This window comes from Herbaspirillum seropedicae, from assembly GCF_001040945.1.
In the GTDB taxonomy this organism is placed as follows: domain Bacteria; phylum Pseudomonadota; class Gammaproteobacteria; order Burkholderiales; family Burkholderiaceae_D; genus Herbaspirillum; species Herbaspirillum seropedicae.
In genome coordinates, this window is sequence record NZ_CP011930.1 from 2551334 (window position 1) to 2607412 (window position 56079).

The window sequence follows — 56079 nt, forward strand, 5'->3', positions numbered from 1 at the left end:
CAGCAAGGCCTTGCCGCAGCGCCGCTGCAAGCCCGCCCGCGGCAAGGCCCGCAACTGCCCCAGTTGACGGCAGCCCAGGCCGTGCAGCCATTCCAGATGGGCTTGTGCGGCGCTGAGCAAGACCACCGGCAGACGATCCAGGCGGCGCCGCAGCGAGCGCTCGCGCACGGTGCGCACATCGCCGTAGCGCGCCAGCATCCAGGCCCCGGTGGCCGTGACGGCGCAGGACAGCGTGGCCGACAGCCCCAGCCGGGAGATGCTCACGCGGACCTTGCGGCACAGCGCCCGGATGCCGCCGAACAGGCGCAGGCTGGCGCTGACTTCCAGCAGCACGCAGGCCTGCGGCGCCAGGCTCACCTGGGGCGTGTATTGCAGCAGCGCCAGCGCGGTCTGTTCCAGCGCGGCCTGTTCACGCGCCGGGTCGCGCTCCTGCAGTTGCGCCTCAGGCGCCAGCAATTGCACCCCGCCGCGCCGCATGCCCTCATGGACCCCGCACGCGCGCGCCGCCGCCGACAGCGCGGCCACGCGCTCGCGTTCGAAGACCACGGCGGCGACTTCATCCAGCCAGTTCGGACGGAAGACTTCCAGCGGCAGCAGTGGCAGGTGTACGGCGATCCACAGGGGAGACATGGCGTTGCAGATTCGGTGAAGGTGTCAGGGGAAGAAACAGGCTGTGCTCGCGCAGCGGGCCGCGCCGCTTGAGAAAGCCGATGTCCAGGCCGCCCGGCGCCGGCCTGAGCGTGAGCCGCAAGGGGGCCGGTGAAGCCTCCCGGGCGCAGGCCAGCGGACGCAGCATGAAAAACAGGGTCTGGCCCGCCTGGGCCGCCACGTGCAGCCGGCGCAGCAGATCGTGGTCGCCCTTGCGCAGGCGCGCTTGCCACATCAGCAGGGCCTGGCAACTGTCGGCGCGCAAGACCTGCTCGGCGGCCCAGCAGGCGTCGACCGGGGTATCGGCCTGCAACTGCAGCAGGCGCGTGGCCGGCACGCCCATGGCCGCCCAGCCCGGTGCATTGATGGCGTGCGGGGCTTGCAGCAGGGCGATGCGACCGCTGGGCGCGCCTGGTCGCAGGCGCTGTGGCTGGGCCAGCAGCGGCCGCAGCAGGCGCAGTTCACCCACGCCATCCTGGGGCAGCAGCAATTCGATCAGCACCCCCGTAGGCCAGCCGCGCCCGGGCAATTCCGCATCGAGCGCCTCGAAACCGCTGGAAACCCCGCGCCCATTACCGCGCGCCAGCTGGGAGGCCAGCCAGAGCGCGGGGTGGATGGTTTCCGGCGTACGGGCCGGGGAAGAGGGAGACAGCATGGTCGGGTGCAGCGGCAAGGAAAGACGGGGAAATGGCGGTAACTGTATAAATATACAGTATTTGTTTTGGTGTGTGACAAAACCCGACTTTGTGGGGGCAGGAAAATGAAGCTGCATTCAGGAGAGCGTCCGCAAGCTCATCTTCATGGATTCCTGCATGTCTGACAGTGGATGCTGACAAGGGCTGGGGAGCTCTTCCGATAGTGAGCTTTGGTGAGCCTTCCTAAACTGCAAGCGTGGATTCAGGTTGGTGTCAGCCACTCGTGCAGAGCAGGACAGTGGCAGGCCGGACCGGTCCGCTCCACTCGACTATCCAAGCTAAGGAGTCTTACACATGGCAAATGCACAAAATCCGGGGAACAGTAATCGCGGCTTCGCCGCCATGGATCGGGAGAAACAACGCCAGATCGCCAGCATGGGCGGCAAGGCGGCCCACGCCAAGGGCGCTGCCCACGAGTTCACCTCGGCCGAAGCCCGTGAAGCCGGCCGCAAGGGTGGTCTCAACAGCCATGGCCGCAAGAATGCTGCCGCCGCTGCCGCTGCCGCCCAGAATGGCGCCAGCAGCTCGGCCCAGCCGCAGATGAACCAGGCTGCTCCGCAAGACCAGGCGCGCCAGGAGTCGCAGTCCAGCGCGCAGCAACCCCAGCAGTCGGACAATACGGCACAACAGCAAGGCTGATGGCGCCGGCCGCCTCAGGCAGCGGCTGCCGCCTCCCAGGATGGGGTCGGGCGGCGTGTAAGACGGATAACAAGAAAACGAAAGGCGCGCAGAGCGCCTTTTTTGCATTCTCTGCCGGTAAGCTAAGCTGTGTAGTCGGCCCCAGCAGTATCGAGATTTTCTAATATCCGTCGAAAAATATTAATTTTTTGGCGAAAACTCGATATCTCATTGTGAAAAATTAATCTGCAGCCTTTAACGGGGCGGGTGGATCCGTTGTGGTCTGGAAGCTGCGTCCCACTACTTCCTCGATACGATCCAATACATGGGCAGGCAGATGCCCATATTGCTTCCTGCGATGCGCCGAGAGACGGCCCCGGTTGGACTGGATCATCCGGATGAGCGCCGAGAGGTCCTTTTGCGGCAAATCCAGCTCATCATTGAGTTCACTGAAGGCTGCATCATATCCTTTGAGGTAAGCCAGTTCCTGGGGAATCTCCTCGCGCACGGCCTGCCGGACCATGTCATGCAGGAAGGCCACTTCCCGGTCAGCCCGGAGGAAGCGGTAGGCGCGGCTGCCGGGGTGGCTGATGACGATGGGCTCCTGATCGCCCCGACGGTAATCCCACAGCGCCGTGACCGGGCGTGAAAACGCCGTCAGCAGTTCGCTATAGGCGGGAATGTTCTTTTCGATGACCGCCGAGACCGGGACCAGCGTGCCGGGCGCCATCAGCGTGGAACGTGCCAGCACATGCTGGATCAGGAAACGGTGCAGACGGCCATTGCCATCCAGGAAAGGGTGCAGATAGACGAAGCCAAAGGCGGCGCAGGCCGTCTTGACCAGCAGGTCGGTACAACGCCGGGTATCGTTGACGAAGTCTTCCCAGCCCCGCATGACGTATTCCAGATCTTCTGCCGGCGCGGGGAAAAAACTGACCCGGCCACTGGCGTCTTCCAGCCAGTTCTGCTGGTGTCGATAGCTGGCTTCCTGGCTGTAGACGTCGCGCACGATGGCATTTTGCAGACCGACCAGCCATTGTTCATTGACCTCCACTGGCTCGCCTGCCCGCTGCAATAGCTGGACGAATCGTTCCTGCTTGTTGAAGCTGGGCGTTTCTGACTCGATGGCATAGCTGCTGCGCGTTTCGGAGAGGTACAGATAGGCCACCGCCCGCCGGTAGAGCTCCGGGTCTTCCAGGGCTTCCAGGGCGTGACGTGCTTCCTTCAGAAGTTCTTCCAGCGGGGGTGTGCAGCTCATTACGCTGCGCCGCACGACGGGACAGAACGCAGGCGTGCCCAGCGCATTGTTCCGGATCCGGAACTTGGGCGAGCGCACGGGCTGCGCAGCGGTGTAATAGATGTCTTCGGGGAACAGGTCGACGTAGCCGCCGTTGGGTAGGGCCGCTACCTGAAGTTCGTCGCCGGTGAGCCATTCCCAGAGAAAACAGGCACGCCGGATGTGCTCACCCGTCGGTTTGGCCTGCCATTGGGCTATCAGCGCTGCCGGAGTGATCTCGGCGCTGGCGAAGGCGGCATCGATGACCTCCAGGTTGACCCCTTCGTGCCGCAAGGCAAACTCCAGATGGCCTACCAATGAGGTGTCAATGGCTACCGAAGCCGGAAAGAGAATGCGTGTGCCTGAATCCACTCGCCGGTTCACTGAGGAATCCGTGAAGGCGACCCGCTCCAGCGGGGTGACTTCCAGATGCAGCGTATCGATCAGATGTTGATAGCCTAGCGGGGTCATGGCATCGAATTTTCTTAATTCCTATCGAGAAATCATAATTTATCACGAAAAAATTATAATTTTATCGAGATTTATTAATTTCTCGCCGCGAATAGCCTCTCAGGAGCGCGCCAGGTCATCCATCATCGGCACCAGCGCCAGCAGGAACAGGCCTGCGGCCAGCGGCATGGTGGCCAGGAAGCCCACCAGCTTGAAGCCCAATGCTCCGGCCACGCCCCCCAGGAAGAACATCAGCAGCAAGGACCCCAGCAGCATGAACTTGCGCCGCGCCGCGGGCACCGGGTCTTCCCCGTGCTCGCCTGGCTGGCGCGGTGCGGCGCTCCAGTAGCATATCTTGCCGATCTCGATGCCGATGTCGGTGACCAGCCCGGTGACGTGGGTGGTGCGGATCTCGGAGCGGGAAATCTTGCTGATCATGGCGTTCTGCAAGCCCATCACGAAGCACAGCAGCGCCACCGTGACCGGCACGAACAGCACCCGGTGATTTTCCAGGTTGCTGCCCAGGATGCCAAAGCACAGCAACAGCATGGCTTCCAGCATCAGGGGCATGGCGTATTCGCTGTGCAGGCTGCGTCGGCGCGCCCAGTTGATCATGACCGTCGAACAGGCCGCGCCGGCCAGGAAGGAGAGCAGGGCGCTGGCGCCGCCCACCAGCAGCAGGGTCTCGCCCAGCACCAGGTTGTCGGCCAGCGACGAGACGATGCCTGACATGTGCGAGGTGTACTGCCCCACCGCCAGGAAGCCGCCGGCATTGACGGCCCCGGCGATGAAGGCCAGCGAACGGCCTAGGTGGCGGTTGGAAAGGTCGGTGCGCGCCGGGCTGGTGAGGCGGCGCAGATAATCGATGGGCATGACAGGTCCGGTTAGGCGCGAGAACGCTGGCGCAGCCTCATCTTCAAGCCGTCCTACCCCCATCGAGGGCGGCTTCTTGCTGCCTTTTCCTTCAGCGTTTTCTATGCTGACAAGCATACTTCTTCTTGCGCCCTCATGGTTGCCGATCAGCACATACCTGATGTGCGTCAGCCGGTGCAAGCAGGTCTTGTGTTTTCACCTTGCCACAGGAGGACCCATTCCATGAGCATTCCCATCGATATTCCCGGCGGCGACAAGCTGGACGAAATGACGGCCCCGCTCATGCAGCCAGGCGTGCAACAGGCCGAGGGCGGCGGTTTTCGCGGCATCGTCCTGATCGGCGCAAGCCACGAGGACGAGATGTCCACCTACGTGTGCGAGCCGGTCCGCGAGGCCAGCGACGCCGCCTATGCGGACGCCCTGGCCTATATTGCCCAGCAAGGACCGGCGCAAGGATAAAAAAAATGGCCGCCTGGGGGAGGCGGCCTGAGGGGAGGGATATAAGACGCCGAAGATCGGGGGAATCTTCGATGAATTTCTGCTTATGAAAACGACCCGTGGGGATAAACCGATGGGGGATGGACATTATTCGTAGCACGACGGAGGGGGACGTTCGTGCCGGAGTGGGTGTCCTCGGTTTCGAGTTCGTTGGAGTGCATAGTAGCCATGCACTGCAAAAAAGAAGATCGGACAGTGCCCGATTAGCGTGTAAGAAAAAACCTACAAGACTGGCCAGGGAGGCCAGCCCCTGGCTTGGGCTAGCTGCGGCCCAGGTTCACTTCGGCCAGGTCGCCCTGGCTCACTTCGGGCAGGCGGAAGTCGTCGTCCGGACGCAGCGGCGCGGCCGGCAGGGAGATTTCGGCCAGCGCCCCGGCGATGCCGCTGTTCTGGGTCTTGGCCGCCACGTCACCCAGGCTGACCATGCCTACCAGGTTCTTCTGGCGGTCCATCACGGGCAGGCGGCGGATCTGGCGTTGCACCATATCGTCCAGCACATCGTCTACCGGTTCGTCTTCATAGCACCACAGCACATCGTGGCTCATCACTTCGGTCAGCGGGGTGGTCTCGGTGAGACGCTTGCGCGCCACGCCGCGCAGCACGATATCGCGGTCGGTCACCAGGCCCACCAGGCGCTGGTCGCCATCGCAGACCGGCAGCGCGCCCACGTCGAGCGCTTCCATGGCTTGGGCGGCGCGGATGACGGTATCGTCGGGTTTGAGGGTATGGACGCCGCGGGTCATGACGTCGGCAATGGTACGGGTGGCATGCATGCTGTTCTCCTGGAAGAGGGAAAAAAGGGAAAGGAAAAACCATTTCAGCCTAAGTCGCTGCGCTGCGCGTGGCAATGCGCCATGCGCCCTTTATCGGGTCGGCAGATTCGCGCAGCGCTGCGCGAAAGCACCGACGCCCGGGCCTGGCGGGTTCTTCCTACAGGCGCTTGCGAAGCCTGCCGACTGTGGCCCAGGCGCACATGGTCCACCATGGCGGCACCGATTTTTCAACGCTACCGATCCTCACCATGTCCGAACACATCACTGACCTCATCGGTTGGGGCGCCACCCTGATCCTGCTGTTGACCATCTCTTCGCAGGTCTATGAGCAATGGCGCAGCCGTTCTACCCAGGGCGTGTCGCACTGGCTCTTCGCGGGTCCGTTGGCCGCCTCTGCCGGCTTTGTCACCTATAGCCTGCTGCAAGGGGACTGGGTTTTCGTGGTGTCCAACGTGTTCCTGCTCTTCACGGCCTTGCTGGGACAGGTGCTGTACCTGCGCAACCGGCGTCGGCAAGGCTGAGCTGCCGGGCTGGCGGGGCGTGGGCCATGGTCATCGATTCTTACAGGCGTCGTTGGCGCTGTCTGATTCAAAGGCGGGATGGGGGTGGCTACAGTGCAAGCATGACGCTGGCCGCAGACCGGCCAGAGACCTTTCCATCATCCACAAGGAGAAGCGCCATGACATTCCTGTTCCATCGTGCGCCAGAGCGTGCCGTATCGCCCCGCCCATCGCGTCGCCTGCTGGCAGCCGCAGCCTTGCTGACGGCCGGCGTTGCCTTGTCCTTCACTGCCTCCGCCGAGACGGCGTCGAAAGACAAGAAATTCATGACCAATGCAGCCGAGGCCGGCCACACTGAAGTCGAGGCCAGCAAGATCGCGCTGGAAAAAAGCAGCAATCCGGCCGTCAAGCAATTCGCCCAGAAAATGATTGACGAGCACACCACCGTGGGCGAAGAGCTCAAGCAACTGGCCTCCAGCAAGAACGTCAGCCTGCCGGAGGAGCCCAGCATGGCCCAGCGCGCCAAGATCGCGGTGCTGGAAAAGCTCAAGGGCAATACCTTCGACCAGCGCTATGCCAGCATGATTGGCGTGTCGGCGCATGAAGACGCGGTCAAGCTGTTCCAGAAGGCCTCGTCCTCGGCCCAGGACGCCGAAGTCAAGAGCTTCGCCGCCAAGACCCTGCCGGGTCTGGAAAAGCACCTGGCCATGGGGCGCGAGCTGAAGCAGTCGCTCGATGCCGGCAAGAAATAATCCTCGCCGACCAGTAGGCCGGGAGGGAAAAAGGCCGGGCTGGCCCTTTTCCTCCCGCTGCGATGGTCTATGCTGAAAGCAGCCTTGCTCCCCCTCGTCCAGCCCCAGAGGAGAATTGCCATGAAGCACTTCGCCCGATCCGTCCAAGAGCAGCAAGCCGGTCACTTCATGCCGCGCGTGGCCAAGCTGGACAAGCACAAATACGCCGCCTACATCGATACCCGCATCGACCATCTCTGGTCGATGGACCTGCAGGGCCAGCCGGTGCGCATCTGTAAGAAGCGCAAGAGCGCCGAAAAGGCCGCCCTGGCGCTGCTGGCCGAGGCCATGCGGCAGTATGAGGGGCAGGCCAAGGGACAGTAGCAGAGCAGTGGAGTAGTGGAGGGGAAGCGGCGACCGGCATGTACCGGTCCGCGCAGATGCCGTTCGGTGCAAACCGGACGGCATTTTTCATGGGCCTTACCTTGAGCTTGGGGTGATGCGTCCGAGTGGGGAGTCGATGCGTGCTGAGCGGATGCGATTACACCGCGCCGGACGGCGGCCCACCCTACAGGGCAGGCCGGGGCCCGGACGCAACAGCGCGTCAGCCGTCGCTCTGCGGTGCTTCACCGTGGGCCACGGCGAAGGCTTCATTCTCATGGCTGGGCGGAGCGGCCGGCGCGCGCCCCTTGGCCGACAAGGACGGGGCGGCCGTAGCAGCCTCTCCACCGGCATCGGTGACGGCCTCATCCCCGGCGGCGCTGCTGGGCGGTTGCCGATGTTCCCGGCGTTGCTGTTCATCCAGCAATTTCATGAATTCATTGTTGAAGGCGGGGATATCGGCAGGCTTGCGCGAGGAGACGAAGTTCTCGTCGCGCACCACTTCCTGATCCACCCATTGACTGCCGGCGTTCTTGAAGTCGTCCTGCAGGCTGGGCCAGCTGGTCACGGTACGGCCCTTGGCGATGCCGGCGGAGATCAGCAGCCAGCCGCCGTGGCAGATGGAGGCGATGGGTTTCTCCGCGTCATTGGCGGCGCGCACGAAGTTGCGCGCCTGGGGCAGCAGGCGCATGGCGTCGCCATTGACGACCCCGCCCGGCAGCAGCACGGCCGAATAATCGTCGGCGCTGGCGTTGTCCAGGCTGCCATCGACCGAGACCACCTCGCCCTTGTCGACGTGCTTGAAGCCCTGCACGCTGTCGCTCTTGTCGGAGAGGATATGCACGGTAGCGCCGGCGGCTTCCAGCGCCTTTTTCGGTTCCAGCAGTTCGGCTTGCTCGAAGCCGTCGGTCACCAGCACGGCGACCTTGAGTTGATGGTAGCGATTGCTCATCTTCGTTCTCCCTTTGCAAAAGAAAAGGGCGGCCGGCATGCACCGGCCGCCCTGGATGGGGCGGACTAGGCTCAGTCAGGGGTGTTCTGTCGGGTGTTCTCGCGGACCTGGTTGCGGTTCTGGTGGTCATTGCTGGCGCGATCCATCTCAGGCGCTTTTTCGATGCGCGTGATATTGGAGGTGGCCACCGGATCGCTGCCGGGGAAGCTCATCTCGTTGGCTTCATCCAGCGCCACTTCCGAGGGCGTGTCGTACTTGTTGGGACGATGGTCCTTGTCGGGTTTGCTTGCGCTCATGCTGACCTCCTTTGGATATGGGGTATGTCTTTTCAATGGAAACGACGCGCTGTACGCGTATGCCTGTAACGACCAGATTACTGCCCGCGCCGGTGCGGCGATATAAGCGGGCGGCGCAACCGCGCGTAAGAATGCGCGAGGCCATGCCACCCGGTTCCTCAAGGCCACGGCGCTGGCGTGACCTGCTGGAATTGGCCCGGCTCATCGCCATCGGCGGGGATGGCCTGGGAGGGACCTCCGGGATGCAGCATCGCCCCCGTGATCAGTTCCAGCTCGCGCTCGGCGGCCACGAAGGCGGATTCTTCCAGCGGCTGTTCGCGCACCGGCCAGTGGGTGATGGCCCAGCTCTTGTATTGCTCGAAGCGGGCGCGCAGCTCGCGGGCGTAGTCTTGGCGTTGCCGGGCGAGAGGCTCAGTGGGCTCAGTGGATGCAGTGGATGCAGTGGATGCAGTGGATGCAGTGGATGCAGTGGGCTCAATGGCGTCCATGGTTCAGCCTCCTTTCATGGCGATCAGGCTTTCACGCACCTTGGCCAGGCCAAAGCGCCAGATCTGTTCCATCTTGATGTGCGGCATGACCGGCAGTTCGTCCGGATCGATGAAGACATCCAGGACCGCCGGCCCGGGCGCGGCCAGCAACTGCTGCAGGCCTCCCTCGAGTTCTTCGGGCGTGCGCACGCTGAAACCCTGGCCGCCGCAGGCCCGCGCGAAGGCGGCGAAGTCGGGGTTGGGGAATTCCGAGCCTTCGAAGGCGGGCATGCCCGCTTCTTCCATCTCCAGATGCACCAGGCCCCACTCGCGGTTGTTGAAGACCACTACCTTGACCGGCAGGCGGTGCTCGACGCTGGTCATGAATTCGCCCAGCAACATGGTGAAGCCGCCGTCGCCGACGGCCACCACCACCTGGCGCTCACGGTCCAGCGCCTGGATGCCGTTGGCCTGGCCCAGCGAGGTGCCGACCGCCGCATTGTTGAAGGAAGCCAGGATGCGCTGGCCGCCACGCTGGCGTATCCAGTTGCCGCACCACAGCGTCACCACGCCGGTATCGACCACAAAGGCGGCATCGTCATCGGCCAGATCGCTGATGGCCCGCGCCACGCTTTGCGGCTTGATCTTCTTGTGGTGGCGCTTGATCTCGGCGGCGCTGTCGAGTTTGGCGTTCCAGCGTTCGCGATGCGCATTGGCCTGCTGCAGGAAAGCGCCGTCGGTCTTGCCCTCCACGCGCTCCAGCAGTTGCTGTACGGCCGGTGCGACCGAGCCGGTGATGCCCAGGGTGACCGGCGCGCGGCGGCCCAGCACGAAGCCGCGCTCGTCGATCTGGATCACCTTGGACTTGGTGGGCAGGAATTCGGAATACGGATAGTCCGAACCCAGCATCAGCATCACTTCGGCGGCATGCAGCGCGTCGGTGCCGGGTGCGCCGCCGATGAGGCCCACGCCGCCTATCCAGTGCGGATGGTCGTAGCTGGCCAGGTCCTTGCCCCGGAAGGTATGCATGACCGGCGCCTGCAACTTGCTGGCCAGCGCCAGCACCTCGTCGATGGCGCCACGGCAGCCATTGCCAGCGAAGATGGCCACCGACCCTGCCGCATTGATCAGGTCGGCCGCGGCCTGGATATCGGCAGCTGGCGGCGACAGCGGCGTGCGCTCGCGCAGGGTATGCAGACTGGGGACGCTGCCGGAGGTCTTGGCGCCGATGACGTCGGCGGGGATGTTCAGGTGCGCTACGCCGCGCTGGGCGTAGGCCTGGGCGATGGCCTGGTGGAACACCGCCGGGGCCTGGTCCGGGCTGGTGATGATCTGGCTGTAGGCGGCCACATCGCGAAAGAGCAGCTCAGGGGAATTCTCCTGCAGATAGTCGGTGCCGCGATGGGCGGCCGGCACGCCGCCGGAGATCGCCAGCACCGGGGCATGGTCCTTGCGGGCTTCGTACAAGCCCGCCACCAGGTGATTGGCGCCCGGGCCGGTGGTGCCGCAGCAGACCGCCAGCCGGCCGGTCAGCTTGGCCTGGCCGGCAGCGGCCAGGGCTGCGCCTTCTTCATGGCGTACGCCTATCCATTCGATGCGCTTGTCGCGGCGGATGGCGTCGGTGAGCGGGTTCAAGGCGTCACCGACCACGCCGAAGATCTGGCGTACGCCGATCTCGTAGAGCGTGTCGATGAGGATGTCTGCAACGGTGGCGGGCATGGCGGCTCCATGGGTGTCGTTGAGGAAAGAGGGGGGATTGCACTCAAGAGTAAGTCCGCCAGCCGGTGGCCTGTATCGGTGTCTGTGGTAAATCCCTGTAGGAGGATGGGGGACGCCCGGTGCATTCCTACGCCGCCTTCATCATCAGGCCGACTGCGTGGTCGCGGCTGCGCTCCGATAATCGGCCCATCAGCGATATTGCGGAGGACGCCATGCGACGCGCACTTTGGAAAGGAGCGATCAGCTTCGGGCTGATCAATATCCCGGTCGAACTCTACACCGCCGAAAAGCACGATGAGCTGGACTTCACGCTGCTGGACCAGCGCGATCTCTCGCCAGTGGGCTACAAGCGCTACAACAAGAAATCCGGGCGCGAGGTGCCCTGGGAAAACATCATCAAGGGCTACCAGTACGAGGAGGGCAAGTATGTCCTCATGTCCGACGAAGACCTGCGCCGCGCCAACGTGGAGGCGACCCAGAGCATCGACATCCAGAGTTTCGTCGAGCGCGAGCAGGTGCCCATCCTTTATTACGAGCAACCTTATTTCCTGGCCCCGGCCAAGGGGGGCGACAAGGCCTATGCGCTGTTGCGCGAAACCCTGCTGGCCAGCGACAAGATGGCCATTGCCCAGATCGTCATCCGCACCCGCCAGCACTTGGCTGCGCTCATTCCCCAGGGCGACATGCTGCAACTGATCACCTTGCGCTATCCCAGCGAGTTGCGCGCTCCGGATGATCTGCCGGTGCCCACACGCAAGTCCAAGAAGGCGGCAGTCACCCGACAGGAGGTAGAGATGGCGCGGGCGCTGGTGGAGCACATGTCGGCACAATGGGAGCCGGAGCAGTTCCACGATACCTATCGTGACGACGTGCTGGCGCTGATCCAGAAGAAGATCAAGAGTCGCCAGACCCATGAAGTGGCCGAGCCGGACGAAGCCGCCGCACCGGCCAGCAGCGGCGCCAAGGTGGTCGACCTGATGGCCTTGCTCAAGAGCAGCCTGGAAGGGCGCGGCAGGTCTTCTGCCAAGGCGGGGGACGACAAAGCGCCGCAGGAAGCAAAGGAAAAGAGGGGGGCGAAGGTCCACAAGCTTCCTGCCCGCAAGCCCGCTGCAAACACTGCCACTAAAACTGCTGCCACTAAAACGGCTGCCAAAAGCGTCGCCAAGCCCAGGACCAAGAGCAAGACCGCCAGCACCAGCAAGGCCAGCCGCAGTGCTGCCACCCGCCGTAGCGGCAGCACCGCCAGGAGGGCGCAGGCATGAGCACCGGCAAGCTCGACCGCTACCGCGCCAAGCGCGATTTCACCATCACGCCCGAACCCTCCGGTCATGCCAGCCGGAGCCGGGCAGGGGCGCAGTCGCAGAGCCTGCAATTCTTCATCCAGCGCCACCATGCGCGCCGGCTGCATTATGACTTTCGGCTCGAGCTCGACGGTGTGCTCAAGAGCTGGGCCGTTCCCAAGGGCCCCAGCCTGGACCCACACGACAAGCGACTGGCCGTGCGGGTCGAGGACCATCCCTTCGACTACGGCAGCTTCGAGGGCGACATCCCCGCGCACCAGTATGGCGCCGGCCATGTGGTCTTGTGGGATCGCGGTCAGTGGCGACCGCACGGCGATGCGCGCGCCGGGCTGGCAAAAGGTCATCTGAGCTTTGAGCTGGAGGGCGAAAAACTGCACGGCCGCTGGGCACTGGTGCGCATGGGCAAGCCCGCCGCCGACGGCAAGGAAAACTGGCTGCTGATCAAGGACGACGACGCCGCTGCGGCCAGCGGCGAGCAAGCGGCCATCACCGAACTGCGCCCCGAGAGCGTCAAGGATCTGGGCGACCAGGCGCCGCTCGCCAAGGCCAGAGCAAGCGCCAAAGCCGCGCCGGACAGCACCGGTCCAATGCCCGCGCAGATGCAGGCGCAACTGGCCACTCTGGTCGATCGCGCTCCCGCAGGCGAGCAATGGCTGTGCGAGCTGAAGTTCGATGGGTATCGCGGCCTGTGCCGCATCGATCACGGCCAAGCCGCCATCTACACCCGGGAAGGCCTGGACTGGAGCCATCGCTGGCCCATCCTGGTGCAGGCGCTGGCGCGCTTGCCGGTCGATGAAGCCTGGATCGATGGCGAGGTCGTGGCGCTGGACGCGCAAGGACAGATCAGCTTCGAAGCCTTGCAGAACCTGGCGCGCGGGGATCGCCAGCAGGCCGATGGCATCCGCCTGGCGCTGTATGCCTTCGATCTGCTGTACCTGAACGGCCACGACCTGCGCGACATTCCCCTGCGTCAGCGCAAGGCGTTGCTGCGTGAACTGATCCCCGGTTCGGACCCAGAGGGACTGCTGCTCTACAGCGAACACATCGAGGGCCATGCCGCCGAAGTGTTCCGCCACGCCTGCCAGCATGGCATGGAAGGGATCGTGCTCAAGCGCGCCGATGCCCCGTACACAGGGCGGCGCGACCGCTACTGGCTCAAGCTCAAGTGCGAGCATCGGCAAGAGTTCGTCATCGCCGGCTATACCGAACCCGCCGGCCAACGCAGCGGCTTTGGGGCCATCCTGGTGGGAGTCTACGATGAGCACGAGCAGTTGCGCTACGCCGGGCGGGTGGGCACCGGTTTCGATGACAAGCTGCTGGAGACGCTGCTCAAGCAGTTCGGCCCGCTGGAGCAGGACCAGCCAGCCTTTGCCAATCCACCTACCGGCCAGCAGCGGCGCGGGGTCCATTGGCTCAGGCCGGCGCTGGTGGCCGAGGTGCGCTTTGCCCAATGGACCAGCGCCGGCATCCTGCGCCATGGCAGCTTCGTGGCCCTGCGCGAAGACAAGGACCCGCACCAGATCCGACGCGAAGGCCCGCAGCCCCTCGCCGAGGCAAAGGCCGATGCCAAGGCGCCGGCCGCTGCGCCCGCGCGCAGCCGTGGCAAGGCCAGCGATCTCTCTGCACCCGTCACCGTGGCCGGGGTGAAGCTGACCCATCCCGGCAAGATCCTCTTTCCCGATACCGGGCTGACCAAGCTGGAACTGGCGCGCTATTACCAGAGCGTGGCGCCGTGGATATTGCCCGAACTCAGGCAACGACCGCTGTCGCTGGTGCGTTGCCCGGACGGACATGCTGGCAAGCGCTTCTTCCAGAAGCACACCGGGCAAGGCATGCCCGAGGCCATCGACACCATCGAGGTGCCGGAAGGCGAGGGCCATGCCCAGTACATGATGGTCAACGATGTGGCCGGCCTGGTCGCCACCGTGCAGATGGGCGTGCTGGAGCTGCATGCCTGGGGCGCGACCGGCGCTGCCCTGAATCACCCCGACCGCGTGGTGTTCGACCTCGATCCTGCTGACGACGTACCCTGGGCCACGGTGGTGGAGGGCGCCCAGCTGGTGCGGGGGCTGTTGAAAGAGATCGGACTGGACTGTTTCCTCAAGACCTCGGGTGGCAAGGGTCTGCATGTGATGGTGCCGATCCGGCCGGAACACGACTGGGCCGTGGTCAAGGATTGGGCGCACCGGTTCGCCGCGCACCTGGCGCGGCACCTGCCGGACCGTTTCATCGCCAAGATGAGCAAGGCCGCTCGTAACGGCAAGATCTTTATCGACTATCTGCGCAATGCGCCCGGCGCGACCACGGTGGTGGCCTATTCGGTGCGCGCCCGCGATGGTGCGCCGGTGTCGGTGCCAATCACCTGGGAAGAGCTGGAACAGGGCAAGGGCATCAAGGCCGATCATTTCCGGGTGTCCACCATGCCGGCGCGCATCCGCAGCCTGGAGCAGCACGATCCTTGGGCCCACTTCGGGCAGGCTCCGCAGCGCCTCACCAAGGCCATGCTGGCGGCCTTTGACAGCGTCTGAACGGGCGGCAGTGCTGGGCCGGCAAGCTCAGCAGGGCGGCGATGTCCTACACGATCTTCATCATCCTGCCGACTGCGCCTGACAAGGGGCAAATCCATAATCCTCCCCAGTTTGAGAACCGACCACGCCGGTTGCCGTCCCGGCCCGCCGAGCGGGTCCGGGCATCCCCATGAACAACAAGAAGGAAATGGCCCCAGCCATGAACACCATCAGCCACCGTCCCTCGCTGACCCAGCTTTTCACCCGCCCCATGATGCCGGCGCTGATGCCGGCCGGTGCCGCCGCGCAGCCGCGCAAGCTGCCAGCCGCGCTGGTGGAGCGCTTGCTGGTGCAGGAGGGCGAGCATGGCCTGCCTGCGCTTCCTTCATTCCCTCCACGCGGCCTACCCCTGGCCACCTTCAACGCACCCCAGCCGGCTGCGCACCGGGCGGCGACCTTCAGCTATCCGCTGCATATCGACCGCGCCAGCATCGAGGCCCTGCCCAGCGCCTGCGGCGTCTACATCCTGCGCGGCGAGGGCGACCAGGCGCTCTACGTGGGCCGCAGCGTGAACCTGCGCAGCCGTGTGCTGGCGCATCTGCACCATGCCGAAGACCAGTTCCTGATCGGCCGCACCCGCCGTATCGAATGCCTGCGCACGGCCGGCGAGCTGGGCGCAGCCCTGCTGGAAAACAGCCTGCTGCGCGATCTGCGTCCGGCCCACAACAAGAAACAGCGCGCCAAGCGCGGCCTGTTCACCTTGCGCCTGGATGAACAGGGCCAGCCGTTGGTGGCGCAGGTGGCCGACCACGAATTCAACCGCGCCGGCAAGCTCTTCGGCCTCTACACCAGCGAGCGCGCCGCCCAGGAGGCCTTGCACAAGCTGGTCGAGCATCATGGCCTGTGCAGCATCGCTACCGGGCTGGAACAGGGCGAAGGCCCGGGCATGGCCTGCTTCGGCCGGCAGATCCGCCGTTGCCGCGGCGCCTGCACCGGCGAAGAGTCGCACGAACAGCACCAGTCCCGCCTGCTGCAGGCGCTGGAAGACTTGCGCATCCTGCCTTGGCCCTATGCCGGCCCCATGGGCATCGTCGAGCAGGGCGACGGCTGGCAGCAGATCCATGTGATCGACCAGTGGCGCTACCTGGGTTCGCTGGATCGCCAGCAGCGACGTTTGCCGGCCCGCCCGGCAGCCAGCCTCAAGGGCTTCGACCTGGACACCTACAAGCTGGTGATCCAGCCCTACCTGCTGGGCCAGCTGGAGCTGCGTCCACTGCCGGGCTTGCCATTGGCCTATCCCTGATCCGTTCTGATCCTTCCTGTCCTGCATGCAAGCACGTCTTTATCCCTACGCCGTCGCGTTGCTGATGGCCGCGCCCGGTGCGCTCCCCCTGGCGCTGGCCGCCGATCCCGGTGGCCTGTGCCGTCCCGACCAGACCCTCGACAAGGACCGCCTGGCGGCCTACCTGATCCAGACCTATCCGGTCAGTACGGCCTATCTCTCGGTGGGCAAGGACGCGGCGCCGATTGCCTCGCCGCGCGCGCTGGTGGCCTGGCTGCTCAAGAAGCGCGCGGGCGAGCGCAATACCGGCGGAGCGTGCAGCGGCGACAGCTGCAACGTCGATCACATGGCCGAGGACGTGCAACGTCTCATCGATGGCAAGGATGAAGGTTTCCGCCCCAGCGGGCGCACGGATGCTGCGGCTTTTTTCCGTGAGGACAGCCGTATCACCCTTGGCTGTACCGTGGCGGCCGCCACGCCGACGCTGCCGCATGCGCCCCAGGCCGCGCGCATGGGCGTGGCCCCGCTGGCCGCAGCCAGTGGCGCTGCGGCTGCACCTGCCGCCGCTACTGCGGCCCCGGCCGCTCCGGCAACCTGGACAGACCCGCTGCGGGTGCGCGGCAATCCCGACCAGTTGTCCATTGATCACCGCGACAAGGCCGGTTATGCCTCGGTGGAACGCGCCCGCGTGACGCTGGCCAATGACGAGGTGGCGCAGTCGCGCACCAACGATGTGGTGGTCTATGCGGGTTATTCGCTGGACAAGCGTCCCATCGGGGAAGCGGGCAGCACCTATGAGGCGGTGCCCTACGTGGGCTTCAAGCAGAATCGCGTCACCAGCTATGCCGGCGCGACCAACGAGGTCACCACCAGCCGCACCAGCCAGGTGGGCTTGCTGTCGGCCTTCCATTTCACCCATCCGGATTCGGCCAACACCGAAGACCTGACCGCCCGTCCCGACTACCTGGTCAACAATACCGATGGCAGCCGCCTGTTGACGGTCAACTTCACGCTCACGCCGGTGCGGCCTGGCGTGCTCAATGACTTCCTGCGCTGGGGCAATGGCCTGGCGTTCAAGCCCATCCTGGTGGGGCAGAGCCGCAACGGTATCTACATCAATCGCGGTGATCCGGATGTCTACGACCAGCATCGCGACTTCATCCGCCTGGGGGCGCAGGCCGGCTTCACGCTGTCCTCCACCAATCCGGCCTTGCCCTTCGACTTCACGACCACCTTCACGGGCTTGAAGGCCTTGCAGGGCAATCGCAGCATCCATTACTGGAAATCGGTGCTGACCTACAACCTCAACCAGAATGTCGGATTGAGCCTGGATTATTCCAACGGCCTCCTGCCCGACAGCGGCGACCAGGAGCGCAAGTGGGGGCTGGCGGTGTCGTCGAAGTTCTGAGCTCGCCTGCCGGTGGTTGTCATGGCGCCTGGGATGGCGTCATGTCAGCCCTACAGATGCTTGTGCAGGAATCCGGTAATTTCATCTTCCAGCCGTCGATGAATCGCAATGCGGTCGACTTCCGGCGCATCCTTGCACAGCAATGCTTCCTGCGAGGCGAATGCCGCAGGGCAAGGATCAAGGAAGACAAAATGCCGTCCCGGTACGATGACTTCTGTTGGACGGGTGGGAAGGCCGGCCGCCACTGCCAGCGCATTCGGTTCGGCGGGCAAAAAGCTCGTGTCCGAGGGACGATAAAGCAAGACTGGCATCGTGACCGACGCCAGGGCGGCGGCATCGAAAGGAATGGCCAGCGGATCCATCACGACCACAGCCTTGACGGAATAGTCGGGCTGGAACGGTTCGCCCGCCGAGGCAGGTGAGGAGGACGTGTTTCGGCCATCGCCACAAGAAGAGCTGTCTTGAGGATGCCGGGCGCAGTACCTGCCAGCCAGCGCAAAGTCCGGAACGGCGCCCGCCATGACCAGGGCCGTATAGCCCCCGGCAGAAAAGCCGATTGCACCGACCCGGGCCGGGTCCATATGCGCCCCCAAGCGGCTGTCGGAAAATGCGGCATGTAGTGCGGCGTTGGCTTGCCTGGGGCGATCGATCAATGAGCGTCCCTGCCGATAGCCGTCGAGATTGCCAGCGGAATCGCCCACGTGAATCGGGGCGATCACGACATAGCCTTCGCGCGCGAGCCGCGTGGCCAGTTCCCGATGACCAAAAGGCATGCCGCCGTGGCCGTGGGAAAGTACCACCACCGGAAAGACGGCGTCGGCGACGGCCGCATTGCGCGTCGCTTCTATGGTGTAGGGACCGGCCTGCCATGGTGTTTCCGGCGTCTTGCTGGGGTACCAGGCCACTGCCTCAAAGGGGAGCTTGTCCGTTACCGCAATCCGCGCGACGCCGGCATGAAAGGGCGAGGCCTTTTCGGCCGAGAACGCCTGCTGGGAGAAGAACAGCGTGAAACCCACCGTGAGCAGCAGGCGCAGCGTCATGGGAAGACCTCGTCGATATCGTTGGCGTTCCACTTCGCTTACTGGAGTGTCGCCGCCATCTTGGCCGGCAACGGCACGTTGAGCCACTTCTGCACGATGCCATTGAGTTCGCCACTCTTCTTGGCCGCCGTCAGCGCCTCATTGACCTTGGCCAGCAAGGCCGGTTCACCCTTGTTCAGGCCGACGTTGCAGGCCGATTCCTGGATGATGTACTTCAGCACCGGCTTGTTGTTGGGGGCCTTCTCGGCCAGCGCATAGGCTACGAAGTCGCCCGTGCCCACCAACTGCACCTGGCCGGAGACATAGGCGGAGATCATGGCGTTGTTGTCTTCGTAGCGCTTGATGGTGGCGCTCTTGGGTGCGGTGTCGGTCAGTTGCAGATCCTGGAAGGTGCCGCGCGCCACGCCCACGGTCTTGTCGGCCAGGTCGGCCGGGCCGCTGACCTTGACGCTGGCCACGCCGAAGACGCTGTTGTTGTAGGGCGCATAGGGTTGCGAGAAGTCGATCACCTTTTCACGCTCGGCGTTGCGGCCCAGGGTGGAGATGACCAGGTCGGCCTTGTGCGTCTGCAGGTAGGCGATGCGGTTGGCGCTGGCCACCGGCACCAGCTGCAGCTTCACGCCCATCTTCTGCGCGATCAGCCGGGCCACGTCGATGTCCAGTCCTTGCAGTTGCAGGTCGGTGTTGACCGAGCCGAAGGGGGCAAAATCCTGCGGCACGCCAATGCGCACCACGCCGTTCTTCTGGATATCGGCCAGGGCGTCGGCCCGGGCCAGGCCACCCTGCATGGCAGCCAGTCCGAGCACTACGGCCAGCATCGTCTTCCTGGGGCTCATCTGCATTTCTCCTCATCGATGGTTGTCCAGCAGCCGATGATACGCCGGATCGGCACGTCTTTCAGTCAGGCAAGGGCAACACGCAGTCATCGGCGGCCAGGTAGAGCCGCTGGCCCGGGGCCGGGGTCACGCGGTAACCGCCGGTGAACTCGCCGAAGGCGGGCAGCATGGCCCAGCGGCCATCGACCACGAAGCAGGGCAGGCGCAGTGCATCGCCAGCCGCCGCCAGCCGGTACACCGGGTGCAGATGGCCGACCAGGGCGAATGCCCCGGCTACCGTCTGGGGATGGTGGCAGAAGGCCAGCGGACCAAGCCGCCAGGGTTCGTCGACCACCTGCATGTCCAGCTCGGGTGGTGGATCGCCGGCATGGCTATCGTGGTTGCCGCGCACCAGGGTCAGCTCCAACGCTGCATGGCGTGCGCGCCATTGCGCCAAGGTGGCCAGCGTATGGGGTGCGCGTCCACTGCGGGCATGCAGGAAGTCGCCCAGGAAGACGATCCGTTGCACCCCATGACGCGCCACCAGCGCATCGATGCGCGCCAGGTTGGCCTGCGTGGTGCCGTGCGGGACGGGGATGCCGCCGGCGCGGAAGGCGGCGGCCTTGCCGAAATGGACGTCGGCCAGGATCAGCATGGCCTGCTCGCGCCACAACAGCGCCCGTTCGGGCAGCATGCTCAGTTGCACGCCGTCGGCGTCGAAGCTGGGGAAGTCGCTCATGGACGCCGCCGTGCCGCAGTCTTGCCCGCGCTGGCGTCGGCCGCGCTTTCCAGCTCGCGCAGCATGCGCGCCACGCGGTCGGCCAGTTTTTCGGTGGAGAGCTTTTCGCGGAAGCGCTCCACCATCAATGGCAGGGCGAAGGGCGTGGGGCGTTGCAGTCGCACCAGCGTGAGCGTGCGGGCGCGCAGTTCGGCCAGGGTGCTGCGCAGGCGTGCCAGCTCCAGTTCCTGTTCCAGCACCTCGCGCTGGGCCTGGGTGAGCAGGAGGTTGTTGGCGTCGTGCTTGCGGAATACCTCGAAGAACAGCGCCGAGGACGCCTGCAACTGGCGCGCGCTCTTGTGCTGGCCGGGATAGCCCTGCGAGACCAGCCCGGCGATGCGGGCGATCTCACGAAAACGCCGCTGCGACAGTTCGGTGGCGTTCAGGCTGGAGAGCACGTCCTGCAGCAGGTCGTGGTCGGAGAACAGGGTCTGCGCCTGGTGGGCCGCCAATTGCTCCAGCGGCGCTTGCTGCGCGCCCAGCAACTCGAAGCCATAGTCGTTGACGGCAATGGAAAAGCTTGCCGCCTGCTGGCGCGCCAGCCGCCACGCCAGCAGCGAGGCCAGCCCCATGTGCACCAGCCGGCCCGCAAAGGGATAGAAGAACAGGTGATGGCCTTCACGGCTCTTCAAGGCTTCCACCACCAGCCGCTGGCCGGTGGGCAGCGCCGACCAGGCGTGCTGCAAGGCCAGCAGGGGCTCGACGGCCTGCATCTCGGGGCCGTCGAAGCGCGCCTGTGCGGCCTGTTCCAGGCGGTCCAGCACGGCGTGGGCCAGGGTCGAGGACAGGGGCATGCGTCCGCCTTGCCAGCGCGGCACGGCGCCGCTGCCTGAACTGCTGCGGCGTACCCAGGCTGTCATCTCATGGACACGCACGAATTCCAGCACGCGCCCACCGAAGAGGAAGCGGTCGCCCGGACGCAGTCGGGCGATGAAGCCTTCTTCGATGGTGCCGATGCGCCCGCCCTTGAGATATTGCACATGCAGGCTGGCGTCGGCGACGATGGTGCCGATGTTGAGCCGGTGCCGCGTGGCGATGGCAGGCTGTGGCACCCGATAGATGCCTTCGGCATCGGCTTGCACCCGCTGGTATTCCGGATAGGCGGTGAGACTCTGGCCGCCCCGCACCACGAAGTCCAGCGCCCATTGCCACTGATCCTCGCGCAGGGCGCGATAGGACCAGGCCTGGCGCACCTCGTCGAACAGCTCATCGGGGCGGAAGCCGCCCCCCAGGGCGATGGTCACCAGATGCTGGACCAGCACATCCAGCGGTGCTTCCGGCACCGGACGCTGTTCCACCTGCCCGGCGGCCACGGCGTCCTGCGCGGCGGCCGCCTCGACCAGTTCCAGGCTGTTGGTGGGCACTAGCGTGGCGCGCGAGACGCGGCCCGGTGCGTGGCCGGAACGGCCAGCCCGCTGCAGCAGGCGCGCCACGCCACGCGGGCTGCCGATCTGCAGGACGCGCTCGACCGGGGTGAAGTCCACGCCCAGGTCCAGGCTGGAAGTGCAGACCACGGCCTTGAGCCGTCCGTCGCGCAAGCCCTGTTCCACCCATTCACGCACTTCGCGGTCCAGCGAACCATGATGCAGCGCGATCAGCCCGGCCCAGTCGGGCCGGGCCTCCAGCAGGTTCTGGTACCACAGCTCGGCCTGCGAGCGGGTGTTGGTGAAGACCAGGGTGCTGTTGCTGGAATCGATTTCGGCCACCACGCCCGGCAGCATCTGCAGGCCCAGATGGCCGGCCCAGGCAAAGCGCGCGGGCTGCGGCGGCAACAGGGTGTCGATGAGGATGCGCTTGCGCTGCTGGCCGCGCACCAGCACACCCTGGGCAGCCTGGTCCGGCCCCAGCAGCGCCTGCAGCGATTGCTCCAGGTTGCCCAACGTGGCCGACAGGCCCCAGACCACCATCTGCGGCCGCCAGCGGCGCAGACGCGCCAGCGCCAGCTGCACCTGCACGCCGCGCTTGTTGCCCATCAGTTCGTGCCATTCATCCACGATCACCGCGTCCAGCTTGCCGAAGCGCTGCCGCGCATCGGCCTGGGACAGCAGCAGCGAGAGACTTTCCGGCGTGGTCACCAGGACCTGGGGCAGGGCCTTCATCTGCCGTGCGCGTTCGCTGGAACCGGTGTCGCCGGTGCGCATGCCGGCCTGCCAATGGGGCAGCAATTCCGGCAGCGGTTCTTGCAAGGCGCGCAGGGTGTCGGCCGCCAGCGCCCGCATGGGCGTGATCCACAGCACGCGCAGCCCGTTGGTCGTCGCGCCCTGTGTCGGCTGGCCCAGGCTTGGCTGGGCATGCAGCAGCGCGCCGAACCAGACTGCATAGGTCTTGCCCGAGCCGGTGCTGGCATGCAGCAGGCCGCTGCGTCCTTGCTGGGCGGCTTGCCAGACTTCGCGCTGGAAATCGAAGACCTGCCAGCCGCGCCGCTGGAACCATGTTTCGGCGGCTGTCAGGGCGGATTGCGCAGCATGAGCGCTGCCGGCGCAAGCTGATGCGGAAGCACGTGAGGAACGCGGGTTGCGCGGCATCTCAGCGCTGCTCCGGTTGGGGGGAAGGCGGTAGCAGGGCGCGCAGGGTGGCCAGGGTATCGGCCTGCTCCACGGTCTTGTCGAGGCGCTGGCGCAGGATGCGCGGGAAGCGCACCGCCATGCCGGCCTTGTGGCGGCTGGAGAGGGCGATGCCTTCGAAGCCGATCTCGAAGACCATGCTGGGCTGCACGCTGCGCACCGGGCCGAATTTCTCGATGGTGCTCTTGCGGATGACCTGGTCGACCACCGCGATCTCGGCATCGGTGAGGCCCGAGTAAGCCTTGGCGAAGGGCACCAGCTTGCGCTGGCTGCCGGCTTCTGGCGGCCCGTCCCACAGGGCGAAGGTGTAGTCGGTATAGAGCGAGGCGCGCCGGCCATGGCCGGCCTGGGCATAGATGAGCACGGCGTCGATGCTGTAGGGATCGATCTTCCACTTCCACCAGGTGCCGTCGTTGCGGGTGCGGCCAATACCGTAGCGGGCATCGATGTCCTTGAGCATCATGCCTTCCACCCCGCGTTCGCGGGCGCTGGCGCGCAGTTGCGCCAGCGCGTCCCAGTCCTTGGCGGTCAGGGTCGGGGCCAGCATCAGTGCGGCGGCAGGATGGCTGCCCACCAGCGCTTCCAGCCGGCGGCGTCGTTCGCTTTGCGGCAGGCCGCGCAGGTCGCAGCCGTCCTGTTCCAGCAGGTCGTAGGCGATCAGGCCGGCAGGCAGTTCTGCCAGCAGCCTGGCGCTGAGGTTCTTGCGGCCAATGCGTTTCTGCAGTTCGGAGAAGGGCGCCACACGTTCGGCGGCCAGGCCGGCATCGGGATGGCGGATGACGATCTCGCCATCGATCACGGTGCCGTCCGGCAGGGGCAGGGCGGCCAGCTCCGGGAAGCGCTCGGTGATCAGTTCTTCGCCGCGCGACCACAGCCAGTTCTGGCCGTGGCGGCGCACCAGCTGGGCGCGGATGCCGTCGTACTTCCATTCCACCTGCCACTGCTGGATCGGTCCCAGCGTGGCGGGGGCGTCCATCAGGGGATGGGCCAGGAAGAAGGGATAGGGCTGGCCGCCCTGCAATGGCTGGTCGGCGCTGTCGGCAGGGGCGATCAGGCGGGCGAAGCGTTCGGCATCCGGGCGGGCGCGGCCATCGGTCCAGCCGACCATGCGTTGCGCCACCAGCTTGGCGTCCAGCTGGGCGACGGCGGCCAGCGCCCGCGTGACCAGCAGGCGTGAGACACCGACCCGGAAGCCGCCGCCAATGAGCTTGGAGAGCAGGAAGCGGCCTTGCCAGTCGAGCTCGTCCCAGGCTTGGAAGAGTGCGGCGCGGATGGTCTCTGGCGCCGCTCCGCGCAGGGGCGCGATGCGTTCTTCCACCCAGCGCGCCAGACCCAGCGGGTTGCTGCCGCTGGCCGGCGGCAGGATGTGGGCGATGGTTTCGGCCAGGTCGCCCACGCTCTGGTAGCACTCTTCGAAGAGCCATTCATCGATCTGCGCATACTCCATCGCGCATTGCTTGAGCAGGCTGGTGGGGACCGCTTGGCGGGGCTTGCCGCCGGCCAGGAAGTAGACGGCCCAGGCCGCATCGGCGGGGTCGGCGCGGCCGAAGTAGTCTTCCAGGGCCGCCAGCTTGCGGGTGGTGGAGGTGGTGGCGTCGAGCTCGCCATAAAGCCGCGAGAATTCACGCATGAGGGGCTGGCTCCGCAGTCGCGGCGGGCATCTCTTCGATGGCCTCGTCGCCGTATTCGGTAGCGAAAGCGCCGGCGTCCAGGCCGTTCTGGCGCAGCCAGCGCACCATGGTGGCGACCTGGCCGTGGGTGACGATGATACGCTCGGCCTGGGTGGCCGCAATGGCTTGCTGCAGCGCCGGCCAGTCGGCGTGGTCGGAGAGCACGAAGCCGCGATCCACGCCCCGGCGGCGGCGCGTGCCGCGCAAGCGCATCCAGCCGCTGGCGAAGGCGTCGCTGTAGTCGCCAAAGCGGCGCATCCAGGGCGAACCCGCCGCCGAGGGCGGCGCGATGACCAGGCTGCCGGCATAGGCCGAAGAGGGGCTGCGCTTGCCCCCATCGCTCTTGCTGCCCGGGCTGCCCTGGTTGACGGTCTGCGTCTCGGGCAGCGCCACGCCCTCCTGCCGATAGAGGCGATTGAGCGGCGCCACCGCGCCGTGGCAGATGATGGGGCCGATGCTGGCGTCGATCCCGTGCAGGATGCGCTGGGCCTTGCCGAAGGCATAGCAGAACAGCACGCTGGCGCGGCCCTGGGCGGCGTTGGCGCGCCACCATGCGTTGATCTCTTCGAAGATCTCGGCCTGGGGCTGCCAGCGGTAGATCGGCATGCCGAAGGTGGATTCGGTGATGAAGGTGTGGCAGCGCACCGGTTCGAAGGGGGCGCAGGTGCCGTCGGCCTCCAGCTTGTAGTCGCCCGAGGCCACCCAGACCTGGCCCTCGTGCTCCATGCGCAACTGGGCCGAGCCCAGTACATGGCCGGCCGGGTGCAGCGACAGGCGCACGCCATTGTGGGTCAGGCTCGCGCCGTAGGCCAGGGTATCGAGGGCAATGTCAGCGCCCAGCCGGGCGCGCAGGATGTCCGCCCCAGGCGCAGCGGCCAGGTAGTGCGCATGGCCGACGCGGGCGTGGTCGGCATGGGCATGGGTGATCACCGCGCGCGCCACCGGGCGCCAGGGGTCAATGTAGAAATCACCTGGCACGCAATACAGACCTTCCTTGCGCACCACCACCATGTCTTGCATGCCTGCCGTTTCCTTGTGATGAGCTTGCTGGCCGACCAGGCGAGGTCGGCGAGGGGCTAGCTTAACCGCAACGATTCTTTCTTGCAGTCGGTGGGTCTCCTACGACGCTGTCAGGGGAACCAGTATTGTCCCGTTCTGACTAAGTTTTGCATTGCATCGCGGCACAATTGTTCTGAATTAGGTATGCTATCGCCAATTAGTGTTGGCAAGCTGTAAATTGTATTGCCTGGTTTTCATCACCCGTTTCTCTACCTGCTGCCAACCCCAAGCCCCCTCCATAACGCGCATGAGCATGTCTACCTACGTCGATCCCCAGACCTTCCGTGAAATGCAGGACTCCGAAGTGCTGCCCGCTCCCTCGGGCGTACGCCTGAAGATCATGCAGATGTGCCAGCAGGAAGATATTGCCTTGCCCGAACTGGTGGCCCAGGTCCAGGGCGATCCGGTGCTGGCGGGGCGGCTGATCCAGATCGCCAACATCCCCAACATCAACAAGGGGCGCATGGTGGCCTCGGTCAATGTCGAGTTGCTGCTGATGGTGGGGCTGCATGCGGTGCGCCAGATGGCGCTGGCGATCTCGCTGACCGAATCGGCGCGACGCGGTGATTGCGCCGAGTTCGACTATGACGCCTTCTGGAGCCGTTCCACCGCCATGGCCTGCGCCGGACAGGCGCTGGGCGACCTGCTGCAGGTGGCGCCGCCGGCAGAGATGTTCACCATCGGCCTGCTGGCCGGCATTGGCCAGCTGGGCCTGGCGTCGGCGCGTCCCAAGCGCTATGGCGAGCTGTTGCTGGCCGGGGCAAAGGATGCACAACTGCGCGTCCAGGAAAGGGAGAGCTTCGGCTTCGATCATCTGGCGCTGGCCGCTGCCATGATGCAGGACTGGCATTTCCCCCGCATCTTCTGCGAAGCGGTGCTGCATCATCGCGATCCCGCCGCCAGCGGCCTGGAGGAGGACGACCGCCAGCAGAAGGTGACACGCCTGCTGGAGCTGGCCGGTTGCGTGGCCGATGTCTGCACGGCCAGTGACGCGCAGCGGGCCGCCTTGCTGCCGCGCCTGCTGCAGCTGGGGCAACACTTCGCGCTGCCGGTATCGAGCCTGGAATACGTATGCGGACGGGTCTCCTGGGACTGGAGCGACTGGGGCGCATTGCTCAAGGTGCCGACCCGGGTCTTGCGCGAAATCGGTCCGGAGCTGGCTGCTGCGGCCGAACAGACGGCTTGATGCGAATTGGCAACAGTCAGACTTTGTCAGCAAATTTCGAAATTCTTTGTTGCTGATTTGTCAGTTTGAAGTGTTACCATGCATTCCGCTCTGGAAGTAAAGCTCATCTTTTGACCGTCAAAAAATAAGCCGGACGCCATACCGTCCGCGCGCTGGATATTGGACGTCAGTCAGGAAGGGTGAGTCCGCGTCGACGGCTGGCTCGCGTTTGCGCAGACCTGCTTCCAGACCGCGCGCAAGGCCGATGAACCCAGCCACCTGATGTTTCTTCCGAAATGCCACGGCATATGCCGCAGCCTGCCACGAGGACACATATTCATCAAATAGGCCTTGCCTGCGCCCTTTCTGTTCGGAATGCCAGGCGCCTGCCTTTGCTAATGTGTTCCGATAAAAAACGCGGCGTTTTCCAATCGATTCGCTTCGACCACATCCTGTCACCGTCGACCACGGTGTGAACTGTCACGCCTTGAGCGGGGCCGGATGGGGTTGCGGCCAACGCTGGCGCGCCGCACCTGACATGAATAGGGGGTCTCCCATGACAAAGAAAATTCTCGGCATTTCCTGCCTGCTGCTGGCGGCCAGCCAACCCGTCTTTGCGGCGCATCCGCTGGTCACCGACGACGCCGGCGTCCAGGGCGCTGGCGGCATCCAGATTGAAACCAATACCGACTGGAGCCGCCAGAACGGCGCGGCCAGCCACGTCGGCGCCTTCACCTTCACCTATGGTGTGACCGATCATCTGGACCTGTTCACCAACCTGCCGCAGACCTTCCAGTCGCCCACTGGCACCGGCGTGGGGGATGTCTCGGTGGGCGCCAAATGGCGCTGGCATGAAGCCGATGGCCTGGCGCTGGCCTTCAAGCCGGAGTTCTTCATGCCCAGCGGCGACGAGCAGAAGGGACTTGGCACCGGCAAGAACGGCCTGGGCCTCACCGGCATCGCCTCCTACGAGACCGGGCCATGGACGCTGCACGGCAACATTGGCGTGCGCCTGAACCGCTTCCAGCGGGAAGAAGACCAGCAGTCCATGCGCAAGACCGTCTGGCGTGCTTCGGCAGCGGTCTGGTACGGGCTCAACGAGCAGTGGCGACTGGTGGCCGATACCGGTCTGGCGCAGAACGCCGATGCCGCTAGCAAGAAGCTGCCCTCCTATGCGCTGGTCGGCGTGATCTGGTCGCCCAACAAGACGGTGGACCTGGATGCAGGCGCCAAATTCGGCCTGAACAAGGCGGAAGTGACGCGTCAATTCGGCGTGGGCGTGACCCTGCACTTCTGAGTTGAGCGATGCGAAGGTCGGGTCAGTCTGTGCAGTGCAGCATGCAATCGACTGGAAAGACTGACCAAATCTGCTATCGTTGACCCTGGCACAGGGCCACGACTAAGGAGACGACAGATGGATCTGGTGGAAAAATTCGATGCCAAGGGCAAGACCGGCGCACCTTACCACGTTGAGGTGTACCAGACGCAGCAGGACGAGGCCGACGAAGCGGTACAGGCGTTCAGCCGCACCTACAAGTTGACCGATGGCCGCGCGCTCGATCCCCTGACCAATGAGAAATTCAGGATCGTCCAGACCGGGGAAAAGATCTACCGCGTCTGAGTCCTCCCGGACCCCGCAACACGACGATCAAGCTGACCAAGCCGGCGCCGCAAGGCGGCCGGCTTTTTTTGCGCCTGTGTGACGGTAGGCCCGCCTCGCAGGCAGCTTCCCGTCAACGTCAGAAGGCGTCGCCCGGCACCCGCACCCAGCCTTCCATGAGCACCCGCGCACTGCGGCTCATGATGGCCTTGGTGACGACCCACTGGCCGTCTTCCAGTTTGGCCTCTGCACCCACGCGCAAGGTGCCAGACGGATGGCCGAAACGCACGCTATTGCGCTCCCCGCCGCCCGCTGCCAGGTTCACCAGCGTGCCCGGAATGGCCGCCGCCGTGCCAATGGCGACCGCCGCGGTGCCCATCATCGCGTGGTGCAGCTTGCCCATGGACATGGCGCGCACCAGCACGTCGGTATCCTGCACGGTGACGGTCTTGCCGCTGGAAGAGACATATTCCCTGGGAGCAGCGACGAAGGCCACCTTGGGCGTGTGCTGGCGGGTGGCGGCTTCTTCGACCTTGCTGATGAGTCCCATGCGCATCGCCCCATGGGCGCGGATGGTCTCGAAGCGGGCCAGGGCGGCCGGGTCGCTGTTGATGGCGTCCTGCAGTTCGGTGCCGGTATAGCCGATCTCTTCGGCCTTGAGGAAGATGGTGGGAATGCCGGCATTGATCATGGTGGCCTGGAAGCTGCCCACGCCAGGCACTTCCAGCGTATCGACCACATTGCCAGTCGGGAACATGGCGCCGCCTGCGCCTTCTTCCTCAGCGGCCGGGTCCATGAACTCGAGCTGCACTTCGGCAGCGGGGAAGGTCACGCCATCGAGTTCGAAGTCACCGGTTTCCTGCACCTGGCCGCCGCGCATCGGCACATGGGCCACGATGGTCTTGCCGATGTTGGCTTGCCAGATGGTGATGACGGCCACGCCATCCTGCGGCAGCCTGGAAGGATCGACCAGCCCGGCGGCAATCGCGAAGGGACCGACGGCAGCCGACAGGTTGCCGCAATTGCCGCTCCAGTCGACGAAATCCTGGTCGATGGAAACCTGGCCGAACAGGTAGTCGACATCATGGCCAGGCCGCACGCTGCGCGAGATGATGACCGTCTTGCTGGTGCTGGAGGTGGCGCCGCCCATGCCGTCGATCTGCTTGCCATAGGGGTCGGGGCTGCCGATCACCCGTTGCAGCAGCTTGTCGCGGGCAGGGCCCGGTACGCGGGCGGCCTCGGGCAGGTCATCCAGCTTGAAGAAGACGCCCTTGCTGGTGCCACCACGCAGGTAGGTGGCGGGGATGCGGATCTGCGGGACTTGGCTCATGCTTGTTCCTTGGCGTTCTGGCCGGCGTTGGCGGAGGCTTCCAGGAAATCCTGGGCGAAGCGTTGCAGCACGCCGCCGGCTTCGTAGATCGAGACTTCTTCAGCGGTATCGAGGCGGCAGGTCACCGGCACTTCCACGCGCTCGCCGTTCTTGCGGTGGATCACCAGCGTCAGGTCGGCGCGCGGACGGCGCTGGCCGATGACGTCATAGGTTTCGGTGCCGTCGATGGCGTAGGTGTTGCGGTTCTCGCCGGCCTTGAATTCCAGCGGCAGCACGCCCATGCCGATCAGGTTGGTGCGGTGGATGCGTTCAAAGCCTTCGGCCACGATGGCTTCCACCCCGGCCAGGCGCACGCCCTTGGCGGCCCAGTCACGCGATGAACCCTGGCCGTAGTCGGCGCCGGCGATGATGATCAGCGGCTGCTTGCGCTCCATGTAGGTTTCGATGGTTTCCCACATGCGCATGACTTTGCCTTCTGGTTCCAGGCGCGCCAGCGAACCTTGTTGCACGCTGCCATCGGCTTTCTTGACCATCTCGTTGAACAGCTTGGGATTGGCGAAGGTGGCGCGCTGCGCAGTCAGGTGGTCGCCACGGTGGGTGGCGTAGGAGTTGAAGTCTTCTTCCGGCAAGCCCATCTTGGCCAGGTATTCGCCAGCGGCGCTGTCGAGCAGGATGGCGTTGGAGGGCGAAAGGTGGTCGGTGGTGATGTTGTCGCCCAGCACCGCCAGCGGACGCATGCCCGACAGCGTGCGCTCACCGGCCAGTGCGCCTTCCCAGTAGGGCGGACGGCGGATGTAGGTGCTCTGCGGACGCCAGTCATACAGCGGGCTGACCGACTGGCTGCGATCCACGCGGGCAGCGAACATGGGGGTGTAGACATTGCGGAACTGCTGCGGCTTGACCGCGGCGGTCACGACGGCGTCGATTTCCTCGTCGCTGGGCCAGATGTCCTTCAGGCGGATTTCCCGGCCCTCGGCGGTCACGCCCAGCACGTCCTGTTCGATGTCGAAGCGGATGGTGCCGGCAATGGCATAGGCCACGACCAGCGGCGGCGAGGCCAGGAAGGCCTGCTTGGCGTAGGGGTGGATACGGCCATCGAAGTTGCGGTTGCCGGACAGCACCGCCGTGCTGTAGAGATCGCGGTCGATGATTTCCTGCTGGATCTTGGGATCGAGCGCACCGGACATGCCATTGCAGGTGGTGCAGGCAAAGGCGACGATGCCAAAGCCCAGTTTTTCCAGGTCGGCGGTCAGGCCCGCTTCTTCCAGGTACAGTTCCACCGCCTTGGAGCCGGGCGCCAGCGAGCTCTTCACCCAGGGCTTGCGGGCCAGGCCGAGGCGATTGGCATTGCGCGCCAAGAGGCCCGCCGCGATCACGTTGCGGGGATTGCTGGTATTGGTGCAGCTGGTGATGGCGGCGATGATGACGGCGCCATCGGGCATCTTGCCAGGTTCGTTCTCGACCTTGCCGGCGATGCCTTGCGCGGCCAGTTCGGAGACCGGCAGGCGCTTGTGCGGATTGCTCGGGCCGGCCAGGGTGCGCACCACGGTGGAAAGGTCGAAGCGCAGCACGCGTTCATACTCGACCTTGGCCAGGGTGTCGGACCACAGGCCGGCCTCTTTGGCATAGGTTTCCACCAGCTTGACCTGTTCGTCCTCGCGTCCGGTGAGCTTCAGATAGTCGATGGTCTGCTGGTCGATGGAGAACATGGCAGCCGTCGCGCCGTATTCAGGGGCCATGTTGGAGATGGTGGCGCGGTCGCCCAGGGTCAGGCTGGCGGCGCCGTCGCCGTAGAACTCCAGGTAGGCGCCGACCACCTTTTGCTTGCGCAGGAATTCGGTCAGCGACAGCACGATGTCGGTGGCGGTGATGCCCGGCTGGCGGCGGCCAGTCAATTCCACCCCGATGATGTCGGGCAGGCGCATCCAGGACGCGCGGCCCAGCATGACGTTCTCGGCCTCCAGGCCACCCACGCCGATGGCGATCACGCCCAGCGCATCCACGTGCGGGGTGTGGCTGTCGGTGCCGACCAGGGTGTCGGGGAAGGCCACGCCATCCTTGGCGTGGATGACCGGCGACATTTTTTCCAGGTTGATCTGGTGCATGATGCCGTTACCGGGCGGAATGACGTCCACATTCTCGAAGGCTAGCTTGGTCCAGTCGATAAAATGGAAGCGGTCTTCATTGCGGCGGTCTTCGATGGCACGATTCTTTACAAAGGCTTGCGGGTCGTCGCCGCCGCATTCCACCGCCAAAGAATGGTCCACGATCAGTTGCACCGGCACCACCGGATTGACCTTGGCCGGGTCGCCGCCCATGTCGGCAATGGCGTCGCGCAGGCCGGCCAGGTCCACCAGCGCGGTCTGGCCCAGGATGTCGTGGCAGACCACGCGCGCGGGGAACCAGGGGAAATCCAGCTCGCGCTTGCGTTCGATCAGCTGGCGCAGCGAATCGGTGAGGGTCGCCGGATCGCAGCGGCGCACCAGGTTTTCCGCCAGCACGCGGGAAGTGTAGGGCAGGGTGTCCCAGGCGCCGGGACGGATCGCCTCCACGGCGGCGCGGGCGTCGAAGTAATCCAGGCGGGTGCCGGGCAACTGCTTGCGGTATTGGGTGTTCATGGCGGTTGGCTCGTGTCTCGTTGATGGAATGGTTATCGGCTTATCTGGTGCGGCTCATGCGCCGGAGGCTTGTCCGGCCCGCTTTCCCGCGCCGCCGGCCTGGGCCTGCGCGATCTGGTGTTCGATGTTGCGGCGTGACGCGCCGATGTGACGGCGCATGAGCAGGTCAGCCAGTTCGCCGTCGCCGTCGGCCAGGGCGTCGAGGATGCGATGGTGTTCGGCGAAGGCCTGGCGCGGGCGGTGCGGGGTGGCGGAATACTGGATGCGGTACATGCGGGCCAACTGGTAAAGTTCGCCGCAGAGGATGCGGGTGAGGATCTGGTTGCCGCTTGCCTGGATGATCTTGTAATGGAAGTCGTAGTCGCCTTCCTGCTGGTAGTAGCCGCGTCCGGCCTGGAAGGCTTCGTCCTTCTCGTGTGTATCGAGCACCCGGCGCAGCTCATCGAGCTCGGCCCGGCTCATGCGCTGGGCGGCCAGGCGGCAGGCCATGCCTTCCAGCGATTCGCGGATCTGGAACAGTTCGACCAGGCCCTCCAGGGTCAGCGAGACCACCCGCGCGCCCACGTGGGGCACACGCACCAGCAGGTTCTGGCCTTCCAGCCGGTGGATCGCTTCGCGCAGCGGACCCCGGCTGATGCCATAGGTGCGCGCCAGTTCGGGCTCGGAAATCTTGCTGCCGGGGGCGATCTCGCCTTGCACGATGGCGCTCTGGATCTTGCGGAAAACATGTTCCGACAAGGTCTCGCCCTCGCGGTCATTGCCGGGTAGTGAAATGAGCTCACTCATGGTGTCGACAATCTGTGATCAAAGAGTGGCTTAATCATAGCACTTCACCCTAAAAATGGAAGAAGTGTCGACACCGAAATATTTTCGGCACTGGGTAGTTAAAAAATAGCATGAGGCAATTTTCGTTAGGGATGAGAAAATTCAGCCAGCTGTTGGGAAAATGTGAAATCAGCTTTCAAATTTTTTCAAATATCTTCCTCATATGTGGGAATGATTCACCCAAAATGAGAAATTCACCGTACATTGCCGCCATGGACTCTCCTCAAACCTCTACTATCGTTGACCGCGTACTCCACGTCCTCGCAGGCGTGGCCCGTGCCGGCAAGCCCGTCAGTGCCAAGCAGATCGCTGCCATGGTGCAACAACCCGTCAGTACCGTGTACCGGCATCTGGCCTCCCTCAAGAAGTGGGGGCTGTTGCAGGAACACATGAACTCCGGGACCTTCGAACCCGGCCCCACCGGCGTACAGCTGGCCTGGGGCTTCGACCAGAACTCCAACCTGGTCAGCCAGAGCCGCGAAGAGATCAGCTCGCTGGTCCAGCGCAGCGGCGAGAGCGTCGGCCTGCTGGTGGCCATCAACGGGCAGATGGTGTGCATCGCCATGGAAGAAAGCGATCAGCCGCTGCGCTGTTCCTTCACCAAGGGCCGCGCTCATCCGCTGCTCAAGGGCGCCTCCGCCAAGAGCCTGCTGGCCTTCATGCCGCGCAAGCTGCAGCAGAAGCTGCTGACCGACCAGTTGGGCGACAAGCCCGAGGAACTGGCCGCCCTGGAAACACAGCTGGAAGAAATCCGCCGGCGCGGCTACTGTATCAGCGAAAGCGAGGTCGATCTGGGCGTATGGGGTGTCTCGGTGCCCATCATGACCTCCAATGGCCGCCTGGAAGGTACGATCACCCTGATGGCGCCGGCGCTGCGTGTGGGCAACCGCGAGCAGGAACTGGTGCGCATGACGCTGGAATCGGCCCAACGCATCTGTAACCGTTTTTAAGCCTTAATTGCCTTTTGCCTTTTTGCCTTATCGTAGGACTTAGCAAGAGCGGCCAAGCTGCGCGCCGCGGGGTAGGCGCAGCAGTCAGGACGCCAGGTCAATCTGTTGACATCGTGCCGGCAAGCCCGGCGTCCAGCCAATCTTCTCTACTGAGGAAATCATGAAGACATTCTCCAAGCTGCTCTGCGCCGGCATGGCCAGCCTGAGCCTGCTGATCGCGGCTGTCCCGGCCGCCCACGCCAACGGTGAGGTGATCCGGGTCGGCACCGACGCCACCTTCCCGCCGATGGAATTCGTCAAGGATGGCAAGCGCACCGGCTTTGACGTGGAACTGATCGAAGCCCTGGCCAAGACTATGGGCAAGAAGGTCCAGTGGATCGACATCGACTTCAAGGGCCTGATTCCCGGCCTGGTCTCCAACCGCTTCGACATCGCCGCCTCGGCCATCTACATGACCGACGAACGGCGCAAGGTGGTCAACTTCAGCGACCCCTACTACCGTGGCGGGCTGGCCGTGCTGGTGCGCCGTGACGACAACAGCATCAAGGTCCCGGAAGACCTCAACAAGGGCAAGCGCGTTTCGGTGCAGGTTGGCACCAAGTCGGTGGGCTACCTCAAGGACAACTTCCCCGGCGTGGAGCGGGTGGAGGTCGAGAAGAACCAGGCCATGTTCGACCTGCTGGCCACCGGTCGCGTCAATGCCGTGGTCACGGGGCGTCCGGCAGCGGTCGAATATGCCCGCACCCAGCCGTTGGTGCGCGTGCTGGACAAGGGGCTGACCACCGAGTTGTACGGCTTTGCCCTGCGCAAGAGCGATACCGAACTGACCGCGCAACTCAACAAGGCCTTGCAAACTCTACGCATGAACGGTACCTATACGGCGCTTACCGACAAGTGGTTCGGCAAGAGCGAGTAAGCCACGCCTCCCGGTCCTGGTTCCCTCTGCATGAAGCACCGCCTCGTCCGCGCACGATCCAGCGTGGCCGGGGCGCTTCTTTTTTCTGGAGCATTGCATGAAACTGGATTTTTCGGGCGTCTGGGAGAGTTGGCCCTCGCTCGTCCACGGCACCCTGGTGACAGTCGAGATCACCGCGGCCTCGCTGGTGGTGGGCTGCGTGCTGGGCCTGCTGGTCGGCCTGGGGCGCCTGTCACCGCAGCGTCGCGTGATCTATGGCCTGTGTACGATCTACCTGACCCTGGTGCGCGGCACGCCGCTGCTGGTGCAACTGTTCCTGTGGTTCTTTGGCTTGCCGCATGTGGGCGTGATCCTGCCGGCCTACGTCTGCGGCATCCTGGGGCTGGGCATCTACAGCGGGGCCTATGTCTCGGAGATCGTGCGCGGCGCCATCCAGTCCATCGAGCGCGGCCAGATGGAGGCGGCGCGTTCGCTGGGCCTGCCTTACCGCATGGCCATGCGGCGCGTGATCCTGCCGCAGGCCTTCGTGCGCATGATCCCGCCGCTGGGCAATGAATTCATCGCCCTGATCAAGAATTCGGCGCTGGTCTCGCTGCTGACCATCGCCGACCTGATGCACGAGGGAGAGAAGATCATCAGCGTCACCTACCGCTCGCTGGAAACCTATCTGGCCATTGCGCTGATCTATCTGCTGCTCACCAGCGTGACCACGCTGATCTTGCGCCGCGTCGAAAAAGTGCTGCGCTCCGAAGGGAGGGTGTGATGACCGAGCCCATCGTCGAGGTCAGCGGCCTGAGGAAATCCTTCGGCGCCCACGTAGTGCTCAAGGACCTGGATCTCAGCGTCGCACCCAGCCAGGTGGTGGTCGTCATCGGCCCCAGCGGCAGCGGCAAGAGCACTTTCCTGCGTTGCCTGAACGGGCTGGAAAAGGCCGAGGGCGGCACGGTAAAGGTCTGCGGGCGCCCGGTGGTGGAGGGCGGTCGGATGATGCCGGAAGCCATGCTGGACCTCCTGCGCGCAGAAGTGGGCATGGTCTTTCAGTCCTTCAACCTGTTTCCCCACCTGACCGTGCTGGACAACATCACGCTGGCCCCCACCTGCCTGCGCGGGATGTCGCGCAAGGCCGCCCAGCAACAGGCGCTGCAGCTGCTGGAGAAGGTCGGCCTGGCGCACAAGGCAAAGGCCTACCCCGGCACGCTCTCGGGCGGGCAGAAACAGCGCGTGGCCATCGCCCGTGCGCTGGCCATGGAGCCCCAGGTGATGCTGTTCGACGAACCCACCTCGGCGCTGGACCCCGAGCTGGTGGGCGAGGTGCTGCAGGTGATACGTGCGCTGGCAGCCGAAGGCATGACCATGATCATCGTCACCCACGAAATGGGCTTTGCCCGCGAGGTGGCCGATGTGGTGGTGGTGATGGATCACGGCAGCATCGTCGAAGCCGGACCGCCTGGCGCCATCTTCACCGCTCCGCAGCAGGCACGCACCCGCAGCTTCCTCCAGACCATGCTGGCGCGTCAGGTCGCCGATGGAAACTGACGTCTGGCTGACAGCGGCATGGATGAGTCCGCGATAGACTACGGCTACCTGCAAGAATAAAGAAGGTGAGCACATGGCATCGCACGGCGACCAAGACCTGCACCACCTCGACCAGGCACCGGAGAACGCCTGCGCCAACGGCGCGCTGTTCTGTCCGCTGGCCTTGCTGCCGCAAGGATGGCGCAGCGACGTCCTGCTGCGCTGGGACGGCGCGGGCCGCCTCACGCACGTCACGCCCGACAGTGCCCGCGGCAGCGCTGCGCTGGCCAGCGGCCCGGTGCTGCCGGGCATGCCCAATCTGCATAGCCATGCCTTCCAGCGCGCCATGGCGGGGCTGGCCGAGACCATGGGCAGTCCCGCGGACTCCTTCTGGAGCTGGCGCGAGCTGATGTACCGCTTTGCCCAGCGCCTGCAGCCCCGGCAGCTCGAAGCCATCGCGCGGCAGACCTACATCGAAATGCTCAAGGCCGGCTATACCTCGGTCTGCGAATTCCACTATCTGCATCACGCCCCGGACGGCGCACCCTATGCCGATCCGGCAGAAATGGCCTGGCCCTTGCTGCAGGCCGCCGGCCAGTCCGGTATCGGCATGACCTTGCTGCCGGTGCTGTACCAGCAGGGCGGCCTGGGCGGCCGGCCAGTGTCGGCCGAGCAGCGCCGGTTCGTCGCTGCTCCGTCCTGGCTGCTCGGACTGCGAGAGCGCTTGCTGCAACACATGCCGGAAAATGACATGCGCCGTTATGGCGTCGCGCCGCATTCGCTGCGAGCGGTGGCGCCGACCGGGCTGGAAGAACTGCTGTCGGGGCTCGCAGGACAGCCTGGCGGCAGTGATGCGCCCATCCATATCCATGTGGCCGAACAATTGCGCGAGGTCGAGGATTGCCTGGCCTGGAGCGGACAGCGTCCGGTGCAGTGGCTGCTGTCTTCGCAGCCGGTCGATGCGCGCTGGTGCCTGGTCCACGCCACCCATATGGACGACGAGGAGTACCGCGCCGTGGCCGGCAGCGGCGCGGTGGTGGGACTGTGTCCGACCACCGAAGCCAATCTCGGCGACGGCGTCATCGACGCGCCCCGTCTCATCGATAGTGCAGCGCGCTGGGGCATCGGGTCGGACAGCAATATCGCCATCAGCCTGCGCGCCGAATTGCGCCTGCTGGAATATGCGCAACGCCTGCATCACCGCCGCCGCAACGTGCTGGCCGTGATCGACGCGCCAGCGGTGGCTGACCGACTGTTCTGCCAGGCGCTGGCAGGCGGCGCCCAGGCGGCCGGACGGGCCGTGGCAGGGCTGATGCCGGGCCAGCGCGCCGACCTGGTGGTGCTCGATCCCGACCATGTCAACCTGGCTCAACGCAGCAGCACGCAATTGCTCTCGGCGCTGGTGTTCTGCGAACACGATGGACCGATGATCGGTGATGTCTACGTCGGCGGCCGGCAGGTGGTCAAGGAGGGGCGTCATGCGCTCGACGACCGCGCGCGGGAAGACTACCGCCACGCGCTGGCCGCGCTGCTGAAAGATTGAACCAGGCGGCGAGGCAGCTTGCCTTGCCTATGTCCATGTCCATGCCGCGCCGCGCCGCGCAGCAGGCACACCTCCTGAGCTACCGTCCTTGCACAGAGCCTGCCGTGTCACAGAACGTGTTCTGACCGCTTGCCTGCGGGCAGGTCGCCGTCCTTTCGGCGCGCCTGGTTTGATCCAGCGCAAGCCCGCACCAGTTCTGCTTTAGGGGCTGGTGGCGCTTGATGCATGTCAAGTCGTCTCAGGAGTCGGGGGCTTAGTATGCAGTCATACGATTTCTGTCACCCGAGAGGTCATCATGTTCAAGAACATCCTGCTGGCAACCGACGGTTCCCGTCTGTGCAACGAGTCGGTCAAGGCGGCCATTGCCCTGGCCAAGAGCTGTGGCAGCAGCCTGGTCGGCTTGTCGGTATCGGGCAATCTGCGCGCATTGTCGATCCCTGAGGTCAGCGTCGGCGTGGATGTGGCGCGTGCCGGTGAAGCTGGTCGCGCAAGGGCGCTGGCCAGTGTCGAGATGATCACCGAGATGGCCCGCCAGGAAGGTGTTCCCTGCTCGGTGCAGGTGGCCCAGGGTGGTCGCCCCTACGAAGAAATCATGCGCGTGGCCGAACGCGAACATTGCGACGCCATCTTCATGGCTTCCAAGGCAAGGTCCACCCTGGGACGCCTGCTCATGGGCAGCCAGACGCAGAAGCTGCTGGCCCGTAGCAAGGTGCCGGTGCTGGTGTTCCGTTGAAAGATCAAGACGCGTCCTTCGGCTGAAAGCTGAAAGCAGAAGGGCGCAGGCGGTGCAAGCCGCCAGGCAGGTTTGTGGTGTGGAGGGTCGGGCCGTTCCTGTGGAGAGGGACGGCCCTTTTTTTATGCCCGTCGATCAGATGCGCGCCAGCCTGATGCGGGTGAGAAAATTTGGTGAAACGCTTTTCCCTTGTTACAGTCAGGGCTGCTATCAACCTGGCAACAAGGAGCCTTCCATTGAGTCAATCCCCCCATCCCATCCAGGGCGGCAACGCCTTCGCCCGCTTCTTCGCGCACGAGGCCGCTGGCGGCATCGTGCTGGCCATCGCCGCCGTGCTGGCGCTGGTGATCAGCAATTCAGGATGGCGCGAGGCCTACGCGGCCTTTACCCGTATTCAGGGAACGGTCGATATCGGTGGCTTGGTGGTGCTGTCCAAGCCGCTGCTGCTGTGGGTCAATGACTTGTGGATGGCGGTGTTCTTCTTCCTGGTGGGACTGGAGATCAAGCGCGAGTTCGTCGAAGGCGAGCTGGCTTCGCGCAAGCAGGCCATCCTGCCGGCAGCGGCCGCGCTGGGCGGCATGGTAGTTCCAGCGGCCATCTACGCCCTCATCAATCTGGGGGACCCGGTCGCCTTGCGCGGCTGGGCGATCCCTGCGGCCACCGACATCGCCTTTGCCATCGGTATCGTGATGCTGCTGGGTTCGCGGGTGCCGACCTCGCTGAAGGTGTTCCTGACGGCCGTGGCCATCATCGATGACCTGGGCGCCATCGTGGTCATCGCCCTGTTCTATACCGACAATCTCTCGCTGGGCATGCTGGCCGGCGCCGGCCTGGGCAGCCTGGTGCTGCTGCTGCTCAATCGCAGCGGGGTGCGTCGCGCCGATGTGTATATCCTGGTGGGTCTGGTGATCTGGGTCTGCGTACTAAAGTCGGGCATCCACGCCACGCTGGCCGGTGTGGTCACGGCGCTGGCCATTCCCATGCGCGACGCTCACGACCAGCCCTTGGCCGGGGCGCTGGAACATGGCTTGCATCCCTGGGTGGCCTTCCTGGTGCTGCCCATGTTCGCCTTCGCCAATGCCGGCGTCTCCCTGCAGGGCATGTCGCTGGGCAGCCTGCTCGAACCCATTCCGCTGGGCATTGCGGCTGGCCTGGTGCTGGGCAAGACGGTCGGGGTCTTTGGCGCAGCCTGGCTGATGGTGCGCAGCGGACTGGCGACTGCGCCGGCCGGGGCCACGACGCGGCAGTTCATCGGCGTGTGCATGCTGTGCGGGATCGGCTTTACGATGAGCCTGTTCATCGGCGGACTGGCCTTCCAGGGGCTGGCGGCTGATTTTGAAGCCAAGCTCAAGCTGGGCGTACTGGGCGGCTCGGTGATCGCAGGCTTGCTGGGGACGCTGGTATTGTGGCGCAAGACATCACCTGGGTGAATGACTCTTTCGGCCCGCGTTTGCTCGATGCATCGCGGGGCGGGGCCGCTAGCTGAGCGGCTGTGAGCCGTAGTTGTCAATCAAATACAGCGATAAGTCGCCGTTTGACGACGAATCCATAAGTTTTTGTTTTGCACTGCAAAATGTTGACCGATAATCAAGCCTGGCAGCCGCGCTCTCCCCGCAGGACGCCTTTGCCAAAAAGGCATCATGCTTGCGGTGAAGCTCTGCCGTAGCGGCGCGGGCAAGTGCAAAATGCTGCTACGCGAAACAAGGCATGCTTTACATCATCTTTTGGCAGTAGCAAGATGGGCTCGCAGGTGAATGCAGACGCGGCCCGGATGGCCGTCAGGCTGGACGGACGTGGCAGCAGCACCTGCAGCATGTCAGGGATGTTGCCTGCGGGCATTTTCATCCCTGGTGATGATAAGCTGCGCGAATATCAGCGCAGCAGCCAGAAAGATGAGGAGACGTCGATGAAGTTCATCGAGCTGCTGATGGCCTATGGTGGCCAGGCATTGGTGTGGTATGCGATGTATGTGCTCGTGGGGAGCTGCGCCTTCGGCGCTTATGTATGGCGGCGCACCGGGGTGGGCCACTAGAAAAGCGGCAGGGCGGCAGTGCGTCGATGGGGTTGTGCCTGGGGGCAGGCGTGGTGGTGGCGGTAGTTGATGGGGAAATGGTATGCATATCCTGGAACGGGTCCTGTCGTGGGGCGGGTCCTTCTTGAGTTGGTACGTGGTCTACTTCGTGGTGGCCGCGGGGGCGTTTGGCGGCTATCTGGTCTATCGCCTGTGGCTGCCTGACTGGCTCAGGGCCCGGCAGGCGAGGGCGCGCGGGCCGCAGCACAGGCGCATCGACTGAGCCCTGGCGGGTTTTGAACAGGCTGCTAACGGCGAGCCGCTCCTCTCGGGGCGGCTCGCCGTTTTTCGTTTTCCGCCAGCGCGGCGATATCTGAAATGCCGGTTGGTTCTCCTGCGAGATGCAAAAAAAAGCTGTAGTCGAGGCTTTATTTTCTCAAAACGCGGTGCTATTCTCCTTTCCGCGCAAACGTTTGCGCACCGATAACGGCGTCCATCTAGGGCCTGTTCACACTTAATCTGCGAGATGCGTTGCCCCCAGAAGGCGGGGTGGCAAGGCGCGCGTCAGGGCTGGTGGTGGTGCCACCAGCCCTGACGTGCAACGCGGCCAGCGCGCCTTCTGGGGGCAACCCTCCGGGAGAGGCCGCCAAGCGTCGCCTGCCGTTGTTGCAGCTCCTTGCCGTGGCACCACCACGGCGCGTCGCTGCGCCTAGGCAGTCAACGCTTGGCGACCTCTCGCACTCGCAGATTAAGTGTGAACAGGCCCTGGGAAACGCCGGCAACATCAATACTGGAGACCCAGATGAACAAATTCACCCGCCGTCATTTCGCCATTGCCGCTCTGGCCTGTGCAGTCCTTCCCGGCGCCGCCATGGCGCAGACCCCGGCCAAGCCCAAGGTGGCGCTGGTCATGAAGTCGCTGGCCAACGAGTTCTTCCTGAACATGGAAAACGGCGCTCGCGAATACCAGAAGGCCAACGCCAGCAAGTTCGACCTGATCGCCAACGGCATCAAGGATGAGCAAGACACGGCCAACCAGATCAAGATCGTCGAGCAGATGATCGTCTCCAAGGTCAACGCCCTGGTGATCGCGCCGGCGGACTCCAAGGCCCTGGTGCCGGTGGTCAAGAAGGCCATCGACGCTGGCATCATCGTGGTCAACATCGACAACAAGCTGGACGACGCCGCCCTGAAGGAAAAGGGCATCACCGTGCCGTTCGTGGGCCCGGACAACCGCAAGGGCGCCAAGCTGGCCGGCGACTACCTGGGCAAGCAACTGCAGAAGGGTGACAAGGTCGCCATCATCGAAGGCGTTTCCACCACCTTCAATGCACAGCAGCGCACGCTGGGCTTCCAGGACGCCATGAAGGATGTCGGCGCCAATGTGGTGACCGTGCAGTCGGGCCAGTGGGAAATCGACCAGGGCAACAAGGTCGCTGCGTCGATCCTGAACGCCCATCCTGACATCAAGGCCATCCTGGCTGGCAACGACAACATGGCGCTGGGCGCCGTGGCCGCCATCCGCGCCGCTGGCAAGACCGGCAAGGTGCAACTGGTCGGCTACGACAACATCAACGCCATCAAGCCGATGTTGAAGGATGGCCGCGTGCTGGCCACTGTTGACCAGTTCGCCCAGCAGCAAGCCGTCTTCGGCATCGAGACCGCCTTGAAGGCGCTGTCTGAGAAGAAGCCGCAAAGCGCCCTGGGTGGCGTGGTCGAGACCAAGGTCTCGCTGGTCACCAAGTAATACCGACGCCCTTTAGCGTCTTCTCTGCAAAGCGCTGCGCCCGTTCCCGGGGGCAGGGCTTTGCCTCTCCCTCCTTGCGCGCTACAGAACCATGCAGCCCAACGACTCCCTCTCCCAAGGCTCGCCCTTGCTGACCCTGTCCGGCATTGGCAAGCGCTACGCCGCCCCGGTGCTCGATGGCATCGACCTGGACCTGCGTCCCGGCCAGGTGCTGGCCCTGACCGGCGAAAACGGCGCCGGCAAGAGTACGCTCTCCAAGATCATCTGCGGCCTGGTCGATGCCAGCGCCGGCGGCATGATGCTCGATGGCCAGCCCTATGCACCGGCTTCACGCACCCAGGCAGAAGGCCTGGGCATCCGCATGGTGATGCAGGAACTGAACCTGATCCCCACGCTGTCGATTGCCGAAAACCTGTTCCTGGAAAAACTGCCGCGCCGCTTCGGCTGGATCGACCGCAAGAAGCTGGCCGAGGCCGCCCGCGCCCAGATGGAAGTGGTCGGTCTCGGTGAGCTGGACCCGTGGACGCCCGTAGGCGACCTGGGCCTGGGCCACCAGCAGATGGTCGAGATCGCGCGCAACCTGATCGGCAGCTGCCGCTGCCTGATCCTGGACGAACCCACGGCCATGCTGACCAACCGCGAGGTGGAATTGCTGTTCTCGCGCATCGAGCGCCTGCGCGCCGAAGGCGTGGCCATCATCTACATCTCGCACCGCCTGGAAGAATTGAAGCGCATCGCCGACCGCATCGTGGTCCTGCGCGATGGCAAGCTGGTCTGCAACGATGACATCGGTCGCTATTCGACCGAGCAACTGGTGCAACTGATGGCCGGCGAATTGACCAAGGTCGACCTGGATGCCGAGCATCGCCGCATCGGCGCGCCGGTCCTGCGCATCCGCGGCCTGGGCCGCGCCCCGGTCGTGCATCCCGCCAGCCTGGCGCTGCATGCCGGCGAAGTGCTGGGCATTGCCGGCCTGATCGGTTCGGGCCGCACTGAACTGCTACGCCTGATCTTCGGCGCCGACCGCGCCGAGCAGGGTGAGATCTTCATCGGCGACAGCCAAGAGCCCGCACGCATCCGCAGTCCTAAGGATGCCGTCAAGGCTGGCATCGCCATGGTCACCGAAGATCGCAAAGGGCAGGGCTTGCTGCTGCCGCAAGCCATCAGCGTCAATACCTCGCTGGCCAACCTGGGCAGCGTGAGCCGTGGCGGCATGCTCGATCATGCCGCCGAGAGCAGCGTGGCGCAGGATTACGTGAAGAAGCTGCGCATCCGCAGCGGCAGCGTGGCCCAGGCCGCCGGCGAGCTGTCGGGCGGCAACCAGCAGAAGGTGGTGATTGCGCGCTGGCTGTACCGCGATTGCCCCATCATGCTGTTTGACGAACCCACGCGCGGCATCGACATCGGCGCCAAGTCCGATATCTATCGCCTCTTCGCCGAACTGGCCGCACAAGGCAAGGGCCTGCTGGTGGTCTCCAGCGACCTGCGCGAGCTCATGCAGATCTGTGACCGTATCGCCGTCATGAGTGCGGGCCGCATTGCCGATACTTTCAGCCGCGATGACTGGTCGCAGGAACGCATCCTGGCCGCGGCCTTCAGTGGTTACGTGGGACGCCAGGAAGCCGCCGCAGCGGCGCACGTGGCGGGCAACACCGCCTGAGGGGCCGGCATCCGCGGCCCGACTATCAACTGCCAAGAATCAACGAGACAGATGCAAACTTCTTCCTCTACCCCCGCCGCCAGCCGGCAAGCGGCCTACCTGGCCGGTTTCAAGAACTACCTGGGCCTGATGGCGGCGCTGCTGGCCATGTGCGTGATGTTCGCCTTCCTGAGCGAGAACTTCCTCAGCGCGGCCACCTTCATCACCCTCTCCAATGACATCCCGCCGCTGGTGGTGATGTCGGTGGGCATGACCTTCATCCTCATCATCGGCGGCATCGACTTGTCGGTGGGCTCGGTGATGGCGCTGGCGGCCTCCATGCTGTCCATGGCCATGGTGCGCTGGGGCTGGCCGCTGTATGCCGCTGCGCCCCTGGGCGTGGTGGTGGCGGCGCTGTGCGGTACGCTCACCGGCATGGTCTCGGTGCACTGGCGCATTCCTTCCTTCATCGTCTCGCTGGGCGTGCTGGAAATCGCCCGCGGCCTGGCCTACCAGGTCACCAACTCGCGCACCGAATACATCGGCAGCGCCGTGGACGTGATCAGCTCGCCCATCCTCTTTGGCATGTCGCCGGCCTTCCTGTCGGCCATCGCCATCGTCATCATTGCCCAGCTGGTGCTGACCCGCACCGTGCTGGGCCGCTACTGGATCGGTATCGGCACCAATGAAGAAGCGGTGCGCCTGTCCGGCGTGAACCCCAATCCCAGCAAGATCCTGGCCTTTGCCCTGATGGGTGCGCTGGCTGGCATCGCCGCGCTGTTCCAGGTCTCGCGCCTGGAAGCGGCCGACCCCAATGGCGGCGTGGGCATGGAGCTGCAGGTCATTGCCGCCGTGGTCATCGGCGGCACCAGCCTGATGGGCGGCCGGGGCTCCATCGTCAGCACCTTCATCGGCGTATTGATCATCTCGGTGCTGGAAGCTGGCCTGGCCCAGGTCGGCGTGAGCGAACCGATGAAGCGCATCATCACCGGCGCCGTCATCGTGGTGGCCGTGATCCTGGATACCTATCGCCGTCGCGGCCAACGCCACGCGCGCTAAGCGAAGACGCCATGGCCACCATCAAGGATGTCGCCAGGCTGGCCGGGGTGTCCTACACCACGGTCTCGCACGTGCTCAACCAGACGCGTCCGGTCAGCAGTGACGCGCGCGAGCGCGTGCTGGCCGCCGTCAAGGAACTGGACTACGTGCCCAGCGCCCTGGCGCGCTCGCTGCGCAGCAAGGTCACCGGCAGTATCGGCCTGATCATCCCCAACAACACCAACCCGTATTTCTCGGAACTGGCGCGCGGGATCGAGGACCACTGCTATGGCGCCGGCTACAGCGTCATCCTGTGCAATTCCGACGACGACCCCGACAAGCAGCGCGACTACCTGCAAGTCTTGCAGACCAAGCACTGCGACGGCCTCATCATCGCCACCCTGAACCAGGCCGATCTCAATCCGGCCGGCAAGCTGGACATTCCCACGGTGCTGCTGGACCGCGCCCCCAAGGAGCTGGACATCGACCTGGTCAGCACCGACAACGCCGTCGGCGGCAGCCTGGCGGCGCGCCATCTGCTGGATTTGCGCCGCTGCCGCGTGGCCTGCATCGCCGGTCCTGACGGGCTGGAATTGTCGGACGAACGGGTGCGGGGCTTCCGCCAGACCCTGGAGCAGGGCGGCCTGGCCCTGGCCGACAGTGACCTGCTGCATGCCGACTTCAGTGGCATCGGCGGTTACCAGGCCGCCATGCGCCTGCTGCAGGGACGCCCGGCCGACCAGCGTCCGGACGCCATCTTCTGCTGCAACGACATGATGGCCATCGGCGTGCTGCGCGCCGCCGGCGAATTGCAGATCGAGGTGCCGGGCGAATTGTCGGTGGTGGGCTTCGACGATATCGAACTGGCCCAGTTCGTCCATCCGCCGCTGACCACAGTGGCGCAGAACACCCGCAAGCTGGGCAACCTGACCGCGCAGTTCCTGCTGGAACGCATCGCCGACCCCAGCCTGCCGGCGCGCCGCGAGACGGTAGCGCCGCAACTCCAGCTGCGGGGCTCGACCGCCCCGCGCGTCAATCCGACCTGAGAACTAGAGAGCACACATGATCGTCATCATCGGCAGCGTCAACATGGACCTGGTCTTGCGCGTACCGCGCATGCCCTTGCCGGGCGAAACCCTGGCCGGCGACAGATTCATGACCATCCCCGGCGGCAAGGGCGCCAACCAGGCCGTGGCCTGCGCCCGCCTGGCCGCACCCGGCACCCGCGTGGCCATGGTGGCCTGCGTGGGCGACGACGCCTTCGGCGGCCAGATGCGCCAATCGATCACCGCCTGCGGCATCGATGACCGCTACATCGACGAAGTGGCGGGCGAAGCCACCGGCATCGCCTCCATCATGGTCGACGCCAACGCCCAGAACAGTATCGTCATCGCCGCCGGCGCCAATGGCCGGCTGGATGTGGAGCGCATCGAACGCGCCCGCGCGCTGATCGAACAGGCCTCCATCGTGCTATTGCAACTGGAAGTGCCGATGGCCACCGTCATCCACAGCATCGAACTGGCGCACGCGCTGGGCAAGACCGTGGTGCTGAACCCCGCCCCGGCGCAGGCCCTGCCGCGTGCACTGCTGCAGAAGATCGATTACCTGATCTTGAATGAGATCGAGGCCGCCATGCTGGCCGAAGAACAGTCCGAAGACATTCCCATGCTGGCGCGCAAGCTGCACGACCTGGGCGCGCGCAACGTGGTGGTGACGCTGGGCGAGAAGGGCGTCTATGGCTCCTTCGCTGACGGCCAGCAGCGCCATCTGCCCGCGCGCAAGGTGCAGGCGGTCGATACCACGGCGGCCGGCGACACCTTCATCGGCGGCTTCATCGGCGCCATCGCCCAGGGGCGCGACCAGTTCGAGGCCATCGCCTATGCCCAGGCCGCAGCCGCACTGAGCGTCACCCGCGTGGGTGCGCAGACCTCCATTCCCACCCGCGACGAAGTCGTGCTCTAACACGTCAAGCCCAGGATCGACATGAAGAAGACAGCCTTGCTCAACGCCGCCATTTCCCAGGTCATTGCCACCATGGGTCATGGTGATACCCTGGTCATCGGTGACGTCGGCCTGCCGGTGCCGCCCGGCGTGCCGGTCATCGACCTGGCCGTCACGCGCGGCGTGCCAGGCTTTCTGACGGTGCTGGAGACGGTGCTCAGCGAGCTGCAGGTGGAATTCCATGTGGTGGCTGATGAACTGGCCCAGGTCAGCCCTATGCTGGCCGCGCAGATCACCGCGCTGGAACTGGCCGGCAAGCGCAGCGTATCGCACGAAAGCTTCAAGGAGCAGACCCGTCGCGCCCGCGCCGTGATCCGCACCGGTGAATGCACGCCTTATGCCAACATCATCCTCGGATCAGGGGTGGTCTTCTAAGGACTTGTTTCAGTGAATACATCTACACATCTAGTTGTGTGATGACTTTGCCACACTTCAGCAAATAGTCGCACGCAACTGTTGCCGCAGAGCATGTAATGCCCCATCATTGCGAGCACCAGAATAAAAACGCTTCAGTGGACGTCGCCGTCGCTGTTCAACAATAACAAGCTGGATCTTCGAGAGAACTGGAGAGACAGCCAACACATGAACAGCATAGGGAAGAACCATGTTTGCGTATTTCAAGAATCTCAAGGTGGCCGTGCGCCTGGCGGCTGTGTTCGCCTTCATCGTGGCCTTGCTGGCCGTGGTCAGCGTGACCGCCTTCATCAAGATCAACAACATCAACCGTGCGATCGACCAGATCGTCAATGACCGCTACCTGAAGGTACGCTGGGCCTTCGACCTGCGCGACGGCGTCAACGAGCAGATCAAGTACCTGCGCGGCATCGCCATCGATATCGAGAACCGCCCGGCCAACGAAAAGCGCTTCGCCCAGCTCGAGGTCGCCGTCAAGCAGACCAAGGAAGCGCTGGACAAGATCACTGCGCGCCAGGTCACGGCGGTCGGCCAGAAGAAGGCCAAGGCCCTCGATGAGGCACGCATTGCCTTCGACGCCAGCAAGGCCGACTTCCTGGCTTTGGTGAAGGCGGGCAACAGCACGTCGGCCGATGAGTACGTGCTGCGCAAGATCACCGATACCCAGAACAACTACCTGGCGCTGGCGCGCGCCTTTGCCGACTCGCAGGATGCGCAGTTGCAGGCCGAAGGCGCCAAGGCAGTGGCCGATGGCGCAATGGCGATCGAGGTGACGCTGGCCTGCTCGATGGCGGCTGTACTGGCGGCCATCATCCTCGGCTATCTGATGGCGCGCTCCATCGTCAAGCCGCTCACCGAAGCCGTACGCGTGGCCGAGAACGTCGCTGCCGGCGACCTGACCACGCGCATCGAGCCGCATTCCCGCGATGAGACCGGTCAACTGATGCAGGCGCTGCGCAAGATGAATGACAACCTGATCGAGATCGTCAGCGGCGTGCGCCGCGGCACCGAGTCCATCACCACGGCCTCGGGCGAAATCGCCAGCGGCAACCTGGACCTGTCGGCCCGTACCGAACAGCAGGCCGGTTCGCTCGAAGAGACTGCTTCGGCCATGGAAGAAATGACCTCGACCGTGCGCCAGAACGCCGACAACGCGCGCCAGGCCAACCAGATGGCCGTGTCCGCCTCCGAGATCGCCTTGCAGGGCGGCCAGATCGTCGGGCGCGTGGTCCACACCATGGACGAGATCAACCAGTCTTCGCGCAAGATCGTCGACATCATCGGCGTGATCGATGGCATCGCCTTCCAGACCAACATCCTGGCGCTCAACGCCGCCGTGGAAGCCGCTCGCGCTGGCGAGCAGGGCCGTGGTTTCGCCGTGGTCGCCACCGAGGTGCGCAGCCTGGCCCAGCGCTCCGCCGCCGCCGCCAAGGAAATCAAGGCCCTCATCGCGGATTCGGTGGGCAAGGTCGAAGGCGGCAGCGCCTTGGTGGCGCAAGCCGGCGCGACCATGGAACAAGTGGTCAGCAGCGTGCGCAGCGTGACCGATATCGTGGCCGAAATCTCCGCGGCCAGTGCCGAACAGAGCAGCGGCATCGAGGAAATCAACCGCGCCGTCACGCAGATGGACGAGGGCACCCAGCAGAACGCCGCCCTGGTCGAACAGGCTGCCGCTGCGGCCAAGTCCATGCAGGAACAGGCCGTGCGCCTGACCCAGTCCATCAGCATCTTCAAGCTGGAGCAGGGCGCAGCGAGCATCCCGGCAGCGCCAGTGCGCACGGCGCTGGCCCCGGCAGCCCCCGCGCCCACGGCCAGCCGCGCCCCGACAGCACGGCCCCGGGTGTCGCCGGCCATTACGGCGGCGCCTACCGTGGCAGCTGCGCCTGCCTTGAAGGCGCCGGCGCGGGTGGACGAAGACGCCTGGGAAACCTTCTGAAGCCCAGCCATGCCGTCCCGCTGACAAGGGGCCGGCATCTCTTCCTATAGCCAGCGGCGGCTCCCGACCTGATACTCTTGCGCTTGGACCACAAGAACAAGAGAACGGGAAGGGAGGCAAAATGCCATATCGTGGGCGGTCGGCGTCGCCGTGGATGAAGCTGCTGGGCCGCGCTCTGGCCGCGCTGGCGGCCTTGCTGGTGGCGCTGCTGCTGGCCTTGGCGCTGGCGGTGCCGCTGCTGGACTGGAACTCCGCCAAGCCCTGGCTGGGCCGGCAGCTTTCTGCCGCACTCGGACGCGACATCCGCGTCGATGGCAACCTGGACCTGTCCTGGAGCCTTGCACAAGCCGACGATGAGGCCGGCGCCCTGGCGCGCCTGGCGCCGCAACTGCGCCTGCGCGCCGAGCGCCTCTTCATCGGCAACCCCGACTGGGCGCACAGCAGCGACCATCTGGTCCGCGCCGCCGCCCTGGATGTGCGCTTTTCTCCCTTGCCGCTGCTGCACTGGCATTGGCACGTCACCGACCTGCGTGTCGAGGGCCTGGACCTGGTCATGGAGCGCGCCGACGACCAGCGCAAGAACTGGCGCTTTTCCAGCCAGCCCCGGTCGCGCTGGAGCTTCGACATCCATCGCATCGTCTTCGGCCATGCGCTCATCCGCTATGTCGAGCTGCCGCTGGACCTGGACCTGCGTTTCGACGCCCGTCCCCTCAACGCCACCGCCACCAACCAGAAAGACAGCGCCGCCCTGGTGCTGCAGGCCGCCGTGACCGGGCGCTACGGCCAGGCCGAGGTCAACGGCCAGATCAAGGGCGGGGCCTTGCCCGACCTGCTCAACGAAGGCAGCGTCTTTCCCCTGCAGGCCGAGGGCGACATCGGCGGTGTGCAGACGCAGCTCTCCGGCAACCTGATCAATCCGCACCAGTTGAGCCGGGCCGACCTGCGCATCGGCCTGGCAGGCGACAGCCTGGACCGTCTCTATCCGGCCACCGGCGTGCCGCTCCCCGCCACCCGGGCCTTCCACACCGAGGGCGCGCTGACCATCACCCGCCTCGATCCCCAGACCAAGGCCTGGGACTGGCGCTACAGCGGTTTTAGCGGCAAGGTCGGCGAAAGCGATTTCGCCGGTGATGCCCAGTATGTCCGCGGGCCGCCGAAGAACCATCTGAAGGTCAAGGCCGAGGCCGGCCTGCTGCGTTTGTCCGACTATCTGCCCGGCGATGACGCTGACCAAGGCAAGCCCTCCAAACCGGCCCAGCCCGAGCGCTGGTCCAAGCTGGATGCAGACATCGACTTGCAGGCCAAGCGCGTGCAATGGCGTGCCGGCCTGGAATGGCAGCAGGCCGCTGCCACGCTGACCCTGAAGGACCAGGTGCTCACCGCCGATCCCTTGCGCTTCAACATGGCCGGCGGCCAGGGGCAGGGGCAAGTGCGGCTGGATGGTCGCCAGCCGGACATCCGTTCCCGCCTGCAGATTCGCCTGCAGGATGCCCAGGTGCGAGAACTGTTTCCGCGCCTGGCCAGCCTCAAGGCCAGCTTCAGCAAGTTCAACGGCGAGGCCACGCTGTCGGCCACCGGCAATTCCGCCGCCGCCGTGCTGGCCAGCGCCGATGGCGAGATCAAGGCCGACCTGGGCCCAGGCACCATCAGCCAGTTCATCCTGGAGGCCGCCGGCCTGAACCTGGCCAATGCGGTGTTCGCCAAGCTCTATCGCGACCAGCAGGTCAAGCTCCTGTGCGGCGCCGCTGACGTGGCCATCCAGCACGGCCAGGCCACCATCCGGCACGGCATCCTCAACACCGAAGACGCCGCCATCGACGTGGGCGGCCAGGTCGACCTGGGCCGGCAGACCCTGGCCCTGGACATCCACCCGCGCACCAAGCAGGTCCGCATCCTGTCGCTGCGTACGCCCTTGCATGTGCGCGGCAGCTTTTCCCATCCCGAGATCGGCGCCGACAGCGGCGCTCTGGCCGCGCGCGCAGGTGCAGCGGCCGCGCTGGCGCTGGTGGCACCGGTGGCGGCGGTGATCCCCCTGATCTCGCCGGGGCAGGCAGCGTCGGATGACTGCGCCGCACGGGCGCGGTAAGCAAGCGCATGACGAGCCGATCAACATCAACAACAAGGAGACAACATGAAACAGCATGGCGCTGCCGCGCTCACCCTGGCCGGCCTCATCCTTCTGGCAGGCTGCACGACACCCGCCTCCGAGCGTGCGCAGGCCCCGGTGGCCGTGGCCGAGGTCGGCAGCTTCCATATCGGCGGACGCCAGGCCACCCTGGATGGCTTGCCGGCCAAGGAGGTGCGCTTCACGCCCACCTCGCCGCTGACCCGCATCGATCCCAACGGCGAGTTCGAGGTGGGCCAGATGTATGTGCAGTACGTCAGGCTGGCCCCGGCAGCGCGGCGCGCGCCTTATCCCTTGCTGATGTGGCACGGCGGCGGCCTCAGCGGCGTGACCTGGGAGAGCACGCCGGACGGGCGGCCTGGCTGGCAGATGTTCTTCCTGCGGGCCGGGCATGATGTCTACGTCTCGGATGCGGTGGAGCGGGGACGGGCTTCGTGGGCGCGATATCCGGAGCTCTATCGCAGCGAGCCGGTGTTTCGCACCAAGAAGGAGGCCTGGGAACTGTTTCGCATCGGCCCCGCCGGCAGCTACCAGGATGCCGCGCATCGCAGCGCCTATCCGGATACCCAGTTCCCGGTGGCCGCCTTCGACCAGTTCATGAAGCAGGGCGTGCCGCGCTGGCTGACCAATGACGCCGCCACCGAGGCCGCCTACGACGCCCTGGTCCAGCGCGTCTGCCCCTGCGTGCTCATGGTCCATAGCCAGGGCAGTACCTTCGCCTACACGCTGGCCAACCGCTATCCGGAGAAGATCAAGGCGGTGGTCGGTGTCGAGCCCTCCGGCGCCCTCGATCCGGACAAGGTCGATCTGACACCGTTGAGCCGCGTGCCGCTGCTCTTCGTCTGGGGCGACAAGATCGCCGCCACGCCGCGCTGGCAGGGCATCCAGGCGCCGATGAAGAAGATGATCGCCGCCCTCAAGGCCAAGGGCGGACGGGCCGACGAGATCGACCTGCCGGCGCGCGGCATCAGTGGTAACAGCCACCTGATGATGATGGACGCCAACTCCGACCAGATAGCGGCGCTGGTGCAGGACTGGCTGGTGGCGCAAGGACTGGCGGGCCGCTGAGCATGGCGGGCGGCCCGCCGCTGGAGCGAAAGAAATCTGCGATTCCAGGGAGCGTTTTGCTGTTGAGCTGGGTCTGACCGCCCGGATAGATAAAAAACAGAGCACAGGCTGTGCAAGGTGTCGCAGGGGGAATGCATATCGCATCTCATGAGCGCAATTTTGTTCGTCATTGGCGAACATGTCCCAGGGGATTCCATTAAGATGCCCGCAAGCTCTACCTTGGTGATGCTGCATGCTGGCCGATGACGCTCACCGTGTACATTTTTGGACGACGAAAGGCGTTATCTTGGAATTCCAACCGGCCACACAGAGCCCGCCATTGCTGAGCAGCGCTTACCGTCATGCCTTGCTGGAGGCCATCGACGACGGTTTCTGCATCATCGAATTCATCGATGGTCCGCATGGTCCGTTGAGCGACTATGTGCATATCGAGGCCAATTCTGGCTACCACCGGCACACCGGCATCGAAGGCATCGTCGGCAAGCGCCTACGCGAGGTCGAACCCGACAATGCCCAGGTCTGGCTGGACATCTATGGCAAGGTCTTGCTGACCGGCCAGACGGTGCGCTTCGAACAGGAGTTCAAGGCTGCCGCCCGCCACATCGAGGTATCGGCCACCCGGGTGGGACCGGTAGAGATGCGCCAGGTGTCGGTGCTGTTTCGCGACGTCACCGCGCGCCGGCGCACCGAAGCCGCCCTGCGCGAGAACGTCGAGCGCGTCCAGCTGGCCTTGGAGGCCGGGGCCATCATCGGCACCTGGATCTGGGACTTGCCCAGCGACCGTTTCAGCGTGGACGATGGTTTTGCCGCTGCCTTTGGCATTCCCGCCGAACGTGGGCTGGACGGTATCAAGCTCGATGAGCTCATGCTGTCGGTGCATCCGGACGACCGCGAGCTGCTGTCGGCGCGCATCCGCGAAGCGCTGGCGCGTGGTGGCGCCTACGCCCATCAATACCGCACGCGCCGCCGCGATGGCCGTTACTACTGGCTGGAGGCCAATGGCCGGGTGGAGATGACGCCCGACGGCATCCCCAGCAAGTTCCCGGGCGTGCTCATCGACATCGAAGGGCGCCGCGCCGTCGAGGCCGAACGCGACCGCGCCCTGGCGGCCCTGCGCACCCTCAATGAAACCCTGGAACAGCGTGTGGAAGAACGCACCGCCGCCTTGCTCAATGCCGAGGAAGCCCTGCGCCAGGCGCAGAAGATGGAGGCGGTAGGCCAACTGACCGGTGGCCTGGCGCACGACTTCAACAATATCCTGGCCGGTATCAGCGGCAGCCTGGAGCTGATGAAGGTCAGGCTGGCCCAGGGCCGTATCGGCGATATCGAACGTCATCTCAATGGCGCGCAGTCGGCCGTCAAGCGCGCTGCCGCGCTGACGCAGCGCTTGCTGGCCTTTTCGCGCCGGCAGACGCTGGACCCCAAGCCGGCCGACCTCAATCGCATCGTCGCCGGCATGCACGAACTGATCGGCCGCAGCGTCGGCCCGGCCATCGCCGTGGAAACCATCGCCGCCGGCGGACTATGGCATACCTTCGTCGACATCGGTCAGATGGAAAACGCCTTGCTGAACCTGTGCATCAATGCCCGCGACGCCATGCCGCATGGCGGGCGGCTGACCATCGAAACAGCCAACCGCTGGCTGGATGATATCGGCGCCTTGCAGCGCGGCGTGCCGCCGGGCCAGTACGTATCGCTGAGCGTGAGCGACACCGGCGCGGGCATGTCGCCCGAGGTGGTGGCGCGCGCCTTCGATCCCTTCTTCACCACCAAGCCGACCGGCCAGGGAACCGGCTTGGGCCTGTCCATGGTGTATGGCTTCGCCGGACAATCGGGTGGCACCGTACGCATCTATTCCGAGCTGGGGCAGGGGGCCATGGTCTGCATCTACCTGCCGCGCCATGTGGGCGAAGGCGGCGTGGACGACCTGGCCTTGCCGGAGGAAAGCCATGTGCCTGCCGCCCCCGGCAGCAAGACCATCCTGGTGGTGGATGACGAACCGCTGGTGCGCATGGTCACCGTGGAGGTGCTGCGGGACCTGGGCTACAGCGTGCTCGAGGCCGAGGATGGTCCCTCGGCGCTGCGGGTGGTGGAGGCCTGCCAGGAAATCGATCTGCTGCTCACCGATGTGGGCTTGCCCAACGGCATGAATGGCCGCCAGCTGGCCGACGCCATCCGCGCTCCGCGCCCGGACCTGCCGGTGCTGTTCGTGACCGGTTACGCCGAGAACGCCGTGCTCAACCACGGCCACCTGGAGCGCGGCATGCAGGTGCTGACCAAGCCATTCGCCGCCGATGTACTGGCGCGCAGGGTGAAGGAACTGGTGGGGGAAGATGATCCTGGGGGGCACTAGCCGGCCGCGCCAGCAGACGCGGGCGTAACGAGGGCCGAAGCGGGGCCGGAACGAGGGGGGCTGAAGAGCAAGACCATGCAGCTCGCGCCACCCAGCCGGCGTTTCGTCGCATCCCGCTTGGAAGCGGACCAGCAGCAGGGGAACAATGCCGGCATCGCATTTCGGAAAGCGCTGCCATGTCCCTTGCCCCGGTCGTTGTCATTCATCTCACTGCTGCTCTCGCGGCCCTGCTGGTCGGCCCCTTGGCCCTGTGGACCCGGCTGGCCGCACCCGTGCGCCCGCGCTGGCACCGCGCCCTGGGCTATGGCTGGTTCACCTGCATGGTCGCCGTGGTGCTGTCAGCGCTGTTCATCCGTTCACGGGACCTGCCCAATATCGCTGGCTATACGCCGCTGCACCTGCTGGTGCCGGTCACCAGCTTCTTGCTCTATCGCGGACTGGCTGCCGTGATGCGCGGCGACATCGCCGCGCATCGACGCACCATGCAACGCGTCTACATCGGCGCCTGCCTGGTGGCCGGAAGCTTCACGCTGCTGCCGCAGCGTTATCTGGGACAACTGCTCTGGGGACAGTGGCTGGGCTGGTTGTGAGCCGGGCCAGCACCGCTAGAGGGCTGCGCCGAAGAAAGCCCCGATGGCCGCCGTGCAGCCCATGGCCAGCGAACTCCATACACTCACGCGCAACGCCCCTTTCCACAGGCTGGCGCCGCCGGTCTTGGCCGCCACCGCACCCAGCAGCGCCAGCGAGAGCAGGGCGGCGATCACGATGGAGGGCAGCAATGCATTGGCCGGCGCCAGCAGCACCACCACCAGCGGCAGGGCCGCACCGACCGCGAAACTGAGCGCCGACACCACGGCCGCCTGCACCGGGCGCGCGGAGGTGGTCTCGGAAATGCCCAGTTCATCGCGGGCGTGGGCGTCCAGCGCATCGTGCGCCATCAGTTGCGTGGCTACCAGATGCGCTGTTTCCTGGTTCAGGCCGCGCCGCATGTAGATGCCCATCAGCTCGCGGTGTTCGCCTTCGGGGTCGGTGGCCAGCTCTTCCTTTTCCTGGTGCAGCGCGGCCTTTTCACTGTCGGCCTGAGAGTGCACCGAGACATATTCGCCTGTCGCCATCGACATCGCCCCGGCCACCAGCCCGGCCACGCCCGTGAGCAGCACATTGTCGTGGCTGGCCTGGGCCGCCACCACACCGACCAGCAGGCTGGCGGTGGAGACGATGCCGTCGTTGGCGCCCAGGACGGCTGCACGC

Annotated in this window: 50 protein-coding genes and 1 pseudogene (2 of these 51 only partly in view); 32 read left to right on the plus strand and 19 right to left on the minus strand. The window is 65.1% G+C overall.

The genetic code is table 11. The features are described 5' to 3' along the window. Together ACP92_RS11250 and imuA are read right to left on the minus strand one after the other, a co-directional pair. Window positions 1-630, minus strand: the 5' end (the start) of a protein-coding gene (locus ACP92_RS11250; protein WP_041310669.1) for a Y-family DNA polymerase. The gene continues 855 nt to the left of window position 1, outside the view; the window shows 630 of its 1485 coding nt (coding positions 1-630); its start codon is at window positions 628-630; its stop codon lies off the left edge, out of view. Next, complete coding sequence (gene imuA, locus ACP92_RS11255) at window positions 557-1303, minus strand: translesion DNA synthesis-associated protein ImuA (protein ID WP_041310671.1); 747 nt, start codon at window positions 1301-1303, stop codon at window positions 557-559. Before imuA ends, ACP92_RS11250 begins: the two co-directional genes overlap by 74 nt. Window positions 1304-1637: 334 nt before the next feature. Here imuA and ACP92_RS11260 point away from each other — a divergent pair, with 334 nt between their 5' ends. Continuing rightward, a complete protein-coding gene (locus ACP92_RS11260; protein WP_041310674.1) occupies window positions 1638-1982 on the plus strand; it encodes a KGG domain-containing protein in 345 nt (114 codons plus the stop codon). Between the two features lie 220 nt (window positions 1983-2202). Here ACP92_RS11260 and ACP92_RS11265 read toward each other — a convergent pair whose 3' ends face one another. After that, a complete protein-coding gene (locus ACP92_RS11265; protein ID WP_013234240.1) occupies window positions 2203-3708 on the minus strand; it encodes a Fic family protein in 1506 nt (501 codons plus the stop codon). A 99-nt stretch (window positions 3709-3807) separates the two neighbouring features. Further along, window positions 3808-4560, minus strand: a complete 753-nt coding sequence (locus ACP92_RS11270; protein ID WP_013234241.1) for a YoaK family protein — start codon at window positions 4558-4560, stop codon at window positions 3808-3810. A gap of 222 nt (window positions 4561-4782) precedes the next feature. Here ACP92_RS11270 and ACP92_RS11275 point away from each other — a divergent pair, with 222 nt between their 5' ends. Continuing rightward, window positions 4783-5019, plus strand: coding sequence for a hypothetical protein (locus ACP92_RS11275; protein ID WP_041310677.1), 237 nt, complete (start codon window positions 4783-4785; stop codon window positions 5017-5019). A 299-nt stretch (window positions 5020-5318) separates the two neighbouring features. On the opposite strand, the gene ACP92_RS11280 is transcribed toward ACP92_RS11275, so the two are convergent. Beyond that, window positions 5319-5831: a CBS domain-containing protein gene (locus ACP92_RS11280; protein WP_013234242.1), complete on the minus strand. Its 513-nt coding sequence runs from the start codon at window positions 5829-5831 to the stop codon at window positions 5319-5321. A gap of 248 nt (window positions 5832-6079) precedes the next feature. Here ACP92_RS11280 and ACP92_RS11285 point away from each other — a divergent pair, with 248 nt between their 5' ends. From ACP92_RS11285 to ACP92_RS11295, 3 genes are all read left to right on the plus strand, one after another. Further along, the gene (locus ACP92_RS11285; protein WP_041311784.1) at window positions 6080-6352 is read left to right on the plus strand and encodes a SemiSWEET family transporter; all 273 of its coding nucleotides are present in this window, start codon (window positions 6080-6082) and stop codon (window positions 6350-6352) included. Window positions 6353-6510: 158 nt separating this feature from the next. Beyond that, on the plus strand, window positions 6511-7083 hold the full coding sequence (locus tag ACP92_RS11290; RefSeq protein ID WP_048348541.1) for a DUF4142 domain-containing protein: 573 nt from the start codon (window positions 6511-6513) through the stop codon (window positions 7081-7083). Between the two features lie 120 nt (window positions 7084-7203). Further along, window positions 7204-7446: a hypothetical protein gene (locus tag ACP92_RS11295; protein WP_041310680.1), complete on the plus strand. Its 243-nt coding sequence runs from the start codon at window positions 7204-7206 to the stop codon at window positions 7444-7446. A 406-nt stretch (window positions 7447-7852) separates the two neighbouring features. On the opposite strand, the pseudogene ACP92_RS11300 reads toward ACP92_RS11295, so the two are convergent. The 4 genes and pseudogenes from ACP92_RS11300 to ACP92_RS11315 form a co-directional block, all read right to left on the minus strand. Next, window positions 7853-8395, minus strand: a pseudogene (locus tag ACP92_RS11300) (type 1 glutamine amidotransferase domain-containing protein); the annotation flags it as partial. 71 nt (window positions 8396-8466) lie between these two features. Continuing rightward, window positions 8467-8691: a hypothetical protein gene (locus ACP92_RS11305; protein WP_041310683.1), complete on the minus strand. Its 225-nt coding sequence runs from the start codon at window positions 8689-8691 to the stop codon at window positions 8467-8469. A 158-nt stretch (window positions 8692-8849) separates the two neighbouring features. Continuing rightward, entirely contained in the window at window positions 8850-9179 is a 330-nt protein-coding gene (locus tag ACP92_RS11310; protein ID WP_171941736.1) for a hypothetical protein, read from the minus strand. A 3-nt stretch (window positions 9180-9182) separates the two neighbouring features. Continuing rightward, window positions 9183-10877, minus strand: coding sequence for a thiamine pyrophosphate-binding protein (locus ACP92_RS11315; protein WP_013234247.1), 1695 nt, complete (start codon window positions 10875-10877; stop codon window positions 9183-9185). A gap of 212 nt (window positions 10878-11089) precedes the next feature. Between ACP92_RS11315 and ku the strand changes: the two genes are divergently transcribed. From ku to ACP92_RS11335, 4 genes are all read left to right on the plus strand, one after another. Beyond that, entirely contained in the window at window positions 11090-12139 is a 1050-nt protein-coding gene (ku, locus tag ACP92_RS11320; RefSeq protein WP_048348691.1) for a non-homologous end joining protein Ku, read from the plus strand. Beyond that, complete coding sequence (gene ligD / locus ACP92_RS11325) at window positions 12136-14706, plus strand: DNA ligase D (RefSeq protein WP_013234249.1); 2571 nt, start codon at window positions 12136-12138, stop codon at window positions 14704-14706. Before ku ends, ligD begins: the two co-directional genes overlap by 4 nt. Before the next feature lie 169 nt (window positions 14707-14875). Beyond that, window positions 14876-15988 (plus strand): nucleotide excision repair endonuclease, encoded by a 1113-nt coding sequence (locus ACP92_RS11330; RefSeq protein ID WP_041310685.1) that lies wholly within the window; start codon window positions 14876-14878, stop codon window positions 15986-15988. Window positions 15989-16013: 25 nt separating this feature from the next. Continuing rightward, complete coding sequence (locus tag ACP92_RS11335) at window positions 16014-17375, plus strand: hypothetical protein (protein ID WP_171941737.1); 1362 nt, start codon at window positions 16014-16016, stop codon at window positions 17373-17375. Between the two features lie 50 nt (window positions 17376-17425). Here ACP92_RS11335 and ACP92_RS11340 read toward each other — a convergent pair whose 3' ends face one another. From ACP92_RS11340 to ACP92_RS11365, 6 genes are all read right to left on the minus strand, one after another. After that, window positions 17426-18415, minus strand: coding sequence for an alpha/beta hydrolase family protein (locus tag ACP92_RS11340; RefSeq protein WP_013234252.1), 990 nt, complete (start codon window positions 18413-18415; stop codon window positions 17426-17428). A gap of 38 nt (window positions 18416-18453) precedes the next feature. After that, a complete protein-coding gene (locus tag ACP92_RS11345) occupies window positions 18454-19251 on the minus strand; it encodes a transporter substrate-binding domain-containing protein (protein ID WP_041311794.1) in 798 nt (265 codons plus the stop codon). Window positions 19252-19312: 61 nt separating this feature from the next. Further along, window positions 19313-19969 carry a ligase-associated DNA damage response endonuclease PdeM gene (gene pdeM, locus ACP92_RS11350; RefSeq protein ID WP_013234254.1) on the minus strand — a complete coding sequence of 219 codons (657 nt, stop codon included), beginning with the start codon at window positions 19967-19969 and terminating at the stop codon, window positions 19313-19315. Next, window positions 19966-22533 (minus strand): ligase-associated DNA damage response DEXH box helicase, encoded by a 2568-nt coding sequence (locus tag ACP92_RS11355; RefSeq protein WP_013234255.1) that lies wholly within the window; start codon window positions 22531-22533, stop codon window positions 19966-19968. Before ACP92_RS11355 ends, pdeM begins: the two co-directional genes overlap by 4 nt. Window position 22534: 1 nt before the next feature. Continuing rightward, window positions 22535-24202: an ATP-dependent DNA ligase gene (locus ACP92_RS11360; RefSeq protein ID WP_013234256.1), complete on the minus strand. Its 1668-nt coding sequence runs from the start codon at window positions 24200-24202 to the stop codon at window positions 22535-22537. Next, entirely contained in the window at window positions 24195-25262 is a 1068-nt protein-coding gene (locus tag ACP92_RS11365) for a ligase-associated DNA damage response exonuclease (RefSeq protein WP_013234257.1), read from the minus strand. Before ACP92_RS11365 ends, ACP92_RS11360 begins: the two co-directional genes overlap by 8 nt. Before the next feature lie 292 nt (window positions 25263-25554). Here ACP92_RS11365 and ACP92_RS11370 point away from each other — a divergent pair, with 292 nt between their 5' ends. The 3 genes from ACP92_RS11370 to ACP92_RS11380 all read left to right on the plus strand — a co-directional run bounded on the left by ACP92_RS11370 (window position 25555) and on the right by ACP92_RS11380 (window position 28087). After that, window positions 25555-26487 carry an HDOD domain-containing protein gene (locus ACP92_RS11370; protein WP_013234258.1) on the plus strand — a complete coding sequence of 311 codons (933 nt, stop codon included), beginning with the start codon at window positions 25555-25557 and terminating at the stop codon, window positions 26485-26487. Between the two features lie 535 nt (window positions 26488-27022). Further along, window positions 27023-27763, plus strand: coding sequence for a transporter (locus ACP92_RS11375; protein WP_156181774.1), 741 nt, complete (start codon window positions 27023-27025; stop codon window positions 27761-27763). 117 nt (window positions 27764-27880) lie between these two features. Beyond that, window positions 27881-28087 (plus strand): hypothetical protein, encoded by a 207-nt coding sequence (locus ACP92_RS11380; RefSeq protein ID WP_041310690.1) that lies wholly within the window; start codon window positions 27881-27883, stop codon window positions 28085-28087. Window positions 28088-28205: 118 nt separating this feature from the next. Here ACP92_RS11380 and prpF read toward each other — a convergent pair whose 3' ends face one another. Genes prpF through ACP92_RS11395 form a run of 3 tightly spaced genes read right to left on the minus strand, consistent with a single transcriptional unit; the run spans window position 28206 to window position 32800 of the window. Further along, complete coding sequence (gene prpF / locus ACP92_RS11385) at window positions 28206-29396, minus strand: 2-methylaconitate cis-trans isomerase PrpF (protein WP_013234260.1); 1191 nt, start codon at window positions 29394-29396, stop codon at window positions 28206-28208. After that, a complete protein-coding gene (gene acnD / locus ACP92_RS11390; protein ID WP_013234261.1) occupies window positions 29393-32014 on the minus strand; it encodes a Fe/S-dependent 2-methylisocitrate dehydratase AcnD in 2622 nt (873 codons plus the stop codon). Before acnD ends, prpF begins: the two co-directional genes overlap by 4 nt. Window positions 32015-32068: 54 nt before the next feature. Beyond that, a complete protein-coding gene (locus tag ACP92_RS11395) occupies window positions 32069-32800 on the minus strand; it encodes a GntR family transcriptional regulator (protein ID WP_013234262.1) in 732 nt (243 codons plus the stop codon). A 251-nt stretch (window positions 32801-33051) separates the two neighbouring features. Here ACP92_RS11395 and ACP92_RS11400 point away from each other — a divergent pair, with 251 nt between their 5' ends. The 20 genes from ACP92_RS11400 to ACP92_RS11495 all read left to right on the plus strand — a co-directional run bounded on the left by ACP92_RS11400 (window position 33052) and on the right by ACP92_RS11495 (window position 55418). Next, on the plus strand, window positions 33052-33789 hold the full coding sequence (locus ACP92_RS11400) for an IclR family transcriptional regulator (protein ID WP_041310693.1): 738 nt from the start codon (window positions 33052-33054) through the stop codon (window positions 33787-33789). Between the two features lie 160 nt (window positions 33790-33949). Continuing rightward, window positions 33950-34705 (plus strand): glutamine ABC transporter substrate-binding protein, encoded by a 756-nt coding sequence (locus ACP92_RS11405; RefSeq protein WP_013234264.1) that lies wholly within the window; start codon window positions 33950-33952, stop codon window positions 34703-34705. A gap of 97 nt (window positions 34706-34802) precedes the next feature. After that, window positions 34803-35468 carry an amino acid ABC transporter permease gene (locus ACP92_RS11410; protein WP_013234265.1) on the plus strand — a complete coding sequence of 222 codons (666 nt, stop codon included), beginning with the start codon at window positions 34803-34805 and terminating at the stop codon, window positions 35466-35468. Beyond that, on the plus strand, window positions 35468-36241 hold the full coding sequence (locus tag ACP92_RS11415) for an amino acid ABC transporter ATP-binding protein (RefSeq protein WP_013234266.1): 774 nt from the start codon (window positions 35468-35470) through the stop codon (window positions 36239-36241). Before ACP92_RS11410 ends, ACP92_RS11415 begins: the two co-directional genes overlap by 1 nt. A gap of 73 nt (window positions 36242-36314) precedes the next feature. Continuing rightward, window positions 36315-37763 carry a formimidoylglutamate deiminase gene (locus tag ACP92_RS11420; protein WP_013234267.1) on the plus strand — a complete coding sequence of 483 codons (1449 nt, stop codon included), beginning with the start codon at window positions 36315-36317 and terminating at the stop codon, window positions 37761-37763. 295 nt (window positions 37764-38058) lie between these two features. After that, window positions 38059-38496: a universal stress protein gene (locus tag ACP92_RS11425; RefSeq protein WP_013234268.1), complete on the plus strand. Its 438-nt coding sequence runs from the start codon at window positions 38059-38061 to the stop codon at window positions 38494-38496. Between the two features lie 236 nt (window positions 38497-38732). After that, a complete protein-coding gene (gene nhaA, locus ACP92_RS11430; RefSeq protein WP_013234269.1) occupies window positions 38733-39926 on the plus strand; it encodes a Na+/H+ antiporter NhaA in 1194 nt (397 codons plus the stop codon). 308 nt (window positions 39927-40234) lie between these two features. Continuing rightward, window positions 40235-40528, plus strand: a complete 294-nt coding sequence (locus ACP92_RS11435; protein WP_013234270.1) for a hypothetical protein — start codon at window positions 40235-40237, stop codon at window positions 40526-40528. Window positions 40529-40610: 82 nt separating this feature from the next. Further along, on the plus strand, window positions 40611-40790 hold the full coding sequence (locus ACP92_RS11440; RefSeq protein WP_041310695.1) for a hypothetical protein: 180 nt from the start codon (window positions 40611-40613) through the stop codon (window positions 40788-40790). Window positions 40791-41309: 519 nt separating this feature from the next. Then, window positions 41310-42254: a sugar ABC transporter substrate-binding protein gene (locus ACP92_RS11445; protein ID WP_013234271.1), complete on the plus strand. Its 945-nt coding sequence runs from the start codon at window positions 41310-41312 to the stop codon at window positions 42252-42254. A gap of 91 nt (window positions 42255-42345) precedes the next feature. Next, window positions 42346-43914: a sugar ABC transporter ATP-binding protein gene (locus ACP92_RS11450; RefSeq protein WP_013234272.1), complete on the plus strand. Its 1569-nt coding sequence runs from the start codon at window positions 42346-42348 to the stop codon at window positions 43912-43914. Between the two features lie 51 nt (window positions 43915-43965). Continuing rightward, complete coding sequence (locus ACP92_RS11455; RefSeq protein WP_013234273.1) at window positions 43966-44952, plus strand: ABC transporter permease; 987 nt, start codon at window positions 43966-43968, stop codon at window positions 44950-44952. 11 nt (window positions 44953-44963) lie between these two features. After that, window positions 44964-45977: a LacI family DNA-binding transcriptional regulator gene (locus ACP92_RS11460; protein WP_013234274.1), complete on the plus strand. Its 1014-nt coding sequence runs from the start codon at window positions 44964-44966 to the stop codon at window positions 45975-45977. A gap of 16 nt (window positions 45978-45993) precedes the next feature. After that, window positions 45994-46893 (plus strand): ribokinase, encoded by a 900-nt coding sequence (gene rbsK / locus ACP92_RS11465; protein WP_013234275.1) that lies wholly within the window; start codon window positions 45994-45996, stop codon window positions 46891-46893. A 21-nt stretch (window positions 46894-46914) separates the two neighbouring features. Beyond that, window positions 46915-47307: a D-ribose pyranase gene (gene rbsD, locus ACP92_RS11470; protein ID WP_013234276.1), complete on the plus strand. Its 393-nt coding sequence runs from the start codon at window positions 46915-46917 to the stop codon at window positions 47305-47307. Window positions 47308-47536: 229 nt separating this feature from the next. Next, window positions 47537-49282: a methyl-accepting chemotaxis protein gene (locus tag ACP92_RS11475; protein ID WP_013234277.1), complete on the plus strand. Its 1746-nt coding sequence runs from the start codon at window positions 47537-47539 to the stop codon at window positions 49280-49282. Window positions 49283-49403: 121 nt separating this feature from the next. Next, a complete protein-coding gene (locus ACP92_RS11480) occupies window positions 49404-51368 on the plus strand; it encodes an AsmA family protein (RefSeq protein ID WP_013234278.1) in 1965 nt (654 codons plus the stop codon). 45 nt (window positions 51369-51413) lie between these two features. Beyond that, on the plus strand, window positions 51414-52475 hold the full coding sequence (locus ACP92_RS11485) for an alpha/beta hydrolase (protein ID WP_013234279.1): 1062 nt from the start codon (window positions 51414-51416) through the stop codon (window positions 52473-52475). A gap of 286 nt (window positions 52476-52761) precedes the next feature. Then, window positions 52762-54828 (plus strand): hybrid sensor histidine kinase/response regulator, encoded by a 2067-nt coding sequence (locus ACP92_RS11490; RefSeq protein ID WP_013234280.1) that lies wholly within the window; start codon window positions 52762-52764, stop codon window positions 54826-54828. Between the two features lie 176 nt (window positions 54829-55004). Then, window positions 55005-55418, plus strand: a complete 414-nt coding sequence (locus ACP92_RS11495) for a DUF2306 domain-containing protein (RefSeq protein ID WP_013234281.1) — start codon at window positions 55005-55007, stop codon at window positions 55416-55418. Between the two features lie 15 nt (window positions 55419-55433). Here the strand turns inward: ACP92_RS11495 and ACP92_RS11500 are convergent, their stop codons facing one another. Continuing rightward, window positions 55434-56079, minus strand: partial view of a VIT1/CCC1 transporter family protein gene (locus tag ACP92_RS11500; RefSeq protein WP_041310702.1) — the 3' portion only. The gene runs 50 nt beyond the window's last position; the window shows 646 of its 696 coding nt (coding positions 51-696); its start codon lies beyond the right edge, outside the window; the stop codon is at window positions 55434-55436.

What these genes read in the sequence shown, in the direction of transcription:
- ku (WP_048348691.1), top strand. Translation starts at nt 11,090, where the DNA reads ATGCGACGCGCACTTTGGAAAGGAGCGATCAGCTTCGGGCTGATCAAT.
- ACP92_RS11435 (WP_013234270.1), top strand. Translation starts at nt 40,235, where the DNA reads ATGGGCTCGCAGGTGAATGCAGACGCGGCCCGGATGGCCGTCAGGCTG.
- ACP92_RS11355 (WP_013234255.1), bottom strand. Translation starts at nt 22,533, where the DNA reads ATGCCGCGCAACCCGCGTTCCTCACGTGCTTCCGCATCAGCTTGCGCC.
- ACP92_RS11365 (WP_013234257.1), bottom strand. Translation starts at nt 25,262, where the DNA reads ATGCAAGACATGGTGGTGGTGCGCAAGGAAGGTCTGTATTGCGTGCCA.
- ACP92_RS11455 (WP_013234273.1), top strand. Translation starts at nt 43,966, where the DNA reads ATGCAAACTTCTTCCTCTACCCCCGCCGCCAGCCGGCAAGCGGCCTAC.
- ACP92_RS11275 (WP_041310677.1), top strand. Translation starts at nt 4,783, where the DNA reads ATGAGCATTCCCATCGATATTCCCGGCGGCGACAAGCTGGACGAAATG.
- ACP92_RS11265 (WP_013234240.1), bottom strand. Translation starts at nt 3,708, where the DNA reads ATGACCCCGCTAGGCTATCAACATCTGATCGATACGCTGCATCTGGAA.
- ACP92_RS11310 (WP_171941736.1), bottom strand. Translation starts at nt 9,179, where the DNA reads ATGGACGCCATTGAGCCCACTGCATCCACTGCATCCACTGCATCCACT.
- ACP92_RS11460 (WP_013234274.1), top strand. Translation starts at nt 44,964, where the DNA reads ATGGCCACCATCAAGGATGTCGCCAGGCTGGCCGGGGTGTCCTACACC.
- ACP92_RS11315 (WP_013234247.1), bottom strand. Translation starts at nt 10,877, where the DNA reads ATGCCCGCCACCGTTGCAGACATCCTCATCGACACGCTCTACGAGATC.
- acnD (WP_013234261.1), bottom strand. Translation starts at nt 32,014, where the DNA reads ATGAACACCCAATACCGCAAGCAGTTGCCCGGCACCCGCCTGGATTAC.
- ACP92_RS11440 (WP_041310695.1), top strand. Translation starts at nt 40,611, where the DNA reads ATGCATATCCTGGAACGGGTCCTGTCGTGGGGCGGGTCCTTCTTGAGT.
- ACP92_RS11420 (WP_013234267.1), top strand. Translation starts at nt 36,315, where the DNA reads ATGGCATCGCACGGCGACCAAGACCTGCACCACCTCGACCAGGCACCG.
- ACP92_RS11360 (WP_013234256.1), bottom strand. Translation starts at nt 24,202, where the DNA reads ATGCGTGAATTCTCGCGGCTTTATGGCGAGCTCGACGCCACCACCTCC.
- ACP92_RS11270 (WP_013234241.1), bottom strand. Translation starts at nt 4,560, where the DNA reads ATGCCCATCGATTATCTGCGCCGCCTCACCAGCCCGGCGCGCACCGAC.
- ACP92_RS11445 (WP_013234271.1), top strand. Translation starts at nt 41,310, where the DNA reads ATGAACAAATTCACCCGCCGTCATTTCGCCATTGCCGCTCTGGCCTGT.
- ACP92_RS11425 (WP_013234268.1), top strand. Translation starts at nt 38,059, where the DNA reads ATGTTCAAGAACATCCTGCTGGCAACCGACGGTTCCCGTCTGTGCAAC.
- rbsK (WP_013234275.1), top strand. Translation starts at nt 45,994, where the DNA reads ATGATCGTCATCATCGGCAGCGTCAACATGGACCTGGTCTTGCGCGTA.
- ACP92_RS11495 (WP_013234281.1), top strand. Translation starts at nt 55,005, where the DNA reads ATGTCCCTTGCCCCGGTCGTTGTCATTCATCTCACTGCTGCTCTCGCG.
- ACP92_RS11400 (WP_041310693.1), top strand. Translation starts at nt 33,052, where the DNA reads ATGGACTCTCCTCAAACCTCTACTATCGTTGACCGCGTACTCCACGTC.
- ACP92_RS11450 (WP_013234272.1), top strand. Translation starts at nt 42,346, where the DNA reads ATGCAGCCCAACGACTCCCTCTCCCAAGGCTCGCCCTTGCTGACCCTG.
- ACP92_RS11380 (WP_041310690.1), top strand. Translation starts at nt 27,881, where the DNA reads ATGGATCTGGTGGAAAAATTCGATGCCAAGGGCAAGACCGGCGCACCT.
- ACP92_RS11485 (WP_013234279.1), top strand. Translation starts at nt 51,414, where the DNA reads ATGAAACAGCATGGCGCTGCCGCGCTCACCCTGGCCGGCCTCATCCTT.
- ACP92_RS11475 (WP_013234277.1), top strand. Translation starts at nt 47,537, where the DNA reads ATGTTTGCGTATTTCAAGAATCTCAAGGTGGCCGTGCGCCTGGCGGCT.
- ACP92_RS11370 (WP_013234258.1), top strand. Translation starts at nt 25,555, where the DNA reads ATGTCTACCTACGTCGATCCCCAGACCTTCCGTGAAATGCAGGACTCC.
- ACP92_RS11415 (WP_013234266.1), top strand. Translation starts at nt 35,468, where the DNA reads ATGACCGAGCCCATCGTCGAGGTCAGCGGCCTGAGGAAATCCTTCGGC.
- ACP92_RS11260 (WP_041310674.1), top strand. Translation starts at nt 1,638, where the DNA reads ATGGCAAATGCACAAAATCCGGGGAACAGTAATCGCGGCTTCGCCGCC.
- ACP92_RS11395 (WP_013234262.1), bottom strand. Translation starts at nt 32,800, where the DNA reads ATGAGTGAGCTCATTTCACTACCCGGCAATGACCGCGAGGGCGAGACC.
- ACP92_RS11340 (WP_013234252.1), bottom strand. Translation starts at nt 18,415, where the DNA reads ATGACGCTGCGCCTGCTGCTCACGGTGGGTTTCACGCTGTTCTTCTCC.
- ACP92_RS11345 (WP_041311794.1), bottom strand. Translation starts at nt 19,251, where the DNA reads ATGAGCCCCAGGAAGACGATGCTGGCCGTAGTGCTCGGACTGGCTGCC.
- ACP92_RS11330 (WP_041310685.1), top strand. Translation starts at nt 14,876, where the DNA reads ATGAACAACAAGAAGGAAATGGCCCCAGCCATGAACACCATCAGCCAC.
- ACP92_RS11480 (WP_013234278.1), top strand. Translation starts at nt 49,404, where the DNA reads ATGCCATATCGTGGGCGGTCGGCGTCGCCGTGGATGAAGCTGCTGGGC.
- ACP92_RS11410 (WP_013234265.1), top strand. Translation starts at nt 34,803, where the DNA reads ATGAAACTGGATTTTTCGGGCGTCTGGGAGAGTTGGCCCTCGCTCGTC.
- imuA (WP_041310671.1), bottom strand. Translation starts at nt 1,303, where the DNA reads ATGCTGTCTCCCTCTTCCCCGGCCCGTACGCCGGAAACCATCCACCCC.
- ACP92_RS11285 (WP_041311784.1), top strand. Translation starts at nt 6,080, where the DNA reads ATGTCCGAACACATCACTGACCTCATCGGTTGGGGCGCCACCCTGATC.
- ACP92_RS11305 (WP_041310683.1), bottom strand. Translation starts at nt 8,691, where the DNA reads ATGAGCGCAAGCAAACCCGACAAGGACCATCGTCCCAACAAGTACGAC.
- prpF (WP_013234260.1), bottom strand. Translation starts at nt 29,396, where the DNA reads ATGAGCCAAGTCCCGCAGATCCGCATCCCCGCCACCTACCTGCGTGGT.
- rbsD (WP_013234276.1), top strand. Translation starts at nt 46,915, where the DNA reads ATGAAGAAGACAGCCTTGCTCAACGCCGCCATTTCCCAGGTCATTGCC.
- ACP92_RS11295 (WP_041310680.1), top strand. Translation starts at nt 7,204, where the DNA reads ATGAAGCACTTCGCCCGATCCGTCCAAGAGCAGCAAGCCGGTCACTTC.
- ACP92_RS11375 (WP_156181774.1), top strand. Translation starts at nt 27,023, where the DNA reads ATGACAAAGAAAATTCTCGGCATTTCCTGCCTGCTGCTGGCGGCCAGC.
- ligD (WP_013234249.1), top strand. Translation starts at nt 12,136, where the DNA reads ATGAGCACCGGCAAGCTCGACCGCTACCGCGCCAAGCGCGATTTCACC.
- pdeM (WP_013234254.1), bottom strand. Translation starts at nt 19,969, where the DNA reads ATGAGCGACTTCCCCAGCTTCGACGCCGACGGCGTGCAACTGAGCATG.
- ACP92_RS11290 (WP_048348541.1), top strand. Translation starts at nt 6,511, where the DNA reads ATGACATTCCTGTTCCATCGTGCGCCAGAGCGTGCCGTATCGCCCCGC.
- ACP92_RS11335 (WP_171941737.1), top strand. Translation starts at nt 16,014, where the DNA reads ATGCAAGCACGTCTTTATCCCTACGCCGTCGCGTTGCTGATGGCCGCG.
- ACP92_RS11405 (WP_013234264.1), top strand. Translation starts at nt 33,950, where the DNA reads ATGAAGACATTCTCCAAGCTGCTCTGCGCCGGCATGGCCAGCCTGAGC.
- ACP92_RS11280 (WP_013234242.1), bottom strand. Translation starts at nt 5,831, where the DNA reads ATGCATGCCACCCGTACCATTGCCGACGTCATGACCCGCGGCGTCCAT.